Consider the following 57,671-nt stretch of genomic DNA (forward strand, 5'->3'; position numbering starts at 1 on the left):
ACCGTCCACACCGGAACGTCGGTGCTCGCGCTCCCGATCGGGGACCACCGTGGCTGACCTCGCCGCCGCGCTCGCCGACCGGCGGACCGGGCTGCTCGTCGACGTCGGCCGGCTGCCCGTGCCGCCCGGCCTGCCGTCGGGCTTCGTCTCCTACGGCGCTCTCGTCGGGCGCACGGACCGGTTCACGACGTGGCGCGCCGACGCCACCGGGTTCGGCGCGAGCCTCGGCGACGAGGACGCCGCGCGCGCCGCCGCGATCGGCGAGGCGATCGAGCGCTACTGCGGCAACGCCGTGCCCGACACGCTGCGCCGCGCCTCCCACGCCGAGCTGGTCACCGCCGGCGAGGACGCGCTGGACCCCGCGACGCTCGCCCTCTACTCGGCGCGGCAGTACCGGTTGCCGGGCTTCCCGTTCGTCCCGTTCACCGCCGACCTACGGGTGGGCTGGGTGCACGGCACCGACCTGCACCACGGCGAGCCCACCTGGGTACCGGCGTCGCTCGCGCACCTCGACTACGTCCACGGCACCCGCGCGGACGAGCCACCGACGCACTCGCTCATGTACTCCGGCATCGCCGCGGGCACCGACCGCGCCGCGGCCGAGCGGTCGGCGCTGGAGGAGCTGCTCGAACGCGACGCCACCGGCATCTGGTGGGCCTCCGGCGCCCCGGCGACCGGCCTCGACGACGGCGGCCGCGTCACCGGCGCACTCGGCCGGCCCGCGGGCGACGTACCCCTGCGGGTGCACCTGACCGCCGTGCCGTCGGAGTTCGACGTGCCGGTGGTCGCAGCGCTCGTCGAACAGGACGGCGGGTTCGTCGGGTTCGGCAGCGCCTGCCGCGCCGACCCCGCCCAGGCGGCGGCGAAGGCGCTGGTCGAGGCCCTGGGACTGCTGCGCCACGCCCGCGACCTCGCCGACCCGGACAGCCTCGCGTGGGCCGCCGTCGCGTCCGGGACGATCGAGGCGCACGCCTATCTGCCTTTCCGCGCCGACCGTCGCTACGCCGACGACACCGGTCCGGGCCATCGGGCGCTCACCGACCTGCCGGGCGTCGCCCAGCTCTACCTCGACCCGCGCATGCAGGGCGCTCCACTGGACCCGCTGCGCCCGGCGGCCACCCGCCGCCTGGACGACCTGCCCGACATCGGCGACGCCCGTGCCGAGTACCTGCGCCGGCTCGCCGCGGCCGGGATCCGGGTGGTGTCGGTCGACCTCACCACCCCGGACGTGCGGGCCGCGGGCTGGCGTGTCGTGCGGGTCGTCGCGGCCGGGCTCATCGGCAACGGGCCACCCGCGTTCCCGTTGCGCGGCAGCGCCCGGCTCCACGACGTCCCTGCCCGGCTCGGCTGGCCGGCCCCACCCCGCGACGAGGACGACCTCGTCGACCATCCTCTGCCCCTGGCCTGAGAGGTGCACCCGTGAGTCCCGAGCTGCTGTGCGATCCGCGGACCGGGATCGTGCGCGCCCTGGAGCCCGCCGCGGTCCCGGTGCACTTCCCGGCGTCGTTCTCCCTGACGACGGCCCGCATCGCCGACACCGCCCGCTTCGGCGGCTGGGCGTCCGACCCCGCCGGGGCGGGCTACGCCTTCGCCGACCCCGGCGCGGTGCGTGCGGCCGCGGTCGGGGAAGCGGTGGAGCGCTACTGCGGCAACCTCGTCCCACCGGGCCTGGTGCGGGCGAACCACGAGGCGCTCGGCCGCCGCGCGCTCGACCCGACGACCTTTGCGTTCTTCTCCGCCTCGCAGTACGCGACGCCCGGCTTCCCCGCGGTGCCGATGACACGAGACCTGGTCATGGAGTGGGCACCGGGCCGCGATCTCGTCGACGGCTCCGAGGTCCTCGTCCCTGCAGGTCCGGTGTGGCCGTCGTACCACTCGCCGGTCGGCGACCGGCGCGGCCCACTGACCAACCCCGTGATCCAGGCCGGGCTCGCCGCCGGCCCCGACCGTGAGTTCGCCGTGTGGGGCGCGCTGCGCGAGGTCGTGGAGCGCGACGCCATGACGCTGTCCTGGTACGGCGGCCTCGGCGTCCGCGCGCTCGACCCGCCCGGCTGGCTCGCGTCGTTCGCGGCCGGTCCGCAGGGGCTGCTCGCGACCCGGTTCGTCGCCCTGTCCTCGCCCTTCGGGCTGCCGGTCGTCGGGGCGCTGGTCGTCGACGAGGTGACAGGCCTGCTCAGCCTCGGCACCGGCGTCGATCCCGACCCGGTGACGGGGGCGGTCAAGGCGTTCGCCGAGGCGCTGCAGCTGCAGCTCGTCCTCGCCGACTACGACGATCCCGACGGTGCGTTCGCCGCCGCGGCCGCCCACCCGCGCAGCCCGCTGCAGCCGTGGCGAGCCGACCGCGCCTACGGGTCGGCCTACCTGCCCGACCGTTCCGACGTCGTCGACTACGCCTGCCACCTGCAGCTGCACCTCGACCCGGCGGTGCGCGCCGGGTTCGAGGCCGAGCTCGCCGCGCGCATCACCGGCCGGGTCGCGCTGGACTCGCTCGCCGGCCCGGTTCGCGACGCCGCCGATCTCGTCGACGTGCTGACCCTCGCCGGGCACCGCGTCGTCGCCGTCGACGTCACGACGACGGACGTGGCGCCGCCCGACTGGACCGTGGTGCGGGTGCTGGTCCCGGGGCTGTACTCCAACGCACCGATGGGCCTGCCGTTCCTGGGCGGCTCCCGCCTCGTCGCGGCCCGCCGGTCCTCCCCGTTCCCGCTCCCCCGCACACCGCTGCCCCACTGAGCCGTGAGTGGCGATGGTCGCTGTAGCGACCATCGCCACTCACGACCGTCGCGGGCCTCGGCCGGGGAGGCACACGGCAGTGGCGAGGGCCGTGACCGCGAGAACGACGACGCCCGCCCAGAACGCCGTCCGCACCCCCGCCGCGGCGGCGACGAACCCCGCGAGCATCGCACCGAAGGGGTTGCCGCCCCACGCGACCATCCGGCCGATCACGTTGACCGACGACACCAGCCCCGGCGGACTGACGAGCTGGCGGTAGGTGATGCCGGTGTTGATGGCGATCTGTGTCGCGGCCCCGAACAGCAGGTAGCCGGCTGCGGCGAGCCACAGCCCACCGGAGGCGGCCAGCACCGCCAGCGCCCCCGCGCCGACGAGCAGTGCGCCCGGGGTGAGCAGCCGGACCCGGCCGACGTCGAACAGCCTGGCGAACACCAGCCCCGCGAGCAGCGTGCCGACCGCGCCCGCCGAGAACAGCCACCCGACCCGGGCGTCGACCTCCGCGATCCCCAGCCCCTCCACGGCGTAGACGACGAGCTGCCCCGCCACCGCGCCGATCGCCAGCGACTGCGCGAACCCGGCGACGAGCAGCACGCACAGCGTCCGGTCCGACACCACGAACCGCAGGCCGGCCGCGGCGTGGGAGCGCAGGGTCGCCCGGATCCGCGGCTCCCGGAACGAGCCGCGCACCCCGGTGAGGAGCAACGCCCCCAGCGCGAACCCGGCGACGTCGACCCAGATCGCGGACGCCGCGCCGACCGTCGCCACCAGCGCCGAACCGATCGCCGGACCGCCGATCATCGCCGCCGAGACGACCGCGAGCAGCACCCCGTTGGCGGCGGCGAGGCGCTCGGGGCCCACGATCGTCGGAAGCGCCCCGAACGCGGCCGCATCGGCGAACACGAACGCGGTCGACCCGACCAGCGTCACCACCCAGATCTGGACGATCGGCACCGGGGTGACCGCGTCGACCACCGGGATCGTCGTCATCGCCAGCCCCTCGACGAGGGTCATGGCGATCAGCAGACGTCTGCGGTCGACACGGTCGGCGATCGCGCCCGCGACGAGCCCCACCGCGAGGTAGGGCACGACGCGCAGCGCCGCGAGCAACCCGGTCTGCACGGGCGAGCCGGTCCGCTCGTAGACCAGGATCGGCAGCACGACGGTGCTGACCGCGAACCCGAGCGTCCGCACGACGTCCGAGGCCAGCCACAGACGGAACGACGCGTTGCCCGCCAACAGCTCCCGGGTGCCCGCGCCCGTCACGGGCCGTAGACCGCGGTGGCCGCCTGCTCGACCAGGTCGACGATGTCGACCCCGCCGCCGCTGATGTCGACGTTCGACATCGCGACGACCTTGCCCGCGGCCACGGCCGGTGTGGCGGCGAACGCGGTCCGCGCCGCGTCGACCGCCGCACCTGCGCCACCGGCCTCCTCGTGGACGGCGACGATCGCGTCGGGCTTCGCGGTGAGGACCTGCTCGGGGCTGATCTCGGCGAAGTTCTGCCCGAGCGAGGCGAACACGTTGGTCAGGCCCGCGCCGTCGAGGATCGCGTTGTAGTACGAACCGGCGAGAGCGTAGACCTTCCCGTCGTAGACCTGTACGACCGCGACCCGCGCCGGTGCCACCGTGCCCCTCTTCGCCGCCGCCGCCGAGACCCGGCGGGTCAGGTCCGCGACGATCGTGTCCGCCCGGTCCCGCACGCCGAACACCGCGCCGAGGTCCCGGATGTCGGTGTACACGGCGTCCAGCGTCGCGGGGGCGGGCGTGTCGAGGCAGTAGCCGCCGAGTACGAACCCCTTGCCTCCCACGGCCTCGAGGTCGGCCCAGCCCGCGGTACCCTCGGCGCCGGAGAGCTGGTTCTCGTCGTTGGCCAGGAACAGGTCGGGCCGTGCCGCGAGCAGCGCCTCCTTGGCAGGCTTGAAGTCCGGCGACACCTCGGTCGCGGTGAACCCCGCGGGCAGCTGCGCGTTCGCGCCGCTGACGTAGCCGGTGACCTTCCGCGCCATGCCGAGGGCGTCGAGGGTCCGCACCGACGTCGCCCAGCCGAGGACGACTCGCTCCGGCGGCGCGGTGAACGTCGAGACGTGTCCGCAACGGATGACCGACACCGGGAAGCCCGCGGCCGCGGGGGTGCCCGACGCCGGCGCGGTGGGTGCGTCGCCGCAGCCGGCGAGCGTCATCGCGACGACGACTGCTCCGACGGCGAGACGGCTTCTGCGGGGGACGGGCACGGGTGCTCCTCGGGGGGTGGGGTGCGGCGGGACGCCGGCCGGGCGGGTGCGAGCGGGGCGAACATGAACGTCGGGCGCCCGGTGAGCGGGTTGATGGCGCGCGCGGCGTCGACGCCGTAGACGCGGCGCACCAGGTCCGGCTCCAGGACGTCACCGACGGGGCCGTGGGCGACCACGCGCCCGTCGCGGAGCACGACGACCTCGTCGCAGTACGCGGCGGCGAGGTTGAGGTCGTGCAGCGCGGCGACGACGGTGACGCGCAGACCGCGCAACAGGTCGAGCAGGTCGACCTGGGCGCGGACATCGAGGTGGTTGGTGGGTTCGTCGAGCACGACGACGGGGGTGCGCTGGGCCAGCGCCCGGGCGAGGAACACCCGCTGCCGCTCCCCGCCGGACAGGGTGGCGACCGGGCGCGACGCGAGCCCGTCGACCCGGGCGGTGACCATCGCGTCGTCGACGATCGCGGCGTCGGAGGCGGCGTCGCGGCGGACGAGCCCCTGGTGGGGCACCCGGCCCAGCTCGACGACCTCGCGGACGGTGAACTCGAAGTCGGTGGGGTCGTCCTGCATGACGACGGCGGTGCGTCGCGCCGCGGCCCGCGGGGACAGCCCCCAGACGTCGTCCCCGCCGACCCGGACGGTTCCGGCGTCCGGGCGCAGCGCCCGGTGCAGGGTGCGCAGCAGTGTCGTCTTGCCCGAACCGTTGGGGCCGAGCAGCCCGACGACCGTCCCCTGCACCGCGCGCAGCACGGCCCCGGCGACGATCGTGCGCCCCGCGATCTCGACGTCGATCCCGTCGGCCTCGACTCGCATCAGCCGCTCCCCCGGCCCGACGAGCGCAGCAGCCAGAGGAAGAACGGTGCCCCGACCGCGGCGGTGACGATCCCGATGGGCAGCTCGACCGGCGCGCGCACGGTGCGGGCGGCGAGATCGGCCAGCGGCAGGAAGACCGCCCCGAGCAGCAGCGACACGGTGAGGACTCGACGGTTCGCGGCCCCGACGAGCAGCCGGGCCACGTGCGGCACGACGAGCCCGACGAACAGGATCCCCCCGGACACCGAGACGAGCGTTCCGGTCAGGAGCGCGACCACGACCATGAGCTGCAGCTGGAACCGGCCGACGGCCAGGCCCAGGGAGGCGGCGACGTCGGTGCCGTTGACGAGTGCGTCGACACGACGGCCCTGCAGCAGCAGCCACGCGGTCGCGAGGGTCACGACCATCACGGGGAGCAGGAGGTCGGCCCACCGAGCGCTCGAAACACTGCCCAACGTCCAGAACAGGACGCGGGTGACCTGGGTGGGCGTGGCGATCGTCTGCAGGAAGTAGGTGACGGCCGAGACGAGGTAGCCGACCGCGACGCCCGCGAGGACGAGCCGCGCCGGTGGCCAGTGCCCGTCCTTGCGGCCCAGGGCGAAGGTGAGGGAGAAGGCGAACAGCGCCCCGACGAACGCGGCCGCCGACAGGGTCAGGCCTCCGAGCGTGGCCGCTCCCGTGACGATCACGGTGACCGCGCCGAGCCCGGCACCGGGGACGACGCCGATCAGGTAGGGGTCGCCGAGCGGGTTGCGGACGACCGCCTGGATCACGGCTCCCGCCACGGCGAGGCCTCCGCCGACCAGCACCGCGAGCAGGACGCGCGGCAGCCGGGACGTCCACACGATCTGGTCGAGGACGGGGTCGGGCGGGGTGACCGGGAGTCCGAGCCGGTGCGCGACGACGCCGAGGACGGTCGACGGCGGGACCGGAACCGCGCCGATCGCGACCCCGAGCACCGCGACCGCGACCGTGGCGACGAGCAGCCCGGCGCAGAGCGCGCCGAACCGGCGTGGCGCGGCGAAGCGCGGGCCCGTGCGCGGGGCCGCACCCACCTCCGTCGTTGCTGACGTCACCGTGCCCTCGCATCCCTGTCGCCCGCGCCGACGGTGGTGCGCAGCTCGTGGTCCGACAGGGCGACCCTACGTTTATATGAAAACGATAGTCAATATCGACTGAGTGACGCCTGCCTCACCCGCGGGCGCGGTGGGGTGCCCGTCCGGTCGGACAGTCGCGCGGGGCCGGGCGGACGGTTTCGCCCCTTCCGGGCACGGCGGCGCCCTAGCGTCGGGAACGCCTGCGGCGCAGGTGCGTCGCGACCCCAGGAGTGCCCATGATCACCCTCGACCGGTTGGACAACGACCTCGCGGGCTGGCTCGCGCGCACCCTCGTCGCACCGGGGGTGCTGTCGCCGGAGGCGTTCGAGGCGGCCTTCGTCGCCGTCGTCACCGCGGCCGCCGAGGACCCCGACGAGGCGTGGCTCGCCTTCTACCGCAACACCCTCGCGGCGTTGGAGGTCGGCGGGCGGGTCGGCGGGACCTGCGCGGAGATCGCGCCCGTCCACGAGCGGGCGGCGGCGCTCACGGTGGGCACCGACGTCGTCGAACTGGGGTCGTGCTTCGGGTTCCTGTCGCTGCGCCTCGCCGCGGCGGGACACGACGTCACCGCGCTGGACCTCGTGCCCGGCACGGCCGCGCTGCTCGCCCGGATGTCACGACGCCTGGGCCGCCCGGTCCGGGCGCTGGCCGGTGACGCCACCGCCGTCCCGCTCGCCGACGCCTCCGCCGACACGGTGCTCGCCGTCCATCTCCTCGAACACCTGCCGCCCGCCGCCGGGGAGCAGGTGCTCGAGGAGATGCTGAGGGTCGCGCGACGCCGGGTGGTCGTCGCGGTGCCGTTCGAGGACGAGCCCGACCGCACCTGGGGCCACGTCCGCCGCTTCGACCTCGACGCCCTGCGCGCGCTCGGCGCGCTCACGGGCCGCCCGTTCACGGTCGCCGGGCACCACGGCGGCTGGCTCGTCGTGGAGGCCTGACCCACCCAGACCGACAGGAGTGCTGTCCGCGGCACCCGGGGCAGCACTCCTGTCGGTCTCGATGTCAGCAGGGCGGCTGCGGGAAGTGCGCCATCAGGGTCTGGGTCAGGGCGCCGTCGACCAGGACGTGCTGGCCGCTGACGTAGGCGGCGTCGTCGGAGAGCAGGAAGGCGACCACCCGACCGATGTCCTCCGGCGCCCCGATCCGCCCGACGGGGATCAGCGCGCGGCGGCGCTCGTACATCACGGGGTCGGCGTAGACGGCCTCCGCCATCTCGGTGCGGATCATGCCGGGGCCGATCGCGTTGACCCGCACACCCTCCGCGCCCCACTCGACGGCCGCCTGCCGCGTGAACGACACGACCCCGGCCTTCGACGCGGCATAGAGCCCGCCGTTGAGCTGCGGCACCTCCGCCGCCATCGACGCGATGTTCACGATCGCCCCGCCCGCCGCGGACAGGTGCGGCAGCGCGGCTGCGCTCAACGCGACGACGGCGCGCAGGTTGACCCCGAGCACGGCGTCGACGTCGGCGGGGTCCAGGTCGGACAGCGGGCCGCGGCGGATGATCCCAGCGTTGTTGACCAGCCCGTCGAGCCGCCCGTTGACGGCCAGCGCCGCCTCGGCCAGCCCGGCCGGGTCGGCGGTGACGTCGCCCGGGAGCGCCGTTCCGCCGATGTCGGCCGCGACCTTGTCACACGAGGACGCGGAGACGTCGTTCACCACCACGTGCCAGTCCCGCTTCGCCAGCACCCGCGCGATGCCCGCGCCGATCCCGCCGCCCGCCCCCGTCACCAGCACCGTCTTCATGCCTCGACCCCCACTCTGAATCCGTCCCAGATCGCGTCGATGGCCCGGCGCGGGGCGAGCGCGTCGCCCACCGCCCGGACCTGGATGTTCTGTGCGGCAAGCGCTCCGACCAGCGAGTCCTGTGCCACGCCGTACCAGGCGGCGACGACCGCGTCGGCCTCGTCGACGGCCTGCTCACCGGTCCAGTTGTCCCGCGAGAGCACCCGGCCCTCCTCGATGGCGAGGACGGTGTGGCTCTCCCGGATTCGGACCTTCGCCGCGCCGAGGCGGCGCATCATCGGCGGCCGGGAGAACGCGTCGAGCTCGGCCCCCGCGGGGACCGGCGTGATGACGGTGACGACGTGTCCGTCCGCGGCGAGCCGCTCGGCCGTGGTGAGGACCTTCCAGTCGGCCTCACCGGAGTCCAGGACGACGACGCGTTCCCCGCGGACGCCGGACAGGATCGCGTCGTGGGCGCTGACCGCCCGCGCACCGCCGGGGATCGGGGGCGTGCCCGGGATGGACCCGGTGGCGACGACGACCAGGTCGGGGTTCAGTGCCGCAATCGACGACGCTGTGGCGCGCGTCGACAAGGAGACCGACACCCCCAACCGCCGCACCTCACGTTCCAGGAACCGTGTGGCCTCGGCGAACTCGTCGCGGTACGGCATCGCCGCCGCGGCGACGAGCACCTGCCCGCCGAGCCGGTCGGTGGCCTCCAGCAGCGTGACGCGGTGCCCGCGCAGGGCGGCGGTCTCGGCCGTCTTCAGCCCGCCCGGCCCGCCGCCGACGACCACGACGTGGCGCGGCTCGTCGACAACCGGAAGCGTTCCACCCCACTGCTTCTCGAACCCGACGACGGGGTTGACCAGGCACGCGACCGGCACCCCGCGGTGGGGCCCGCCGCGACAGCCGACGTTGCACGAGATGCACGGGCGGATCTCGTCGAGCCGGCCCTCCTTCGCCTTCCGCGGCAGCTCCGGGTCGGCGATCAGCGGCCGGACCAGGCACACCAGGTCGGCGGTGCCGTCGACGATCAGCTCCTCGGCCTTCTCCGCGGTGACGACGCGCGCGACCGCGAACACCGGCACCCCGCCCGTGACCTCCCGGATCGAGCCCGCGAGGTGCACGAACGGCGCCCGCGGGTAGCTCATGTCGGGGATCTGGCGGTCGATCGAGGCATAGTTGGACTGGCTGACGCTCACATAGTGGGTCGGCACGGCGTCGAGGAGCCGGGCGACGATCTCACGGCTCTCGTCGATCTCCAGGCCGCCGGGGACGAACTCGTCGCCCGACACCCGGATGCCGACGGGCACGTCCGGCCCGACGACCTCGCGGACCTCGGCGAGCACCCGCAATGGCAGCCGCAGCCGGTTCTCCAGGCTGCCACCGTAGGAGTCGGTCCTGGTGTTGCTGAACCGCGACAGGAACGAGCACAACAGGTAGCCGTGGGCCATGTAGACCTCGAGGCCGTCGAACCCCGCGGCGAGAAAGCGCCGCGCGCCCGACCGGTAGGACTCGACCAGCTCCTCGATGTCGGCGTGGGTCATGGCGTGCGGGACGACGCGGCTCGACGGGTCCGGCAGCGCCGAGGGCGCCCACAGCTCGCGGTGGCTGGGGAAGCCGCTGCCCTGTCGTCCGAGGTGGGAGAGCTGGGCGAAGATCGCGGCGCCGTGCTCGTGGACGGCGTCGACGACGCGGGCGTAGGGCGCGATGCCGGCGTCGTCCCAGACCTGGTTGATGCCGCCGAAGGTCAGGCCGGTCGGGTGCACGATGCCCGATCCCTGGATGATCAGCCCGACGCCGCCGCGCGCGCGTTCGGCCAGGTAGTGGGCCTGACGTTCGGACAGGGCGTGCTCGTGGGGATCGACGAAGCGGCTGCCGTGACCGGCCATGACGATCCGGTTGCGCAGCCGCACGTTCCCCATGTCGATGGGCTCGAACAGGCGGGTGAGTGGTGGTGGAGCCAACGTTGCCTCCCTCGCTCGGGACGGACCGACACTGCCCCGCGAGGGAAGGCGTAGTCAAGGTTCTAACTACGACATGAGAGGGCGCCCCCGCACCGGGCTGGTGGGTCCGGTGCGAGGGCGCGAGGTCGAGAGTGCCGGGTCGGTGTCGCGATCAGGTCTCGGTACACCCGATCAGTGGAGCCGCTGACCCGTTGGGTCAGTGGAGCCGGCGGCCCCGGGAGGCGGCGGCGGCCGAGCCCGCGACCAGGCTGCCGATGGCCAGCCCGATCACCAGGTGGATCACCGCGGCGGCGGTGGCGACCGCCATCGAGGTGGCGCCCAGGAACGGGATCACCGTGGCAGCTGCGGTGGCGAGGCCGACGATCCAGCCGAGGTAGGCCAGCGGGCGGGGCGTCGACATCAGCAGCAGGTGCGCGAGACCCGTCGCGGCGAGCGCGGCGGCCGCCGAGACCAGGCAGAGCGTCGTCACGGCCGCCGACGATCCCAGCGTCGCCGCACCGGCCGGGGCGTAGAGCGCGACGTGGAAGGCGACCCGCACGACCAGCACCCCGACCAGTCCGATCAGGGCCGCGACGATCGCGGTGGCCAGCCCGCCCGACCAGAGCCGGGTGGCGTCGACGACCGGGCGCTGCTCGACCGGCTCGGCCGGCTGCACCATCGCGGTCCGGGCGGGCGGCAGGGCGGTCGAGGCGCCGTCGTAGCCGTAGCGCTGCTCGCCGCCGAAGTCGCGCGGGGCGCCGTACTCGTGCTGCGACGCGAACCGGGTGCCGGGCACGCTGCCCTGCTCCTGCGCCATCGGCCGCGGCGGGACGGCCGTGCGGACCTGGTGCCCGACCGGCGCCATGCGCTCGGTGTCGCCGTCCCAGTAGCGGTTGTCCATCGTCGTGCTCATCGCACTCGCCTCATTCGGTCTGCGGGGCTTCGTCCCCGATGCCTCAAGGCTCTCGCGCACAACGGATCCGCACCGTCGGCCGACCGCACGATGCGCACGACGACGCCGCTGTCCCCCGATCGACGGACACGCCCCACCGGCCTTCGCCACTCACAGCGGCAGTGCGAGCTCGACCGTCACCACCGTGCCCGACGGTGTGTTCGGCGACGCGGTGAACGTGCCGCCCGCGGCCTCGATGCGCACCCGGTGCGAGGCCAGACCGATGTGGCCACGACGCAGGCTCGACGCCATCGCATCGGTCGGCAGCCCGATCCCGTCGTCGGCGACCACGAGCCGCACCCGGTCGTCGAGCCGGGCCAGCGAGAGCCGCAGCGTCGACGCCTTCGCATGCGTCGCCGCGTTGCCGACGAGCTCGCGCGCCGTCCGGTAGATCAACCCGTCGAGCGGGGTGCGCTCCTGCGTCCAGCCGTCCGTCGACACCTCACCGGCGAACCCGGCCCGGCCCGCGGCGGTGCGGACGAGATCGCCCAGCGCCGCGGTCAGCCCGGCCCGGTCGAGGACGGCCGGGTGCAGCTCGGAGACGGTGGTGCGCAGCAGCCGCGAGGACTCCCGCAGCGCCTCCTCGATCCGGTCGAACGCCCCGGCGTCGCCGGTGTCGCGGGCATCCTCCAGGTCCTGGCGGGCGGCGAGGACGTACTGCAGCGCACCGTCGTGCAGGTTCTCCGACAGCACCCGGCGCTCGTGCTCCTCGATGCCGGTGAGCTGGTCGAGCAGGTCGGTGCGGTCGTTGACGAGCTGCCCGATCGTCTCGACGCGCGAGCGCTGGATCCGCGACAGCCCCACGCAGCCGAGCCCGACCCCGGCGACGATCGCCGTCCGCAGCAGCAGCGACCCCCATGGCTCCGCGTTGGCCTCCTGCGTGGCGATCGCCGCCGCCAGGTAGGCCACCAGCGTCGCCCCCGCGACGGCCGCGCAGACCTGTGCCCGCAGCTGGGTGGCGGCCAGTACCGGGATGAGCAGGAAACCGGCGGCGAAGACGTCGGAGGTCCAGCTCTGCGGGGTCGACAGCCCGGTCAGCAACGTCAGCGAGCCGAGCACGAGCACGTCCATCAACAACGCGACCCACGCCAGCCGGACCGGGGCGTCGCTGCCGCCGCCCCGGGTCCACACGTACACCGCGAGCGCCCACAACGCGTACCCGCCCGCGACGATCGCGCAGGCGAGGACGTCGTGGGCGGGCGGCACGAACGCCACCGTCAGCGCGACGAACGCGACCAGCACCCCGCGTAGCGTGACCTGCAGGTTCACCCCGCGGCGGGCGTGGTTCATCGCGACACGCATGACGTCGGGACCGATGGGGTCCGGTTCTCCGGCGACGGGCATGGGTCCTCCGTATCGGGGTTCTGCTCGCGCAGTCTCCACTGCGGACCCCGGGATCCCTATGCTGGCGCGATGGAGTCGTCGGACGCCCGAGTACGTGTGGTCGTCGCCGACGACCATCCCTTCTTCCGCGACGGCGTCGCCCGGGGCCTGACGACGAGCGGGCGCGTCGAGGTCGTGGCCGAGGCCGACGACGGGCGCCAGGCGCTCGACGCCATCCGCGAGCACTCCCCCGACGTCGCGCTCGTCGACTACGAGATGCCCGACATCGACGGGCTCGGCGTCGTGCGGGCCGCGGTGCGCGACGGCCTGCCGACGCGGGTGCTGCTGCTGTCGGCCCACACCGACAGCGCCGTCGTGTTCCAGGCGCTGCAGGAGGGCGCCGCCGGGTACCTGGCCAAGGACTCCACGCGCGCCGAGATCGTCGAGGCGGTGCTCGACGTCGCGAAGGGGAAGACGGTCGTGCCGCCGGAGCTCGCGGCCGGGCTGGCCGGCGAGATCCGGATGCGGGCCCGGAGCACCGGCCCGGCGCTGTCCGAGCGCGAGCGCGAGGTGCTGCAGGCGTTCGCGCGCGGCGCCTCCGTCCCGCAGGTCGCGGGCGAGCTGTTCATCGGCGTCAGCACGGTCAAGACGCACGTGCAGCGCCTCTACGAGAAGCTCGGGGTGTCCGACCGCGCGGCCGCCGTCGCCGAGGGGATGCGGCGGGGCCTGGTCGAGTGAGCCGCCGAGCTCGACACAGGACTGGTCCGGACCACACTCACGTCGAACTCGGCGAGAGCCGCAACGCACGGAGCCCGCACCCCCGAAGGGGTGCGGGCTGTCCGGGGTGCGGGTCGGTGCTCAGCCGCCCATGTGGTTGTTGCCGTTGGCCAGGAAGTTGGTCAGCGCAGCCTGGGTGGCGGCGTTCATCGTGCCCGTCCGGGGCAGGTTCGCGTCACGCTGCAGGTACGTGATGGCCTGCGTGGTCTGGGTGTTCATGACACCGGTGACCGGGCCCTCGTAGTAGTTGAGCTGACCCAGCTCCTTCTGCAGGGTCTCGATCGCGGCCGAGGGCGCGACGGGGGTGACGGGCTCGGCCGGCGTCACCGGGGTGACGCTGTGGGAGGGGACGTAGCCGGTCGAGTGCGAGATCGGCGCGAGCTGCGGCGCCGGGTCGACGGCGGGCGCGGTGCTGCCGCCGAAGCCGATGACCAGGCCGGTGACGATGCCCGCGACGGCCAGGCCGGCAGCGGAGAAGGCGACGATCCTGCGGGTGCGGGTCTTGCCGTCGACCGGGGTGGTGGGGGTGCTGGTGGGGAGGGTCTGGGTGCTCATGGCCGGTGCTCCTTGTCGCGGTGCCGGGGGTGTTTCCCCGATGCCTCGAGGTTCGTCCCGACGGGCCTTCCGCACCGTCGGCCGACCGACCGGTGTGCAGGACGACCCTCGTGTCCCCCGATCGACCGACACCGATCAGGAACGCCACGACGAGCGCGATGCCCGCGGCGACCAGCATCTCCCGCCATTCACGCCACTCGTGCGCGACCTTGGCCGGCCCGTACCCCGGCGGCGGACCGCCCGCGAAGCGGTGCGCGATGCGGACGTCCGCCCACCGGATCATCGAGTGACCGAACGCGACGGTCACGCCCGGGTACGCGGCGGCCGGCTCCCTGCGGTCCCGGGGCTCGACGACCTCACCACACGCGAGCGCGACGTCCTCGGCTGCCTCGGGCGCGGGCCGTCCAACGCCGCGAGCGCGGGCGACCCGGTGATCACCGAGGCGGCGGCGAAGACCCACGTGTCGCGGGTGCCGGCCGAGCTGGGGCTGCGCTCGCGGACGCAGGCGGCCCCGGCGGCGCAGGACGCGGGCCTCGTCGACCGACCCGGCGAGGTCCCACACCCGGCACAGGGACGGGCATGCCCTGCACGGAAGCGACCACGCCCCTGCGCCGACTTCGGCATGAGGCCGGACCCGACCATGATCAACTCAGCCTCATGTCGAACTCGGCGAACAACGCACGCGAGCCCGTCGCACGGGCTCCTGCGCCAGGAGGTCGCGCGGGGGCGGGACGCACGACGGCCCCCCACCGGACAGGCAGGGGGCCGTCGTGAGCAGTGCGCGTCCTACCGACCGGCGGCGGTCTCCAGCGCGCGGCGGGTCAGGACCCGCGCGAGGTTGCGGCGGTAGTCCGGGGTGCCGGCGGTGTCGGTCGGGGGCTCGGTGCCCTCGTCCGCCAGCGCGGCGGCGTCCGCGATGGACTTCCCCTCGGCCAGCGCGGCCTCTGTCGCGCTGGCGCGCAACGGGGTCGAGCCCATGTTGACCAGCCCGACCCGCCCGTCGACGACGGCGACCGCGACGATGGCCCAGTCGTTGGCGCGGCGGGTGAACTTCTCGTATGCCCAGCCCGCGGTCCCGGTGCGCGGCACCCGGATCTCGACGATCAGCTCGTCGGGCTCCTTGGCCGTGGTGAACACGCCGGTCCAGAACTCGGTGGCCGGCACCGAGCGCTCCCCGCGCGGCGAGCGCAGGACGATCGTCGCGTCCAGCGCCAGCACCGCGGCGGGCAGGTCGGAGGCAGGGTCGCCGTGGGCGAGCGAGCCACCGAGGGTGCCGCGGTGGCGGACCTGCGGGTCGCCGACGGTGCGTGCCACGGCGGGGAGCAGCGGCACCTCCGTCGCCAACAGCTCCGAGGTCTCCACGTCGTGATGGCGTGTCCCGGCCCCGATGGCGACCTCGTCGCCGTCTACCCGGATGTAGTTCAGCTCGCGCAGCCGTCCGATGTCGACGATCAGCTCCGGCGCAGCCAGGCGCAGCTTCATGACCGGCAGCAACGAGTGCCCACCGGCCATGACGGTCGCGTCCTCACCGTGCTCGGCCAGCAGCGCGAGCGCGCCGTCGACCGAGTCGGGACGGGCGTAGTCGAATCCGACGGGGATCACGAGCCACTCCCGGCCGAGAACCCGGGGGCGGTGCGCGCGGCGTCGCTCTCCGCCTCGATCTCCTGCTCGGCGTCGGGGTCCTTGCCCGCCGCGACGAGCGCTGCCCGCACGATGTTGTGGTAGCCGGTGCAGCGGCAGAGGTTGCCCTCGAGCCCCTCGCGGACGGCGCGCTCGTCGAGGTCCGGGTTCTCGGCGATCAGGCCGGTGACGGCCATGACCATGCCCGGGGTGCAGAAGCCGCACTGCAGGCCGTGCTCGGCGCGGAACGCGGCGGTGACGGGGTTGTCGAGGGAGTCGCCGCTCTCGCCTGCGAGACCCTCCATCGTCGTCACCGCGAGCTGGTCGGCCTGCACCGCGAGCACGGTGCAGGACTTGACGGACTCGCCGTCGAGCAGCACGGTGCACGCCCCGCACGACGTGGTGTCGCACCCGATGTTGGTGGCCTTGAGCCCGAGGTTCTCGCGCAGGTAGTGCGCGAGCAGCAGCCGGGGCTCGACGTCGTCGGTCGTGGTGCGGCCGTTGACGGTGATGTCGACCTTCACGTTGGTCATCCGTCCTCCTTCACGGCGTCCTGGATGGCCTCCCAGACCCGCAACGGGGTGGTCGGCATGTCGATGTGGCGGATCCCGAGGTGCGACAGCGCGTCGACGACGGCGCTCTGCACGGCGGGGGCGGAGCCGATGGTCCCGGCCTCACCGATCCCCTTGAAGCCCAAGGGGTTGATGGGGGTGGGCGTCTCCATGGTGACGAGGTCGAAGCTGGGCAGCTCGGCCGCCGACGGGAACCCGTAGTCGGCGAAGGTCGCGGTGAGCGGCTGCCCGTCGGGGTCGAAGACGACCTCCTCCAGCAGCGCCTGGGCGATGCCCTGGGCGATGCCGCCGTGGCGCTGGCCCTCGCAGAGCAGCGGGTTGAGCACGGGCCCGGCGTCGTCGACCGCCCAGATGCGTTCGACGGTGACCTTGCCGGTCTCGGTGTCGACCTCGACGACGGCGACGTGCGACCCGAACGGGAAGGTCGCCTTCTTGCCGTCGAAGACCGTCTGGACCTTGAGCTCCTCACGCTCGGCGAGCTGCGCGAAGCTGACGGTCGGCGAGCCGGGGGCACCTCGGACCACGATCGCGGCGTTGGCGGTGTCGACCTCGAGGTCCTCGACCGAGGCCTCCAGGATCTCCGCGGCCCGCGCCTTGGCGAGGTCGATGAGTTCGAGCGAGGCCTGGTGGACGGCGACGCCGCCGGTCTGCAGGCTGCGCGAGCCCATCGTGCCGCCACCCCGGGGCACGTGGTCGGTGTCGCCGTGGCGCACGGTGATCTTGTCGACCGGGATGCCGAGCTGCTCGCTGGCGAGCATCGCCCACGCCGTCGCGTGCCCCTGGCCGTGGGGCGACGTGCCCGTCCAGACCAGCGCCGTGCCGTCCGCGTGGACCTCCAGCGAGGCGTTCTCGGCGAACGCGCCACCACCGGTGATCTCGACGTAGGACGAGACGCCGATGCCGATCTGCTTGGCGTCGCCCCGCTCGCGGCGGGCCTTCTGCACCTCGCGCAGCGTGGCGTAGTCGCTGGCCTCGAGCGCGAGGTCGATGGCCTTGGCGTACTCGCCGGAGTCGTACTCGACGCCCCCCTTGGTGGTGAAGGGGAACTTCTCCGGGGCGACGACGTTGATCTTGCGGATCTCGGCGGGGTCCATGCCGATCTCGGCGGCGAACAGGTCCATTGCCCGCTCGATCGCCGAGGTGGCCTCGGGACGACCGGCGCCGCGGTAGGCGGCTGTCGACGTCGTGTTGGTGACGACGACCGTCGCCCGCGAGTCGACCTTCTCGATGTCGTAGGTGCCCGGCGCCATCATGCGCGTGAACACCGGCAGGAAGACGCCGAGGCGCGGGTAGGCGCCGGCGTCGGCGATGACGTCGAGCCGGTAGGCCTTCACCCGCCCGTCGCGGCTGCCGCCGATGGTGATGGTCTGGCGCTGGTCGCGCCCCTGCACCATCCCGGTCATGTTCTCCGAACGGCTCTCGCTCCAGCGGACCGGTCGGCCGGTGTGCCGGGCCAGCCACGCGACGAGCGCGAACTCGGGGTCGGCGCCGATCTTGGCGCCGAAGCCGCCACCGACGTCGGGGAGGATGACGTGGATCTGCGACGCGTCGACGCCGAGCCAGCCGGCCACCTCGTCGCGTGCGCCCTGGGCGTTCTGGTTGGAGACGAACAGGGTGCAGCGCCCGTCGTCACCCCAGGCGGCCGAGGCGGCGCGCGTCTCCAGCGACGCCGCGGCGACCCGCTGGTTGATGATCTCCCGGGTGACGACGACCTCGCAGTCGGCGAAGAAGTCGGGGTCCGGGTCCTCCTTGTTGTAGACGCTGCACGTGTTCGTGCCGGCGTCCGGGAACAGCAGGTTCTCGTCCTTGAGCGCCTCGCGGACGTCGACGACCGCCGGCAACGGCTCGTAGTCGACGTCGACCAGCTCGGCGGCGTCGGGGCCCTGGTAGCGCTCCTCGGTGAGGACCGCGGCCACGGGCTCGCCGACGAAGCGCACGCGCTCGGTGGCGAGCCAGGGTCGGACCATCTGCTTCGGGGCGCCCGCGAACAGCAGCGGGGCCTCGAGGTCGATGTCGGCACCGGTCAGGACCGCGACGACGCCGGGGGCCTCGCGGGCCGCCTCGACGTCGATCGAGGTGATCGTCGCGTGTGCGATCGGGGAACGGACCAGGGTGAGGTGCAGCGCCCCTGTGAGCCGCTCGTCGGTCAGGTCGTCGGTGTATGTCGCGCCCCGTGTGAGGAACACCGGATCCTCAACACGGACGACGCGCGTCCCCATGATGCTCATCAAGCGCGACACTAGCCCCGTCGTGACACATCCGGTGGCACGTGGATTGTCCGACGCTGCGCGCTGACCAGCGAAATTAGCCGAGGCTAACCTTTGTCGCGGCCAAGGCTCACCAGCAGACGCAGGTGATGCATCCGCATCATTTCCGCATCCGCGGAACCCGGTCCGTTGTTCCCGGGTGGTCCGTGGCTCATGTCACCGGCTCAGGCGCCGTCGTTCCACCAGTCCCGGACCGTCCACAAGGGCGACACCGGACCGTGACCCGCACCCAACGGATAGGAGTTGCGGACGGCCTCGACGATGTAGTGCTTCCCGAACGCCACCGCGTCGGCCACCACCATCCCACGCGCGAGCCCCGACGCGATCGCCGCTGCCATCGAGTCGCCACCGCCGTGGGTGTTGCCCGTCGCGAACCGCGGGCCCGGCAGCTCGGTGAACGTGTGCCCGTCGTAGAGCAGGTCGACGCAGCCGTCGACGTCCTCGGCCAGGTGCCCGCCTTTGACCAGCACGTTGTGCGGGCCCAGCCCGTGCAGCACCTTGGCCGCCTCGTACTGCCCGGCGCGGTCGTGCACGTCGATGCCGACGAGCAGGCGCACCTCGTCGAGGTTCGGGGTGATCAGTGTGGCCCGGGGGAAGAGCAGGCCGCGGAACGCGTCGAGAGCGGAGTCGGCCAGCAGCTGGTCGCCGTGCATCGACGCCGCGACCGGGTCGATCACCAGCGGCGTCGCGTGCGCGGCGCCGATGCCGTTGGCGTCGCACGCGGCCGCGACGGCCTCGATGATCTCCGCGCCGGCGAGCATCCCGGTCTTCACGGCGTCGAGGCCGATGTCGGAGGCGACGGCGGCGATCTGCGCCGCGACGGTCTCCGGCGGGATCGGGTGCACGCCCGTCACACCGACGGAGTTCTGCACGGTCACCGCGCACACCGCGAGACAGCCGTGGACCCCGCACGCCGCGAACGTCCGCAGGTCGGCGGCGATGCCCGCGCCACCCCCGGAGTCGGTGCCCGCAATCGTCATGACCCGCGGCGGGGTCACCCCGACCGTCGGCAACGATCCGCTCACCGGGACGTCACGGGGAGGTACACCCGACCGCCCGCGCCCTCGAACTCCTGCGACTTCTCGTCCATCCCCGCCTCGATCGCCTCGACGCTCGTCAGCCCGTGCGCCTCGGCGTAGTCCCGGACGTCCTGGGTGATGCGCATGGAGCAGAACTTCGGCCCGCACATCGAGCAGAAGTGAGCGGCCTTCGCCGGCTCCGCGGGAAGTGTCTCGTCGTGGAAGGACCGCGCGGTGTCCGGGTCCAGCGAGAGCGCGAACTGGTCGTGCCAGCGGAACTCGAACCGGGCGTGCGACAGGGCGTCGTCGCGGCGCTGCGCGTGCGGGTGCCCCTTCGCGAGGTCGGCGGCGTGCGCCGCGATCTTGTAGGTGATGACGCCGGTCTTCACGTCGTCACGGTTCGGCAGGCCCAGATGCTCCTTGGGTGTGACGTAGCAGAGCATCGCCGTTCCGGCCTGCGCGATCCTGGCCGCGCCGATGGCCGAGGTGATGTGGTCGTAGCCGGGCGCGATGTCGGTGGCCAGCGGGCCGAGCGTGTAGAACGGCGCCTCGTCGCACCAGCGCTCCTCCAGCTCCACGTTCTCGACGATCTTGTCCATCGGGACGTGGCCGGGTCCCTCGATCATGACCTGGACGTCGTGGGAACGGGCGATCGCGGTCAGCTCGCCGAGGGTGCGCAGCTCGGCGAGCTGGGCGTCGTCGTTGGCGTCGGCGATCGAGCCTGGGCGCAGCCCGTCGCCCAGGGAGAACGTGACGTCGTAGGTGCGCAGGATGTCGCACAGCTCGGCGAAGTGCGTGTACAGGAACGACTCCCGGTGGTGCGCCAGGCACCACGCCGCCATGATCGACCCGCCGCGGGAGACGATCCCGGTGACCCGCTTCGCGGTCAGCGGCACGTAGCGCAGCAGGACGCCCGCGTGCACCGTCATGTAGTCGACGCCCTGCTCGCACTGCTCGACCACCGTGTCGCGGTAGATCTCCCAGGTCAGCGCGGCCGGGTCACCCCCGACCCTCTCCAGCGCCTGGTAGATCGGCACCGTCCCGATCGGGACCGGGGAGTTGCGCAGGATCCACTCCCGCGTGGTGTGGATGTCCGCACCGGTCGACAGGTCCATGACGGTGTCGGCACCCCACCGGGTGGCCCACACCATCTTCTCCACCTCGTCGGAGATCGACGAGCGCACCGCGGAGTTGCCGATGTTGGCGTTGATCTTCACCAGGAACCGCTTCCCGATGATCATCGGCTCGGCCTCGGGGTGGCACCGGTTGGCCGGGATCACGGCACGTCCGCGCGCGACCTCCGAGCGCACCAGCTCGACGTCGACCCCCTCCCTGATCGCGACGAACCGCATCTCGGGCGTGACGATCCCCTTGCGCGCGTAAGCGAGCTGGGTGACCGCCCCGTCGACGGGCTCGCGCGCGGCGATCCAGTCCGCGCGCAGCGCCGGGAGCCCGGCGTCCAGGTCGACCGAGGCGGTGTCGTCGGTGTAGGGACCCGAGGTGTCGTAGACGTCGAGGTGCTCGCCGCTGGTCAGGCCGATGCGGCGCACCGGGACCCGCAGCCCGTCCGGGCCGTCCACGTAGGACTTGCGGGAGCCCGTGATCGGGCCGGTGGTGACCTGCGGACGGACGGAGCTGTCCTGAGTCATGTGACGTCCTCCCTCGCCGGCATTACCCGGCTGGTTCTGCGGTCGGCGGCAGACAGCCGCCCTCTCAGCCCGCTCGTGCGAGCTCCCGCGTGTCTTCAGATGTGTCTGCGACGGTAACCCGGCCCGTCCGGCGCACACCAGGCCCGTCCCAAGGACCGGACGGCACCGCCTGCCGACCGCACCCCGATGGGCGCGCGGGCAGGGAATAGATCGCGACAGGCCCGGTGGTTGTCAGGGACATGGCAACCGACGAAGCCGTGGAGCTGAGCCCCGAGGGCTGGGTCCGCGACCAGACCGAGAAGATCCTCGAGACGGGCACGACCGACAGCGTCGGCATCGAGGGCATGAAGGTCGTCCTGGTGACGATGAGGGGCGCGAAGAGCGGCAAGCTCCGCTACGTGCCGCTGATGCGCGTCGAGAACGACGGCCACTACGCGTTGGTCGCCTCGAAGGGAGGCGCGCCCGAGCATCCCGTCTGGTACTTCAACCTGCGGGCCAACCCGACCGTCACCCTGCAGGACGGCACCGGCACCGGCGAGTACACGGTCCGCGAGGTCGACGGCGCCGAGCGCGAGCAGTGGTGGGAGCGCTCCGTCGCCGCCTACCCGCCCTACGCGGAGTACCAGACCAAGACCGACCGCCAGATCCCCGTCTTCGTGCTCGACCCCGCCTGACCCGGAGAGTGGCGATGGTCGATGTAGCGGCCATCGCCACTCACGAGGTTCGTCTCAGCCGGTCAGGGCCCGGATCGGGGTCACCCGGCCCGCCCGGACGGCCGGGGCGAGCGCGGCGAGCACCGCCACCAGCACGACCCCCGCCGCGAGCGTGGCGAGCTCCGCGACCGGCAGCGATCCTGCGCCCGCGTCGAGCCCCAGGGCGCGGATCGCGAGGAAGCCGTACAGCGAGCCCAGGCCCACGCCCAGCACGGCGGCGGCGAGCGCACTGCACGCCGCCTCCCACGCCACCATCGCCCGCACGCCCCCGCGGGTCAGCCCGACCGCGCGCAGCAGGCCCGTCTCCCTGGTCCGCTCGGTGACCGACAACGTCAGCGTCACCCCCACGCCGACGATCGCCACCAGCACCGTCATCCCCACCAGGCCCAGCCCGACACCGCGCAGCACCGTGAGCTCCTCGGCCAGGTCCGCGCGGACGTCCGCGGTGTAGACGACGACCGCGGGCGACGCCGGCCCCAGCGCGTGGTCGACGGCCGCGCGCAGGGCGGTGTCGTCGACACCCGGGGCGGGGTCGACCAGCAGCGCGTCCCCCCGCTCCTGCACCCGCAGCGCGGGCTCCGCAGCGAGCTTCGCGAGCGTGGACGGCGGGTCGGCCGCCGTCACCTGCACCGCGCTGGGCAGCCGCTCGGTGATCGACCGCTGCGCCGACGCGTCGACGCTCGCCACCCCCACCAGCAGCGCCGACGTCAGCCCGACGCCGAGCGTCAGCACCGTGACGGTCGCGGCGGTGCGCCGCGGCACCTGACCGGCATTGGCGACGGCCATCCGGCCCGGCGCCCGCCCGACCGCTGCGACCACCCGGCCCACCGACGCCGCGAGCCCGCTCATCAGCAACGGCCCCAGCGCGACGAGGGCCGCGAACGTCGCCATCCCTGACGCTGCCGCCGCGACCAGGCCGGGCGCACCACCGACGCCGCCCAGCAGCGCGGGCACCGCCAGCAGCAGCGCCACCACCGCGGCGACCGTCGCGACCACGACCCGCCGGCCACGCCGCGACGTACCCGCCTCGCCGGTCGCCGCCTCCCCGAGGGCCGCGACGGGCGGGGTGCGGCCCGCGGCCAGGGCCGGCCCGACGGCGGCGACGACCGTCGCCACGACGGCGAGCAGCACACAGCCCGCGAGCCCTCCCCAGGACACGACGAGCGGCCCACCACCCACCACCGCGACGACGATCTCCCCGACGCCGACCGCCGCCGCCGCACCGAGCACGCCGGCGACCAGCCCCGACACCGCCGCCTCGGCGAGCACCGCGCGAACGACGTCGCCGCTGCGCGCCCCGACGCACCGCAGCAACGCCAGCTGGGTGCGGCGCTGGGTCAGCAGGATGCGGAACGTCGACCCCACGACGACCATCGCCGCGACGAGCGCGAGCCCGGTGAACACCGACACCCCGGTGACGACGGCCGTCGCCGTCGCCGAGCCGCCGGCCCGCTCGGCCGCACGCTGCTCGTCGCCGGTGCGCACCGTGGCGTCGGTGGGCAGCTGCGCCCGCACCGCCGAAGCGGCCGCGGCCGGGTCGGCGCCCGCGACGTCGACCTGGTCGAGCGAACCGCCCAGCGCCGCGACGGTGCCCGGCGTCGCGACGATCGTGTTGGTGCCGACGCCGGGCACGTCCACGATGCCGGTGACCGTCAGGCGACCCTCGCCGACGGTGAGCACCGATCCCGGACGGACGTTCCCGCGGGCGGCGGTGGCCGCGGAGACGAGAACCTCGTCGTCGGCCGCGGGGAGCCGGCCCGCGACGGGCGGCGCGGTGAGGCGTGTCAGCGGCCCGGTCATCGGGTCCGACGTCAGCGTCCACGACCCCGCGCCCGCCGCACCGCCGACCGGCGCCGTCCCGCTCCAGACCCCGACGGCGTCGGTCACACCCGGCGTGCCGGCGATCTCCGCGACGGCGGCCGCGTCGAGGTCCCCGCCCCGGACGACCGCGGCCGCCGACGCAGGCGTCACCACCGACCGGGCCTCCAGCGTCGTCGACAGGGTGCCGCCGAGCAGCAGCGTGCCGGCGGCGAAGAACGCCGCCACCAGGACCGCGAGCCCGGTGAGGACGACGCGGCCCGGATGGCGGCGGGCGTCGGCGAGCAGCACCCCCACGGCTGCCCGCCCTCCCCCACGCCCGCCGCCGGGTTCTGGGCCGCCGCCGGGCCCGCCCCGATGTGCAGGAACCGGTCGCGGATGCGGGGCACGTCCCCCAGGCCCCGTGCTCACGCCGCCGCCCCCGACAGCGACGACAGCGCGGCCAGCACCGTCTCCGGGCGGGGGTCGGGCAGGGAACCGGCGACGCGACCGTCGCGCAGCAGCAGCACCCCGTCGGCGAAGGACGCCGCGACCGGGTCGTGGGTGACCATGACGACGGAGCGGCCCAGCTCCCGGACCGAGGTCCGGAGCAGGTCGAGCAGCTCGTGGCCGCTCGCGGTGTCGAGGTTGCCGGTCGGCTCGTCGGCGAACACGATCTCGGGCCGGCCCAGCAGCGCCCGCGCTACCGCGACCCGCTGCTGCTGTCCGCCCGACAGCTCCGAGGGCCGGTGGTCGAGCCGGTCGCCGATGCCCAGCAGGTCGAGCAGCGAGGCCCGCCACATCGGGTCGGGCGTGCGCCCCGCCAGCCGCGCGGGCAGGTCGATGTTCTGCGCGGCGGTGAGCTGCGGCAACAGGTTGAACGACTGGAACACGAACCCCAGCCGGTCCCGGCGCACGGCGGTGAGCTGCGCGTCTGACAGCGCGCCCAGGTCGGTGTCGCCCAGCAGGGCGCGCCCCGACGTCGCGGTGTCGAGTCCGGCGAGGCAGTGCAGCAGCGTCGACTTCCCGGAGCCCGACGGCCCCATCACCGCGGTGAACCGCCCGGCCGGGATGCGCAGCGAGACCCCGTCGAGGGCGCGCACGGCCGACCCCCCGCGGCCGTGCACCTTCACCAGCTGCACGGCCGTCGCGCAGGCGGGGGCGGTCACCGGGACCGTCCCGCGAACGTCTCCAGCAGGGGCAGCGCGGCCATCACGACGATGACCGCGAGCCCCAGGGCCCAGGCGATCGTCTCCAAGAACGTCATGCCACGACGATGCCGGGGAACAGGTCGGGCGCGCCTCGGCCACGGGGACGATCCGGGGGCCGGCACCTCGTACTTTCGGCCGAGGGTGCCGGGGTCGCGCCCGGACCTAGGCTGACCGGGTGATCGGCGGGACCGGCGGGGCGGGGCGGCTGCGCGCCATGCGCTGGGCCGGCCTGGCCGTCGAGGTCGCGGGCTACCTCGTGTGGCTGGCGGTCGACTGCCTCACCGCCGTCTCCTACGGCCTGCCGTGGGGAGCCGTGACCCCGATCGCGGGGGTCTGTGTCGCGGTGGTCGTACTGCTGCGCAGGCGCCCTGGTGCCGACGCCCGGCACGTCGCGGTCGTCACCTATCTGGTGTCGGCCGTCGCGACGCTGGCCGGGTTGCTCGTGCAGGCGCCGTCGATGTCGTTCGGGGAACAGCTCGCGCTGGCGGTCGTCACGATCGCGGCGCTGCGCCACGCCGACGACCGCACCGCCGTACTGCTCGTGCTTGCGGCGGGCATCGTGATCGTCGCGTCGCCGTACCTACGGGTCGAGGTACCGACGAACGTCGCCACCTACACGATCCTGTCGGCACTCGGCTGGGGCGGGACGGTCGCGATCGGGCTGGTGCTGCGCGAGGCGGGGTCGCGGCGGGCGTCGCTGCTGGAACGCGCCCGTGCCGACGAGCGCCTGGAGCTGGCCCGCGAGCTGCACGACGTCGTCGCCCACCAGGTCACCGGGATCGTGGTGGCGGCGCAGTCGGCGCGGGTCGTCGCGCCCGCGGACCCCGACGTCGCGAAGGCCCTGGCGGCGATCGAGACCGCGGGGGCCGACGCCCTCGCGGCGATGCGCGCCATGGTCGGGGTGCTCCGTGGCGGCGAGGGCGGCCGTGCCCCCGGGGCCGAGCTGGGCGGCATCCCGGAGATGGTGCGCCGCTTCGACCCCGACGGCACCCGGGTACGGCTGCTGGCCGATCCGGGGTTCGAGCACGCCGTGCTCCCGGCGGGCGTCGCGGCGACCGGCTACCGCGTCGTGCAGGAGGCGCTGACAAACGTGCGCCGCCACGCCCCGGGGGCGACGCGGGTCGAGGTGGAGGTCCGGCTGCGGGCCGACGAGCTCGTCGTCGGGGTGCGCAACGACGGCGCGGGCAGCGGCTCGTCGACGTCCCCGGGCTTCGGCCTGGCGGGGATGGCCGAACGGGTCGGCGCGCTCGACGGCACACTGCACGCGGGCCCCGCCGGCAACGGGGTGTGGACGGTGACGGCGCGGCTGCCGGTGGGGGGACGATGACGATCAGCGTCCTGGTCGCGGACGACCAGGAGATGGTGCGCACCGGGTTCCGGCTGATCCTGTCGGCGGAGCCGGGGGTCGAGGTCGTCGGCGAGGCGGGGACCGGCGTCGAGGCGGTCGAACGGGCCCGGCGGCTGCGGCCCGACGTCGTCCTCATGGACATCCGGATGCCCGAGCTCGACGGCCTGGAGGCCACCCGCGCGCTGACCGCCGATCCCGAGCCGCCACGGGTCGTCGTCGTGACGACGTTCGATCTCGACGAGTACGTCTACGGCGCGCTGCGCGCCGGGGCCTGCGGGTTCCTGCTCAAGGACGCCGGGCCGCGGCTGCTCGTGGAGGCCGTGCGGGCCGCCGCGGCGGGTGACGCCCTGGTGTCCCCGTCGGTGACGGTCCGGCTCCTCGAGCACCTGACGACCCCGGCTCCGCGTCCGCCGAGGCTGCCGGACCCGTTGTCACCCAGGGAGCTCGACGTCGTGCGGGCCGTGGCGCGCGGGCGCACCAACGCCGAGATCGCCGCCGACCTGTTCGTCTCGCTGTCGACGGTCAAGACCCACCTGACGAACGTCCACGCGAAGCTGGGCGCCCGCAACCGGGTCGAGGTCGCGGCGTGGGCGTGGGAACAGGGCCTGCTGCGCTGAGGGTCAGACCTCTTCGGCCTGCTGCGTCGCCGGGTCCCAGGACAGCCCCGGCACGCCCCAGCCGTTGGCCTTGAGCATCCTCTTCGACGCCTTCTGGTTGCGCCCGACCAGCCGCTCGACGTAGAGGTGCCCGTCGAGGTGGTCGACCTCGTGCTGGAAGCAGCGGGCCAGGAACCCACGTCCCTCGACCTCCACGGGCTGCCCGTCGACGTCGACGCCGGTGACCGTGGCCCGGTCGGCCCTCCCGGTCGGGAACTGCTCGCCGGGGACGGAGAGGCAGCCCTCCTCGTCCTCCTCCGGGTCGGGCATCGACTCGGGGATCTCCGAGGTCTCGATCACCGGGTTCACGACGACGCCGCGGGCCATCGTCCTCGTCAGCTCGTCCGGGCAGTCGTAGACGAACACCCGGAGACCGACGCCGACCTGGTTCGCGGCCAGCCCGACTCCGTGGGCCGCGCCCATCGTCTCGAACATGTCGTCGACGAGCTCACGCAGTGCATCGTCGAACTCCACGACAGGGCGCGTAGGAGTGTGAAGCACCGGGTCACCGATGATGCGGATGGGGCGAACTGTCACCCCTGAAGCCTAGTGTCGGTCCCTGTGAGGGACGGCTCCGGGCAGTCGTCTCCCCGGTCGGCTGATGCACGATTCATGCCTCGGTGTGGCGCGTCCCTGCCCGGTTCGTGTCGGCCGGGCGTGGTTGAATCACTCATCGGAATGACACGTGTGTGATTCCGTTTCTGCCACCCCCAGCGCACCGATGTGCTGTGACGCCCGAGGAGCGTGATGGAGTCCGCCACGGAACACGGGGTCGTCGACCCCGCAGCCGGCCCGGCCGACGAGCTCGGTCGCCGGGAGCGCGAGATCCTCGCCTTCGAAGGCCAGTGGTGGAAGTACGCCGGCGCCAAGGAACAGGCCATCCGGGAGCTGTTCGACATGTCGGCGACCCGCTACTACCAGGTCCTCAATGCACTGATCGACAAGCCCGAGGCGCTCGCCGCCGATCCGCTCCTCGTGAAGCGGCTCCGCCGGCTGCGTACCAGCCGACAGCGCACCCGTGCGGCGCGTCGGCTGGGAATCGAGCCGTGGTGACGCCATTGTGATCACGCATCCGGTCGCCGACCGGCTCTCCTCGACCCGGAGGTTGTCGTGACCACACCAGGATCGTCCGGTGGCTCGCCGCTGCGGATCGGCGGCTTCGCGCTGATCGGCGTCGGCATCGTCGCCGGCGTGATCGGTCTGGCGACGACTGCGCTCGGCAACGGGAACGGCGCCGACGGCAACAACGCGGCCGCGCCCACGTCGGCATCCGCCCCCGCGGAGCCCGGCCCCGGCGCGGGCGGCACGCCCACCGACGGTTCGGTGCCGCTGCCCTCGTTCGGCCCGACCGGCAACATCGGCGCCCCGCCCACCACCGAGCCCGGCGCCGGCGGCGCGGGAGCGGCCGGCGCAGGCGGTGCCGGTGGTACCGGTTCCGGCGCGGTCGCCGAGGGCGGGGTCAGCCCCGACACCCTCAAGGCGCCGGTCCGCGTCTACAACAACAGCACGATCGGCGGCCTCGCCGAGCGCGCCCGGACCGACTTCGAGTCGGCCGGGTGGAACGTCACCGAGGCCCGCAACTACTCCGAGGGCATCATCCCGACGAGCACGGTCTACTACCGGCCCGGCACCGCCGAGCAGGGCGCGGCCGATGCGCTGGCCCGCCAGTTCGGCATGCGCTCCGAGGCCCGGTTCGCCGGGATCGAGGACGCCACCCCCGGCATCATCGTGATCGTCACCAAGGACTACCAGCAACGTTGACGTCCGCTCCCCGGTCGTCTGCGCTCGTGGCGGTCACCGCCGACCGCCACGAGCGCAACACATCCTCAGGCCCGCCGTGAGGCGTAGGCCTCCAGCGCCGCGAGCTGCACCGGGTCCAGCGACGCCGGGACGGCCTTGCGGGCCGCCTCGATGTGCGCCGCCGTGACCTGCGTGGCCTCCAGCGACTCCCGCATCGCGGTCAGCGCCGCCTCACGCAGCACGGCCGTGCAGTCGGCCGCCGAGTAGCCCTCCAGCTCCGCCCCGAGCTCGTCGAGGTCGACGTCCGGCGCCAGCGGGGTGTTCTTCCCCGCGGCCCGCAGGATCTCGGCGCGCGCGGCCGCGTCGGGCGGCGGCACGTACACCAGCCGCTCGAGGCGGCCCGGCCGCAGCAGCGCGGGGTCGATCAGCTCGGGCCGGTTCGTGGCACCGACGACGATCACCTCCCGCAGCGGCTGCGCCCCGTCGAGCTCGGTGAGCAGGGCGGCGACGACGCGGTCGGCCACGCCGGAGTCGGTGGACCCGCCGCGGCGCGGTGCCAGCGCGTCGACCTCGTCGAGGAAGATCAACGCGGGAGCGGCGTCGGAGGCCTTGCGGAACAGCTCCCGAACGGCGCGCTCGGACTCACCGACGTACTTGTCCAGCAGCTCGGCGCCCTTGACCGACAGCACGTTGAGCCGCCCGGTGCCCGCCAGCGCCCGCAGCAGGAACGTCTTGCCGCAGCCGGGCGGGCCGTACAACAGCACCCCGCGCGGCGCCGCGACGCCGAGCCGGGCGAACGAGTCGGGGTACTGCAGCGGCCACAGCACCGCCTCGGTGAGGGCCTGCTTGACCTCGGTCATGTCGCCGACGTCGTCGAGGCCGATGCCGCCGGTCTGCAGCGTCTCCGACGACGACATCGACACCGGGCGGACCGACGAGACCGCGTCGACCAGGTCCTCCTGCTGGATGCGAGGTTCCTGTGGGTTGTCGTCGTGCGTCGTCGTGCGCAGCGCCGACCGGATCGCCGCCTCCCGGCGCACCGCCAGCAGGTCGGCGACGACGAACCCCGGCGCCCGCTCCGCCACGGCCGCCAGGTCGACCCCGTCGGCCAGCGGCACCGACGCCAGCAGCCGGCGCAGCAGGTCGGTGCGGGTGCGGGCATCCGGCAGGGCCAGGCTCAGCTCCCGGTCCACGAGGTCCGGGCCGCGCAGCCGCGGGTCGACCGCCTCGGGAGCCGACGTCGTCGCCACCAGCGCGACCCCCGGCGTCGCGAGCGCGTTGCGCAGCACGTCGAGCACCAGCGTCGCGAGCGGCGGCGGGTCGGCGGCCGGGAGCAGGGCGTGCACGTCGGTCACCAGCAGGATCGTGGGCCGGCCCGCGCGGGCGGCACCGACCGCCGACTCGACGGCGTCGTGCACCCGTTGCGACGCCGCACCCGGTTCCAGCGCGGCCGCCGACGGCGCGTCCAGCTCCACACAGCCCGCCTCGACCGCGGCCGCGGCGCTGCGGGCGAGCGTCGCCTTGCCGACACCCTCCGGCCCGACGACCAGGACCCCCAGGTGCGCCGCCCCGCCCAGCCGGGCCAGCAGCTCGGGCCGGCGGAACGTCAGCTCCAGCCACTCCACGAGCCGCCGGGCCCGGTCGGCGTTGCCGACGAGCTCGTCGATCCCCGGCGTGGGCTCCGCCGACGGCGGGGGCGGCGGCACGATCACCCCGGTCGCGGCGGGTGCGCCGGCCGTCCGCAGCGCGGGAGCCGCGGGCGCCGACGGCGCACCCGTGGCCGGGCCGTCGAGCCAGCCCACGACCGTCGACGGCTGTACCGCCACGACACCCGCCGGCTCGGTCTCGGCGACGACGAGCAGCTCCGAGGTCCAGCCCCCGCCTACGGTGTTGGCCAGCGAGCGCCGGGCCGCCGGCACGTCGGAACCCGGCGGCGGGGCGAGGTCCTGCGGCAGCAGCGACACCGCGTCGCCGCGGACGAGGACCTTGCCCAGCAACGCCAGCCGGATGGTCTCCGGCGTCGCCGTCCGCGCCAGCTGCGAACCGCCGAGCACCACCCGCCTGGCCGCCGTCGCGACGGCCGGGGCGACGACGACGCTCGCGCCGTCGGTGAGGCCGCAGTTCGACAGCGTGACGTCGTCGACCGTGACCTGGCCGTGCGGGCCGGCCGGGTCGGCGGCGGCGGCCAGCGCGGTGGTGACCCGCGAGCCGGTCAGGGTGACGGCGTGCCATGGGCGCAGGTCGAGTGCGTCGAGAACCTCCGGGTGCAGCCGTACGACCCCACGACGGGAGTCGACGGCGGACGTGGCGAGCCGGGCGACGAGCGTGATCTCCGCGGGCACCCCCGCACGCTATCGGGTGCACCGCAACGCCGTGCCCACCGCGCCGCCCCGCCCCCCGCAGGTCGTCCACGGGTCGCGCCGCCACCCTCGCGCCGAGTCCGGCAGCAGGCTGGTCGCGGCCGGACCGGGCGCACGTCGAACTCGACGGGAGAACCGGCCGGGACCCGGCGGGTCAGCGGCGGCGGATACCCAGCCGGCGACGGTTGCCGCTCGACAGGTGCGGGTTGCGCTGGGGGGTGGGGCGGCCGTTGCCGTTGCCCGCGCCCTCGTCGGTACCGATGAGCCGGACCCGGCGCGCGACGGCAGAGGCGCCACCCGCGACGCGACGGCGCAGCGGCGGGCGCAGCCCCAGCCGCCGGGCCGACCGGGCGGCCCGGGCGACGGCGCGGCGCTGCCGGACCGGGACGTTCCAGGCCTCGGGGTGCTGAGCCAGCCAGCGGTGCCGGTAGATCGTGTACGGCAGCAGGAGCAGGTATCCCAGGGCGACGACTGCGAGCCCCAGGAACGGCGCCGTGAGCAGTACCGCGGCGGCGAGACCGACCAGCACGAGCAGCGGGGCGATCAGCCGGGGCGGGACGCGGACGGTCTTGAGCGACAGCGTCGGGAGCCGGGAGACCATCAGCGCCGCGGCGACGAGCGCCCACAGCGCGACCGTGAGCTGGGAGGACCACCAACCGTCGCCGAAGTGCAGCCACAGGTAGAGCGGGATGCCCGCGACGAGCGCCGCCGCCGGGGCGGGGACGCCGACGAAGAACTCCTTGGCGAACGGCGGCTGGTCCTCGTCGTCGAGCAGGGTGTTGAAGCGGGCGAGCCGCAACGCCATGCAGACGGCGAAGACCAGGGCGACGATCCAGCCGAAGCGGTTGCCCTCCAGCCCCCAGATGTAGATGACGAGCGCGGGCGCGACACCGAAGGAGACCAGGTCGGAGAGGGAGTCGAGCTCGGCGCCGATCTTGCTGCTGGCGTCGAGGAGGCGGGCGAGGCCGCCGTCGAGCGCGTCGCACAGGGCCGCGGCGCCGACGGCGGCGACGCACAGCTCGAAGCGTCCGATCAGCGCGAACTGCACGCCGGAGAGCCCGGCACACAGCGCGAGGACCGTGACCGCGTTGGGCAGCAGCCGGATCCCGGCGGAGTAGCCAGGGACCGATCTCATCGGGGTCCCGGCAGCTCGGCGAGCACCGTCTCGCCCCCGATCGTGCGTTGCCCCGGCGTCACGAGCACCCGCGACCCGGCGGGCAGGAAGGTGTCGACGCGGGAGCCGAACCGGATGAGGCCGAACGTCTCGCCCGCGGCGACCTCGTCGCCGACCGCGATGTCGCAGACGATGCGGCGGGCGAGCAGGCCGGCGATCTGCAGGACGCCGATGCGGTGCCCGTCGGCGGTCTCGACGAGGACGGCGTTGCGCTCGTTGTCCTCGCTGGCCTTGTCGAGGTCGGCGGAGAGGAACACGCCGGGCCGGTACTCGACGGCGGTGACCCGGCCGTCGACGGGGACGCGCTGGACGTGCACGTCGAGCACGGAGAGGAAGACGCTGACACGCGGGACGGGCCCGGCCGGAAGGCCGAGCTCGGGTGCGGGCTCCACCTCGGACACGGTGGCGACGGTGCCGTCGGCGGGTGCGACGACGACGCCGGTGCGTTCGGGGCGGACGCGGCGCGGTTCGCGGAAGAACGCGGCGACGGCTGCGGTCGCCGCGACACCGGCGACGGTGCCGCGGCCGGTGACGAGCCGGAGCAGGGCGGCCCCGGCGGCGACGCCTGCGACGATCGGCCGGCCCCCCGGGTGCATGGGCGGGACGGCGGCGCGGACGAGCTCGGCGACGTGCCCGATCGAGGTTCCGGACGTCGAGGGCGCGGACTCTGCGGACATCGGTGGGTCGGCTCCTGAGTGGCAACCGGGGCACGACCAGGGAGGTCGCGACGACGATCGCCACGGTAGTGCAGGGCCGGCGGGGCACCGCAGAGGGTGCGACTGCGCTTCGGGCACTCGGACGGGTGACGGCAAAGGGCCGGGGCCGTCATCCCCCGAGACGACGACCCCGGCCGTGGAACCGCTCGTCCGCTCCCCAGCGACGGGCGGTGGGTCCGTTGCGTTGAAAGGCGGTTACCCGCCTCCTGCCGAAAGTATCCAGAGCAATCGGCTCATCGTCCAGATCAGCAGCTCCAGAACCCTGCGAAGTGCACCGATCGGCCGAACGCTCACCAGTTAAGACGCTCTCAGGTGCCTGGTTGTTGCACTCGAAGCGTGTGATCTAGCTCACATTCCATCCCTCGACCGTGCGGAGCCGATCGCCCGACGCCCCATCCGCCGCGCGCGAGCGGCGCCGAACGGGGCCGCAACCGGCTCCGGAGGGGGGTCAGGCCTCCAGCAGCCAGACCTCCACCTGCACACCCTTGTCAACGGCGGAGACGCCTTCCGGGATCACGATCAGGCAGTCGGCCAGCGCCAGCGACGCCAGCAGGTGCGACGCGGGAGCCCCGACCTCGCGGACCGTGCCGTCGGCGGCGTCGAGCACCCCGCGACGGAACTGCCGCTTCTCCGCGGGCGACACCAGCGCCTCCCCCAGCGCCGCCGAGACGACCGGCCGCATCGGGTGCGGGTGCCCCAGCGCCGCCCGCAGCGCAGGGCGCACGAACACCTCGAACGACACCAGCGAGCTCACCGGGTTTCCCGGCAACGTCACGACGGCCGTCCCGGCGCCGTCGAGGCGCCCCGCACCCTGCGGCCCGCCGGGCTGCATCGCGACGCGCACGAACTCGACCCCCCGGTCGTGCAGCGCGTCCTTGACCACCTCGTACGCGCCGGCACTCACGCCGCCGGAGGTCAGGATCAGGTCGACGTCACCCGCCTTCTGCGCCAGCAGCGACGCGAAGACCTCCACGTCGTCGGGGACGAAGCGCAGCAGCTCCGGCTCGCCACCCGCGTCGACGACCGCCGCGGCGAGCATCGGCCCGTTGGACTCGAAGATCTGGCCGGGCGCGAGTGCCGAGCCGGGTTCCACGAGCTCCGAGCCCGTCGACAGCACCAGCACCCGCGGCGGGCGGCGGACCGCGACCGTCGGCAGCCCGACAGCGGCCAGCAGCCCGACCTGGGGCGGGCCGAGGACGGAGCCCGCAGTGAGCACCGTCGTCCCGGGCGTCACGTCCTCACCGGCGAGGCGCACGTGCACGCCCGGCGCCGGGCTCCCGTGCACGACGACCGTCTCGACGCCGCCGTCCGTCAGCTCGACCTGGACCACCGCGTCCGCGCCCACGGGCATCGGGGCGCCGGTCATGATCCGGTGCGCGGTGCCCGGCTCCAGCGTCGGCACGTCGGTGCGGCCCGCCGGGATGTCCTCGGGCACCGGGAGCGTCACCGGGGAGTCGGGCGAGGCCCCGGCGACATCGGCCGCGCGGACCGCGTAGCCGTCCATCGCGGAGTTGTCGAAGGGCGGCAGCGCGACCGCCGACACCACGTCGGCGGCCAGCACCCGGCCCAGCGCCCGGGAGATCGGCACCTCCACGGCCGGCGCGGGCGCCAGCAGCGACGCCACGAACGCCCGGTGCTCGTCGACGGTGCGCGGGCCGCGCGGGGCGGACGTCTTCTCGGGGGTCGTCACGTCCCGCATCCTGCCCGATGCGGGCGGCCGGCATCCGGAGCGTCGACGGCACGGGCGTCCGCACCCTCGTCCCGGGCGTCGTCACGGGCGGCATCCGGACCTCCGCCGGTCCGCGGTCGCCCGGTCCCGCCCACGTGCGCGCGGACATGCCTCCGCGCACGCGAGGCTCGGTTGCACTCGCAGTGGCCGAGTGCTAAAAACGGCGTTGGCACTCCGGCATGCCGAGTGCCAGTCGGGCCGGTGAGACCGGCGCAGGGTTGCCGGTCGTCCGTCGCGGGCACCGCCCGACACGAGTCATCCCAATCGGAGGGCAACAACCCCCATGGCGAAGATCATCGCTTTCGACGAGGAGGCGCGCCGCGGGCTCGAGCGCGGCATGAACACCCTCGCCGACGCCGTCAAGGTGACGCTCGGCCCGCGTGGCCGCAACGTCGTGCTGGAGAAGAAGTGGGGCGCGCCCACCATCACCAACGATGGTGTGTCGATCGCCAAGGAGATCGAGCTCGAGGACCCCTGGGAGAAGATCGGGGCCGAGCTCGTCAAGGAAGTTGCGAAGAAGACCGACGACATCGCGGGTGACGGCACCACCACCGCCACCGTGCTGGCGCAGGCGCTGGTCCGCGAGGGCCTGCGCAACGTCGCCGCCGGCGCGAACCCGATGGCGCTCAAGCGTGGCATCGAGAAGGCCGTCGAGGCCGTCTCCCAGGCGCTGCTGAAGGCCGCCAAGGAGGTCGAGACCAAGGAGCAGATCGCCGCCACCGCCTCGATCTCCGCCGCCGACACCTCGATCGGCGAGCTCATCGCCGAGGCGATGGACAAGGTCGGCAAGGAAGGTGTCATCACCGTCGAGGAGTCGCAGACCTTCGGGCTCGAGCTCGAGCTCACCGAGGGCATGCGCTTCGACAAGGGCTACATCTCGCCCTACTTCGTGACCGACGCGGAGCGGATGGAGGCCGAGCTCGAGGACCCGTACATCCTCCTCGTCTCGTCCAAGATCGCGACCGTCAAGGACCTGCTCCCGCTGCTGGAGAAGGTCATGCAGTCGGGCAAGCCGCTCGCGATCATCGCCGAGGACGTCGAGGGCGAGGCCCTGGCCACGCTCGTCGTCAACAAGATCCGTGGCACCTTCAAGTCCGTCGCCGTCAAGGCCCCGGGCTTCGGTGACCGCCGCGAGGCGATGCTGACCGACATGGCCATCCTCACCGGTGGCGAGGTCATCTCGGAGAAGGTCGGCCTCAAGCTGGAGAACGCCGACCTGTCGCTGCTGGGCTCCGCCCGCAAGGTCGTCGTCACCAAGGACGAGACCACCATCGTCGACGGCTCGGGCGACGCGGACCAGATCGCCGGTCGCGTCAACCAGATCCGTTCCGAGATCGACCGTACGGACTCGGACTACGACCGCGAGAAGCTGCAGGAGCGCCTGGCCAAGCTGGCCGGCGGTGTTGCGGTCATCAAGGCCGGTGCGGCGACCGAGGTCGAGCTCAAGGAGCGCAAGCACCGCATCGAGGACGCCGTTCGCAACGCGAAGGCGGCCGTCGAGGAGGGCATCGTCGCCGGCGGCGGCGTCGCGCTCATCCAGGCCGGTGCCGGCCTGTTCGAGGGTCTCGGTCTCGACGGTGACGAGGCCACCGGCGCGAACATCGTCAAGGTCGCGCTGGAGGCTCCGCTCAAGCAGATCGCCATCAACGCCGGCCTCGAGGGTGGCGTCGTCGCGGAGAAGGTGCGCTCGCTCCCCGCGGGCGAGGGCCTCGACGCCGCGACCGGCGAGTACAAGGACCTGGTCAAGGCCGGCATCATCGACCCGGCCAAGGTCACCCGCTCGGCGCTGCAGAACGCGGCGTCCATCGCGGCGCTGTTCCTGACCACCGAGGCGGTCATCGCCGACAAGCCGGAGAAGAACGCCGCTCCGGCCGGCGACCCGACCGGTGGCATGGGCGGCATGGACTTCTGAGTCCGGCTCCACGCACCACAGCACGTCCTGTCAGGGGCGGCACCCTTCGGGGTGCCGCCCCTGCGGCATTCCCGGACGGCTCCGCCGCCTGTGAGCGACCGCTGAACGTCACGACCTTCACGACCTCGCGTGGCTGTCCGCCAGCCGCTGTGCCCGCGCACGGACCGCCTCCCGGAGCTCCGGAGGGTCGAGCGCCTCGGCGTCGACCGCCAGCGACCACATGACGCGCTCGGCGTGCTGCAGGTCCCCGAACCCCACGTCGACGACCAGCCACTCCCCCTGCCGCTCGACGTCGGTGACCCCGGCGGAGACGCGGACGACCTCCGCGCGCCGCGACGGCCGGATCCGCAGGCGCGCCCGGAACCCGGTGTGCGAGGCCAGGAACTCGGCGCGACGTCGCTGCCAGAGCTCTTCGAGGTCGACGCCCGCCGGCCGCGCGGCGGGCTCGGCCAGCTCCTCGGCCTCGGTGATCCGGGAGACGCGGTAGGTGCGGTCGGCGCCGTCGTGCAGCGCGAGCAGGTACCAGCGGCCGGCCGCGCTGACCAGGCCGAGCGGGTCGACCGTCCGCCAGCTCGGCGGTTCACCACGGCTGGGGTAGCGGATCCGCAGCCGCCGCCCGGCGAGGACGGCGCGCTGCACCGCCGCGGGGTGCTCGTCGGGTTCCGGCTCGCCGATCAGGCCGCCGCGGCGGACGAGGACCCGGTCGGCTGCGTCGGTCGCGCGGGTGCGGGCCGAGTCGGGCATGGCGGCGACGAGCTTGGCCACCGCCGAGGAGAACGCCGGGCCCATCCCGAGCGCGTCGGACGTGACGCGGGAGCGCGACGTCAGCAGGGCGACGGCCTCGTCCTGAGTGAGCCCGGTGAGGTCGGTGGTGAACCCGGGCAGCAGGGCGAATCCGCCGTCGCGGCCACGTTCGGAGTAGATGGGCACACCCGCCGCCGACAGCGCCCCGACGTCGCGCAGGACGGTCCGCGTCGACACCTCCAGCTCCCTGGCCAGCGCGGATGCCGTCATCCGGCCGCGGTGGCGCAGCAGCAGGGTGAGGGAGAGCAACCGGTCGGCGCGCACGTCCGGAAATATGTCACGGAATCACGACACTAGATGTCGTACTTCGGCGACAGAGTTCGTCCCATGACGACTTCCACCGCACAGCAGACCGACCCCCGCCCCCTCCTCCGCGACGCCCTCGGCTGGGTCCGCGGACTCGTCGACGCGGTGCCCACCGCCCGCTACGACGACCCGACCCCGTGCACCGGGTTCGACGTCCGCACCCTGATGGCGCACGTCGTCGGGATCGTCGGCCGCGCGAACGCCGCCGGCACGGGCGTGCTCCCGATGTCGCGACCCGCCGTCGTCGAGGGCATCGCCGACGCCGAGCTCGCCGCGACGATCGGCCTGGCGATCGACGGGCTCACCCCGCTCTGGGAGAACGACGACATGCTCGACACCCTCATCGAGGTCCCGTGGGGCACCGTGCCCGGGCGCGGCGTCGTGTGGGGCTACCTCAACGAGGCACTCGTGCACGGCTGGGACCTCGCCGTCGCGACCGGCCAGGACGCCGAGGCCGACCCGGCCGCTGCCGAGGCAGCCCTCGCGGCGATCGTGCGGTTCCTGCCGGCCGAGCCGCGCGGTGGGCCCGTTCCGTTCGGACCGGTCGTGGAACCGGCCGCCGGCGCGGGGCCCACCGAGCGGCTCGCGAACTGGGCGGGACGCAGCCGCTGAGAGCTCAGCCGACCTCTTCGCACACCTCGACGATCTCCTCGGGGCACTGCCGGGCGAGCGCCGGCGCGATGTCGAGGTCGGGCGCGGAGATCATGTAGTACCCGCCGAGCACCTCACGCGTCGTGCTCGGCGATGCCGTCTTCCCAGGAGTCGTCACCGACCTCCCGGTCGGTGGTCGTCGAGAACAGCAGCAGCATGTAGTCGGGCACGTCGGCTCATCGGCTGTGGGGATCCCGCACCCCGTCGCCGGGTCTGACCCGAACTCCCGGGAACGGCATCCCGCAGCCCGATCGTCTGCGGGATGCCGCCGTGTCAGGCCGATGCGGACGACGCCGCGGCCCGCGCCCAGCCCGACCAGGCCCACAGCAGCAGCGCCGCGAGGGCACCCATGACGAGCCAGGTCGCCGCGGCGGCGAGCGGGCCCGTCACGAACAGGCCGAGCAGCAACGCCGCGACCCAGCCCAGCACGGCGAGGGCCAGACCGAGCAGCAGCCGCAGGACGTAGCCCACCGGCCGGCGGCCCACGCCGCGCGCGACAGCCCCCCAGGCGCCGGTGGGGCCCGCGGCCGCCACGACGGGAACGGGCGCGCCCGCGGCCAGGACGACCGGCACGGCCAGCGGGTGCAACAGGCTCGCCGCCACCGCGACCACGACCAGCACCGCGACGACGCCGAGCACCCGTCCGAACCGCGGCCGGTCACCCCTGGCCACAGCCGCGGCCACGACGGTCGCGGCGGCGAGCAGCACCGCCACCGAGGCGGCCAGGAGCAGCGCGAACTGCCAGGTCAGGGACGGTACCGGGTCGGGCAGGACGAGCAGCGTCTGCAGTCCGGCGGCCACGACGACCGCACCGGCGACCCACCAGCCCGCCCTCACGACGGCCTCGCCGCGCTGTCGACGACGTCCTGCGCCGGGCCGTCGTGGAGGGTCCGGCCGCCGACGGTCACCACCAGCACGAGCGGGTCGGTCGGGGTGCCGGTCATCCGGATCGGGTCGCCGCCGACGGCGGCCCCGGTGCAGACGACACCGTCGGCACCCGTGATGCAGACGGGCGCGGTGCGGATCGCGACGCCCGAGGAGACGAGTACGTCGTTGCCGGCGAACCGCACCAGCGCCTCCCGGCTGCCGCCGACCGGCGCGAGAGCGGCGGCCTGCGAACACGCCGTGAGCGCCAGCGCCGCCACCACCAGGCCCAGCCCGAACCGCCCCGCCCCGCACCGCCCCGCCCCGAACCGCCCGGCCGCGAACCGCCCGTTCACCGGGGGCTCCGCGCGTCGTTGGCCAGCATGCGTGCCGTCGCCGTGCCGCGCTGGGCCTCGAGCTGGGCGTCGGTGATCGTCGACAGGTCGAAGGGCGCGGGCAGCAGCAGCTCGGTGTTGCGGTCCAGCGGCGATCCACGTCGGAACACGGGGTTCTCGATCCAGTCGTTGGCGGCCAGCTCACGCGACGTGGCGGCGAGGTCGAGCCAGCTGCTGCCGCCGCCTGCGACGGGCGCGGCGTGGTCGAGGACCGTCGTGAACACCGACAGCGTGCCGTCGCGGTTGTCGACGAGCTCGACGACCTGCTGCTGCTGCGGGAAGTCGATGCAGGACGCCGTCGTGACCTCCCAGAACCCGGTGGTGCCGCGGGTGTGGGCGAGGATCTGGTTGAGATGGGTGTGACCGTTGAGCCACACGACGACCTGCGGGTGGTCGAGCAGCAGGTCGACGAACTCCTCGGCGCCGTGCAGCGCCTGGGTGTCCCCGCCGGGCCGGACGGCGCGGTTCTCCAGCGTGAGGCTGTTGTGGTGGCTCGCCACGATGCAGAGCTTCTGCTCGGCGCCCGCGCGTTCGAGCTCGCCGCGCAGCCAGCGGAACTGGTCGTCGGGGACGGCGCCGTCGGGGCCCGCGACCTGGTTGCAGGTGTCGAGGCCGAACATCCGTACGTGTGGGGCCGGGTCCGCCGACCACCACGTCTGCCCGGAGTCCAGGTTGGCCCGGGTGAAGCCGTGGCCCACCGGGCCGGGCAGCGGCGTCGTCTCGAAGTGGGCGGTCATGAAGTCGCGCTGCTCGAAGGTGCGCCGCCGCGCGTCCGCGGTCACCGTCCGGAAGCCGGGCGCGGTCCCGAACGCGGTGTCCACGGCGTCGACGAACCGCTGCACCGGGCTGCCCGTCGCCGCGTAGCCGGTGAGCGCCTTGCCCGCGACGGTCTCCCACGTCGTGGCCTTGCGGTCGCCGACGGCCATCGACCGGAACTGCGAGCTCACGTCGAACGTGCCGAGCAGCAGCGTGTCGTGGTTGCCGTAGACGGCGTACCAGGGCGTCGGCAGCCCCGGCGACGCCACGGGCGACCCGATCGCCGCAGCGAGCAGGTCCGGCAGCCGCGGGAAACCGTAGTCGCCGAACTCCCCGCCCCCGGGGTCCCCGGGCCGGTACGCCCAGGTCACTTCCGGCCAGGCCTGCAGTCCCTCGTAGACGGTGGGGCTGCCGCTGTTGGCGGTGACCGGGACACCGTCGAGGACGTCGATGTACCAGCGCAGCTCCAGCCCGGAGTGCATGTCGGCGGAGTCCCCGGTGACGACGGTCGCGTCCAGCGGCGCCCCCGTCACCGCGCTGGTCCGGGCCGCGGACACGGCCGCGGCCATCGCGCCGGCGACGTGGACCGTCAGCGGGTCCTGCGGGTGGAACGCCGACGCCCACGCCGAGTGGTCCTGCACGATCATCGGCTCGATCCGGCCGGGCGACTGCGCGTCGATGACGTGCATGTCCGACAGGTGCCCGAGGTAGAACAGCGACCGGCGAGCCGTGGCCCGGTCGGGGCCCGGCTCGCGGCCCAGGACGTCGATGCGCGGCAGGTGCGGCTCACCGGGACCGGCCGTCAGCGACCGGTACCGGCCCTGCACGACCGGCCCCTGCAGGATCGTGCGCTGCAGCGTGGTGGGCGCGTCCGACGGCACCGGTGCCTGCGCGAGCGCGGCGCCGACGAGCATCGGGTCGAGCTGGAGCGCGGCCGCGAGACCGCCGACCGTCGCCAGGAACGCACGGCGTGACAGGCCGGGCACGGCTACCTCCTGCGCACGCCGAGGCGGTCCGAGATGGACGACCGGGAACCTCGGAGGCTCTCCCCGGAGTCGCCACCGAGTCGATCTCCGTTACGCCGCGGGCTGATCCGTGTCGACACCCCGCGGGTCGCGCTGGCACCATGCGCTCGTGGTGACACCCCGACGGACCAGGATCGAGGCGGTCGGCGAGAAGGCCGCGGTCACGCCGCTGGAGCTGTTCTTCGACCTCGTCTTCGTCTTCGCGCTCACGCGCGTCACGGACTGGATGGCCGACGAGCCGTCGGTCGAGTCGCTGCTCCGCGGCGCGCTGATCCTCACCGTGATGTGGTGGACGTGGGTCGGCTACTCCTGGGTCGGCAACATCGCGAAGGCCGACGAGGGGATCATCCGCGTCGGGATGTTCGTCGCGATGGCGGGCGTGTTCGTCGGCGCGATCACGATCCCCGAGGCGTTCGACGACCTGCCCGGCGGCCTCTACGGGCCCGCGGTGTTCGCGTTCGCCTACTTCTTCGTCCGGGCCGTGCACATCGCGCTGTTCTGGGTCGTCTCCCGCGACGACCCGATGCTGCGCAGGCAGGTCGCCCGCTTCCTGCCGTCGATGCTGGCCGGAACGGTGCTGCTGCTCATCGCGTCGCAGACCGAGGGCTGGGTCCAGACCCTGCTGTGGGTCGCCGCGATCCTGGGCGACTACCTCGGCACGATCCTGTCGGGGACGGACTGGCGGCTGGCCTCGGCAGCTCACTTCGCCGAGCGGCACGGGCTGATCATCATCGTCGCGCTCGGCGAGTCCATCGTCTCGATCGGCATCGGCGTCGCCGCCCTGCCGATCAGCTGGCCGATCATCATCGCGTCGGCACTCGGCCTCGCGGTCGCCGGTGCCCTGTGGTGGGCCTACTTCGACGTGACGTCACTGCTTGCCGAGCACGAGCTGGCGAACGCGACGGGCGAGCGGCAGATCCGGCTCGCCCGCGGCTGCTACTCGTTCCTGCACCTGCCGATGGTCGTCGGCGTCATCATGCTGTCGCTCGGGCTGAAGAAGGTGCTGCTCTACGTCGGGGGCGGCGACGGGCACAGCCTGTCCGACCCGATCTACGGGGTGCCGCTCGCCGCCCTCTACGGCGGGACCGCGCTGTACCTGCTGGCCCACGTCTGGTTCAAGTGGAGCCTGATGCGGACGATCAGCGTCGCCCGGGTCGTGGTGGCGGTGGTGCTGCTGGCCGTGACGCCGCTGGTGGCGCTGCTGCCCGCGCTCGTCACGCTGGCCGTGCTCGCCGTCGTGCTCGCCGCACTGGTGGGCTGGGAGACCCACCACTACGCCGAGCTGCGCCACCAGGTCCGTCACGGCGACCACCACACCGGCGGCCGGGTGACCTGACCGGCGACCGGGTCAGTCGACCTCGGGGGCCAGCACCCAGGCCGCGACGTAGATCACCGCGCCGGCGCCCGCGCCGAGGATGGTCAGGGCGACGAGGCCCAGGCGCAGCAGTGACACGTCGATGCCGAGCTGGTCGGCCATGCCGCCGCAGACGCCGCCGAGCATCCGCTCGGAACGGCTGCGGACCAGACGGAACGGGCGCTTGCCGGTGTCCACCGACGGGTCGGCGTCCGTGAACCCGGTGGCCGCGGACCCGGTGGCCGTGGACCCGGTGGCCGTGGCGCCGGTCGGGACCGTGGTCGTGGTTGCGGTGCCGTTCGAGGTGTCGTTGTCCATGACACGAGACTCCCGCCGCGGGCCGCCCGGATCCTCGGGGACGACCCCGACCCGGACCCGGATCCCGCCCCTGACCCGGGGTGGGGTCAGCCCCGTCGGGTCGACGGTCCGATGCGGGACCGCCGACCCCGCGGTGCGGTGCGCTGCTGCGGGACCCGCGGCACGGGCCGGCCGAGCAGTCCACGTCCCACCTCGTGCGAGTGGCCGTCGTGTATGCGGCTCGTGCTCTGTGACGGTCCGGGCTGCGCGGGGGATGCCGTCGGCCTGGGCATCGGCATCGGCGGGCGGTCCTGGCCGATCGACTTCTCACGCAGGTGGAACAGGCGGCCGATGACGAGCGCCACGGCCACCGCCACCACGAGCCATCCCGCGATGCCCACGAGAACCCACGCCAGAACTGAGATCGTCATCACCTGCCTGGGCACGACGATATACCGGGTGTGAGCGTTGTGCGCCTGCCCGTGACTCTCCCAGGTGACCCTCGACACGGGTGTGCACGTCAGATAGGTGACGCTCCGTGTCCGGCCTGCACGCAGGGTCAGGTCAACGGTCGCGGAGCCGGTGCCGGCTGCCCTGCGAGCCCGGAGGTGGCTCGCTCGGCCCGTCCACCGGTGACGGCGGGCGGGGCACCACCGGGTCGGCGGGGCCACGAGGCACCTGTGCGTCTCGTGCCCGGACCATCCGGCCCACGAGCACGACGACGAGGACCGACGCCGCGATCCACCCCGCGACACCGATCAGCACCCAGCCGATGACCGGAACCGACCCCACCTCCCCTGCTCGCCGCAGTCTGGGGATCGAGTGTGCCCGCCGACCAGCTCCTCCGCCCACGCGACGAGCCGAACGGAGCACACCAGGCGCCCGATCGGGCGCATCCGGCCACTCTCCGTCGACGCCCCGGTCAGACCACCCTCACAGTCAGTCCACCTCGGGGATCGCCGGGCCGAGCAGGTCGTCGGCGTCGACGATCCGGTAGGCGTAGCCCTGCTCGGCGAGGAAGCGCTGGCGGTGGGCGGCATACTCGGTGTCGAGGGTGTCGCGCGAGACCACCGAGTAGAAGTGCGCCTGCCGCCCGTCGCCCTTGGGCCGCAGCAGCCGGCCCAGCCGCTGGGCCTCCTCCTGACGTGACCCGAACGTCCCCGACACCTGGATCGCGACGGTCGCCTCCGGCAGGTCGATCGAGAAGTTCGCGACCTTGCTGACGACGAGCCGCTTGATCTCGCCGCGGCGGAACGCGTCGAACAGCGCCTCGCGCTCCTTGTTCTTCGTCGAGCCCTGGATGACGGGACTGTCCAGCGCCTCCCCGAGATCGTCGAGCTGGTCGAGGTAGGCGCCGATCACCAGGGTGGGCTCGTCCGGATGCCGGTCGAGGATCGCCTTGACGACGGGCATCTTCGTCCGCGCCGTCGACGCCATCCGGTAGCGCTCCTCGGCGTCGGCCGTCGCGTAGGAGAGCCGTTCGGCATCGGTCAGCGTCACCCGCACCTCGATGCACTCGGCCGGCGCGATCCAGCCCTGGGCCTCGATGTCGCGCCACGGGGCGTCGTAGCGCTTGGGGCCGATCAGGGAGAAGACGTCGCCCTCGCGGCCGTCCTCGCGCACCAGGGTGGCGGTGAGGCCGAGCCGGCGCCGCGACTGCAGGTCGGCCGTCATCCGGAAGACGGGCGCGGGCAGCAGGTGCACCTCGTCGTAGATGACCAGACCCCAGTCGCGGGAGTCGAACAGCTCGAGGTGGCGGTACTCGCCCTTCACCCGGCGCGTGATCACCTGGTACGTCGCGATGGTGACCGGGCGGATCTCCTTGCGCTCCCCGGAGTACTCGCCGATCTCCTCCTCGGTGAGGCTGGTCCGCGCGATCAGCTCGCGCTTCCACTGCCGTCCCGAGACGGTGTTGGTGACGAGGATCAGCGTCGTCGCCTTGGCCTGCGCCATCGCGGCCGCGCCGACCAGCGTCTTGCCCGCGCCGCACGGCAGAACCACGACGCCCGACCCGCCCTGCCAGAAGCCGTCGACGGCCTCCTGCTGGTAGGAACGCAGGTTCCAGCCGTCCTCGGCCAGCGCGATCTCGTGGGCCTCCCCGTCGACGTACCCCGCCAGGTCCTCGGCGGGCCAGCCGATCTTGAGCAGCGCCTGCTTGAGCGGGCCGCGCTCCGACGGGTGCACGACGACGGTGTCCGGGTCGAGGCGCGCGCCGAGCATCGGGGCGATCTTCTTCTGCCGGAGGACCTCCTCCAGCACCGCGCGGTCCAGGGCGGTCATGACCAGGCCGTGGACCGGTGACTGCGACAGCTGCAGGCGCCCGTACCGACCCATCGTGTCGACGACGTCGACCAGCAGCGGCTGCGGCACCGCGTAACGGGAGAACCGGACGAGGGCGTCGACGACCTGCTCCGCGTCGTGCCCCGCGGCGCGGGCGTTCCACAACGCCAACGGGGTGACCCGGTAGGTGTGCACGTGCTCGGGCGCGCGCTCCAGCTCGGCGAACGGGGCGATCGCCGCACGGGCCTCTCCGGCCGCCGGGTGGTCGACCTCCAGCAGGAGGGTCTTGTCGGATTGGACGATGAGTGGGCCGTCGGGCACCGAGAGTCCTTTCGCACGCGCAAGTTGAGCCGGGCGGGCCGACGACGTCGACGAACGGCGACAATCGGTCACTGCACGTGATCGGTGTCGCTCGAGCGGCAGACGGGGAAAGCGGGCGCCGACCTCGCGATATACTCCGCAGGCTCCGAAAGAGCAGACGTAAGCCGACGCGATCGTACCTACTCGACACCCCCGCGGACGTTCCCCGAGACCTGCGTGTCGGAGTCGCGCAGGTCACTTGGTCCAGTCGGTGTCACCCGTCCGGATTACCCACCACAGAAGGTTCGACGGATCGACACGATGCTCTCTGTAGTCGCACGACGCTCCCGTTCCGGTACCCGCCGTCCACCCACCGCGGCGGACGGGCATCTCGGCTCTGCATCCCGTCGACGACGCAACCTCTGTCGGGGGTCCGTGTCAGTCTCGGACGGCTCGAACCCGAACGGCTCGACGCAGACCGGCAGCAGGGAGTTCTCGACGTGACCACCACCGAGCGTGGCCCATCGCGGTCCGAACGGTTGAACCCACGCAACTGGAGCCTGTCGATCAAGCTCCTGATCGTCGGTCTGGTGCCCACCCTGCTGGCCCTCGGCCTCGGCGCACTGCGCATCTCCGACCAGGCCGACGTGGCCGCCGGCCTCGGCCGCAGCAACGAGCTCCTCGCCGTGCGCGACCAGGTCGAGTCCGCCGCCACCGCGCTGCGCGCCGAGCGCGACGCCGCGGTGCGGTTCGTCGCGGCCAACCGCACCGGCGACCGCGCCCCGGTCGACGCCGCCGCGCAGACCACCGACGCGCAGCTCGACAAGGCCGTCCAGGCCCTCGCCAGCACCGAGACCACCGAGGACCCGAGCGTCGCGGCCCAGCCGCTGCGCGACGTCAAGCTCTCGATGCAGGATCTGCGCCGCGACACCACCTCGTCGCCGGTGCCCACCGAAGGCATCCTCAACCGCTACGGCAACGCCGTCTCCCAGACCGACGTCGTCGTCCGCACGCTGCTGCGCCAGGTCGCCAACCCCGACGTCGCCGGACTGACCGACGCGCTCACCGCCACCGACTCGGCCGCCGAGCAGCTCGCCCTGCAGCACACCGTCGTCGCCGCCGCGATCGCCGCGGGCCGGGTGTCCGACACCGACCTCACCATCGTCGGCGCCACCGAGAACGCCTACAACGCGGCGTTCACCTCCTACCGCCTGGCGCTCGACCCCGAGCAGCAGCAGCGGTTCGGCCTGTTCGGCACCGACCCGGCAAACGGGCCCCGGGTCCAGCTCGAGGCCGGCATCCTGCAGACCACGGCGGGCCGCCCCCTCACCACCGACCCGGCCGCGTGGGACGCCGCCTACACCTCGTCGAACGACGCGGTGCAGAAGTCGGCCGACTCCGCCGTCGCCCAGCTCAAGCAGGACACCACCGCCGCCCAGGAGGCGGCCAGCAACCAGGCCGGCGTCAACTCCGTGATCCTGATGCTCGGCCTGCTCCTCGGCATCGCGATCATCGTGCTGCTCGCCCGGTCGCTGCTGAAGTCGCTGCGGCTGCTGCGCACCAGCGCGCTCGACGTCGCGGAACGCCAGCTACCCCAGGCCGTCGAGAGCCTGCGGACCGGTGAGTCGCCCAACGCCCACGTCGAGCCCGTCCCGATCGACACCCGCGACGAGGTCGGCCAGGTGGCCCGCGCGTTCGACGCCGTCCACGGCCAGGCCGTCCGCCTCGCCGCCGACCAGGCCGCGCTGCAGGCCAACGTCAACAGCATGTTCGTCAACCTCTCCCGGCGCAGCCAGGCGCTCGTCGAGCGCCAGCTGCAGCTGATCGAGCAGCTGGAGAGCAACGAGCAGGACCCCGACCAGCTGTCCAACCTCTTCCAGCTCGACCACCTCGCCACCCGTATGCGGCGCAACAGCGAGAACCTGCTGGTCCTCGCCGGCACCGAGCTGAGCAAGCGCAACATCGCGCCCATCCCCGTCGTCGACGTGCTCCGCGCCGCGGTGTCCGAGGTCGAGCAGTACCAGCGGATCGTCGTGCAGTCCCCGCCCACGGCCACCGTCGTCGGCCGCGCCGCGAACGACCTCGTCCACCTGCTGGCCGAGCTGCTCGACAACGCGACCAACTTCTCCCCGCCCGACTCGCAGGTCGTGCTGAGCAGTACCCGCACGCCCGACGGCTCGATCCTCGTCGAGATCGCCGACCGCGGCGTCGGCATGGCCGAGCACGAGCTCACCGACGCCAACGAGCGCCTCGGCGGTCCCGCGCAGGTCGACGTCTCCGCGTCGCGGCGCATGGGCCTGTTCGTGGTCGGCCGCCTGGCCGCCCGGCACGGCGTCGGCGTCCGCCTCGGCAGTACCGGCGCCGGCGGCCTCACCGCGTCGGTCACCGTCCCCGGCTACCTGATCCCCGGCGCCCCGGGCGACACAGCCGGCCCCGGCGGCGCCCCGCAGATGCCGTCTGTGCAGGACGGCACCGCCGGTCCTGCCCTGCCGGCCCTGCCGCAGCAGGTCACCCCCAACGGACACGTCGTGCCGACCGGCTCGCTGGCCGACCTCGTCGTCGGCGACGACGGGACGACGTTCCCGCCGTTGCAGACGGTCGACGGGTCCGCCAACGGCTCCGGGCCCGGCCACCACACCAACGGCTCGTCACCGCTGCCGGCACGACGCCCCGGCGCCAACCTGCTGTCCGGCACCTCCGGCAACGGCCGCACCCCGGGCGAGATGTTCACGCCGACCGAGGCCGACGACCCCAAGTCCGACGAGGGCGGCTGGGCTCTGGCCGGGCCCGCTCCGGGCGCGCCGGTCGTCCCCGACCCCGCGGCCCCGGCCGCCTCGGTCGACCCCGCCACCGGATGGGCGCTCGCCGGGCCGGTCGTCCCCGAGGACGAGCTGCGCAGCGCGCACGGCCTCACCGCGCCCCACCCCGAGGCCGACCCGCGCCGGCCCGGCCCCGACACCGACCGGTCCCTCCCCAGCCGTGGCGGGGGCGCCGCCGCTGCCGCCGCCGCGCTCGCCGCGGCCCGCCGCCGGGCCCGTCGCGAACCGCCGCTCGACGGCCCGACCGACGATCCGGGCGCTCACCTGTCCGGCCCCAACGGTTTCGCCACCCCGGACGACCGCTCGACCGGGTCGCGTCCCGACGGCGCTCGCGCGCTGCTCGGCCGCCCCAAGGAGCCGACGCCGTCCCCGCAGCGCGACGACACCGGCACCGGCGAGATCCACATCGCCGCCAACCCCGACGCACTGCCGCTCCCGCGCCGGACGCCACGTCCGATCGGTCCCGTCGTGACCGAGGGCGTCGTGCCGGTCCTGCCCGGTGCGGGTACCGACGACGGCGGCCCGGACTCCGCGGCACCGGCCGCTGCCGACGATCACAGCAGCGACGATCACAGCAGCGACCAGCACAGCGGCGACCAGCACGGCCACGACGACGCCTCCGCCGAGGGGCTCGACGAGTCCGTCGCCGCCCGGGCCGACGAGGCCCCCGTCGCCGACGTCATGGGCGCCGACGTCACGGGCGCCGACGTCACGGGCGCCGACGCCCCGGTCGCGGACGTCACGGACGGACCGGCCGACGCTCACGAGGCTGCCGGGTCCGCGAAGAATGCCGCCGCCGAGGGCTCCGAGGCCTCCGAGGGGGACGACGCGACCGGTGCTTCCGCCGTCGCAGCCGACGAGACCGCCGCCGACGAGACCGCCACCGACGAGAGCGCCGCCGACACCGCGGCCGCCACTGCGTCGACGGTCTCCGAGAAGTCGACGGTCTCCGAGAAGTCGACGGTCTCCGAGAACGAGTCCGCCGAGCGCTCCGAGCCGCTGCCGTCCCGGCGACGCGACATCGGCGCGGCGCTGGCCGCAGGCCTCGCCGGGACCGTCCGCGGCTCCGACGACGCCGCCGCCCCGGCCCAGCCCGGGCCCGCCGACCGCGACGACGCCACCACCGCCCGTCCGCTGGTGTCCGGCCCCCAGGCCGTGACCGGCCGGCCGTCGGACGAGACGGCGGCCGGTACCGACAACGGCCGACGCACCGACGACGAGCGCACCGACGAGCGCACCGACGAAGCGACCCCGCCGCCGCCCGCGCCGTTCCGGCCAGGCCTGGTGCGGCCCGTACCCCGGCCCGGCACCACGCCGTCGCCGAGCGGGCCCGCCGACCGGCAGCCCCCGTCGGCCCTGCCGCCGCCGTCGCGTCCCGCCGTCGAAGGTCCGGGCCGCTCCGGGCTGCTGCCGCGGCGCGTCCCGGGTGCGGGGATCAACCGCACCCCGGGCGGATCGACACCGGACTCCCAGCCCGCGCCGCGGACGCCGGACGCCCGGCCGGCCGTGCCGACCGCGAGCAGCGGACCGGCCGACCGCACCGAGGCCGGCTCCGACAACAGCGTGACCGCCCGACCCCCGGCACCACAGGGCCCCGACGCGACGCGGACCCCGGGCCAGGCTCCCGGAGTCCTGCCGATGCGCGGCGCCCGGCAGCCCGGTGCGCCGGTACCCGCCACCGACGAGTCGGCCGGCCGCCAGCCGACCGGCGAGCAGCCGGCCGCCCTGGCCCGGGTGGACGAGCAGCGGCGCATGCCACAGTTCCCGCCGCGACCGAGCGTCCCGCAGGCGCCCGTCCGCCCCCCGGCCGCGCCCGCGGCGCCGGCGCAGAGCCCTGCGGGCCAGCCGCCGGTCGCACAGCCGCCGGCAGCCCAGGCCCCGGCAGCCCAAGCCCCAGCGGTGCAGCCACAGGCCGCCCAGGCTCCCCCCGCGCCGCCGGCGGGCGGGCTGCCCGTCCGCAACCCCGGTGCGCAGCCATACGGCCGGCCGCCGGCCGCCGCGCAGCCGGTCCCGGCGTACCCGCAGCAGGAGGCCCCGGCCGACGACGACGCCCTCGGGGACGACGGCTTCTCGACGCCGATCTTCGCCGAGATCGCGTCGGCCTGGTTCCGCTCGAACCGGCCGATCCCGATCACCTGGGCCGACGACGTCCCGCAGAACGGCACAGCCGACCCGGTCGTGCCGCTCGGCTCGGACCCGTTGCAGGTCAGGCCGTCCCCGGTGGCCCGGCCCCCGGCGCCGGCGCCGGCGCCGGTTCCCGGGCCCGTCGAGCAGGCACCGCAGCGCGCGGTCGCCGGCCCGCTGTCGGCTCCCGTCGCCGAGACCGAGGGCGGCGACGAGTTCGCCGGCACCGCCGACGTCGGCTGGGAGGCCGCCGAACGCAACGCGGAGACCTCAGCCGGTGAGTACACGTCGGCGGGCCTGCCCAAGCGGCGACCCCGGGCTCGACTCGTACCCGGTAGTGCTGGAGGATCCGCGGTGCTCGCGCCGGCGTCGTCGACCGCGGCGTCGGCGACTGCGACCGACGCAGGGGGCCGGACGGCGGAGGCGGTCCGCGGACGGCTCGCCAGCTACCAGAGAGGGATCCGGCAGGGCCGGGAGAACCGGCTCCGCAGGGAACGGGAACTCGCCGAAGGCAGGATGGCGAACAGCACCGACGCGCAGCCCGCGGGGGCGGGCGCACAGGACGAGGAGACGACCAGGTGACCGCACCACAGACGCAGCCGAGCCGGTTCGGATGGCTGGTCACGAACTTCGCGGAGCGCGTGCCGGGGGTCGCCCACGCGATCGTCGTGTCGGCCGACGGACTGCTTCTCACGTCCTCGGACCGGCTGCCGCGCGACCGCGCCGACCAGCTGGCCGCCGTGTCGTCGGGGCTCATCAGCCTCACGCAGGGCGCCGCCCGCTGCTTCGACGCGGGCGGGGTCGTGCAGACCGTCGTCGAGATGGACCGGGGCATCGTCCTGCTGATGTCGATCAGCGACGGTTCGTGCCTGTCCGTGCTCGCCTCGCCGACGTGCGACATCGGCCTGATCGGCTACGAGATGACGCTGCTGGTCGACCGTGTCGGCCAGCTGCTCACCCCGGAGCTGCGGGCCGAGCTGCAGGGCTCTTTCGGGCCCTGACCGGCGCGCACCGAACCGACCACGCGGCGGAGCCGCGACCGACCCGTCCGACGTCGACCAGCAGAGGCAGGTGAAACGCGATGACCACCGATCCCGACGACGAACGTCGACAGTCCGACGATCCCACCTTTGCCGACGTCATGAACGGGTTCTCGTTCGACAGCCGTCAGGACTACGACGGCTACGAGGAGCAGTACCCGGACTACGAGGCGCCCGAGCGCCGGTTCTGGACACGGAGGCGCTCCGGTCCGCGTCAGCCGTCCCCGTATCCGCCCGCCGCGGAGGCGGGACCGACGTGGGACGAAGGCAGTGCGACGCAGTTCCACGAGACCGACTGGCTGACCGGGCACGCCCCCACGGGTGGCACGGTCCAGCGGCCCGACGGTGACGCCCCGCAGAGCGACTTCCTCTCCGGGAACCCGACCATCGACACCCCCCGGCATCGTCCGCTGCGGGCGCCGCGCCAGGTGTCGGAGGTACTGCGGCACTACTCGGGCACCCCGCAGGGCGACACGCCTGCGGAGCCGGAGCCCGCGCAGCCGTTCCAGACGTTCCAGCCTGCGGGCCCGCGACCCTCGGCGGAGCAGCCGGTCGGCCGTGCGCTGCCCGACTCGGCGCCGACGGCGCCGATCGACATCGGTGGCGTCGGCGAGGTCGGTGACCTGGAGGACGTGTCGTCGGGCGCGTCGTTCGTCCGTCCGTACGCATGGACGCGAGGCCGGACCCGCTCGGGTCTCGACCTCGCGATCGAAGCGCTCGTGTCGACCAGTCAGCAGGGCCGCAGCCAGCTCGGGCTGCTGCAGGTGGAACATCGGGCGATCGCCGAACTGTGCGAAGAGCCCCGCTCGGTCGCCGAGGTCGCGGCGCTGATGTCGCTCCCCCTGGGGGTGGCTCGCGTGCTGCTCGGTGACATGGCAGGACTGGGCGTCGTCACGGTGCACCAGACCGCGAGCAGTACCGGCTCGTCGCCGGACCTCGCTCTGATGGAAAGGGTGTTGAGTGGACTCCGTCGGCTCTAGGCCACAGGCCGTCGCGACGACGGCGACGATCTCGGCCAAGATCGTCGTCGCCGGTGGGTTCGGTGTGGGCAAGACGACCTTCGTCGGGTCGGTCTCCGAGATCGTGCCGCTCACGACCGAGGCCGTCATGACCGAGGCGAGTGCTGGTCACGACGATCTGTCCGCGACTCCGAACAAGACGACCACGACGGTCGCCATGGACTTCGGGCGCGTCTCGCTGGACTCGGACCTGATCCTGTACCTGTTCGGCACGCCCGGGCAGCACCGGTTCTGGTTCATGTGGGACGACCTGGTGCGTGGCGCGATCGGCGCGGTCGTCCTGGTCGACACCCGCCGGCTCGCCGACTGTTTCGGCGCGATCGACTTCTTCGAGGACCGCGGGCTGCCGTACGTGGTGGGGCTCAACGCGTTCGACGGGACGTTGCAGCACCGGATCGACGACGTCCGCGAGGCGATGGCGATCGACCCGAGTGTCCCGATCGTCACGTGCGACGCCCGTAACCGGGACTCGACGAAGTCGACGCTGATCTCGCTCGTCGAGCACGCGATGACGCAGCGGATGGCCGCCCGCGCCCGCTGACCTGCGGTGTACCCCCGCTCCTGTCGCCGAGGCTCCTGGTCAGGACCTCGACGGCGGGAGCGGCGTGCAGCCGGTCGGCGACCCCCGCCGAACTCGACTCAGACCGGTTTCCTCCATGCCCGGACCAGGCTCTCGTCGGGCCCGGGGCCCGGCGCGACATCTGTGAGCAGGGCCGCGACCCGATCGGTGAGGGTGCCGGGGGCGTCGAGGCGGTTGTCGATCTCCAGGTGCGGCACCGGCGGTGGGTCGGCGGGGCGCATGCGCTCCAGGAAGGCGTCGAAGGCTGCGAGCTTGCCGGTGTCGCGCGGCGAGCCGCGGTGTTCGAGGCGGTGCCGCAGCGTTGCGGCGTCGGACCGGATCCAGACGAGCCGCACCTCGGACCCACCGAGCGCCTCGACCCACTGCACCCAGCGGCCGGGGTCGCGGATCTGGCCGGTGAAGGGCCCGGAGAGCAGGACGGGGCAGCCGTGGGCGCGGATCTCGCGCGCGGTGGCGGTGAGACCCGTGTACTCGTGCTCCTTGACGTGCGCGTCGTACCAGTCGCCCTCCCGCTCCCCCGGCGGACGACCGGCGGCGGCGAGGGTCGCGGCGACGAACGGCCCGTAGAGCGTGTCCTTGTCGAGCAGCGCCGGAGTGGGGTCGAGGCCTGCGAGCAGCAGGGCGGCGACGGTCGTCTTGCCCACCCCCGGAGCGCCGGCCACGACCCAGACGGGGGCGTTCACGCGTCGGTGGCCGGATCCACGAGGGCGATGGACGTGATGCGGTGCAACGGGATCCGGCGGACCTCGCCGCCGACGGTATCGCGGCCTTCGACGATGCCGCCACCTGCGGAGGTGGGCACGAGCACCCGTTCCCCGGCGACGCCGTGCCGGTCGACGAACCCGATCCAGACCGGGCGCCGGGCGGCGACGGCGTGCTGCAGCTCGGCGAGGGTGCTGCTGCTGCCTCCGGGGACGCGCGGTGCGGTGCGCGAGCGCCGGACCCCGCGGAGGGCGTCGCCCGCCCGCATTCCGGAGATGACGGCGGCGAGGCGGCTGTCGTCGGGCGTCGCGGGCCCGGAGGGCGTGCGGGCGGGCCGGCCGCGGGACTCGATGCGCCTGCCGCGGTCACCGAGGTCGAGGACGCCACCGGCGGCGTCCTCGGCGGCGGGGCTGAACCCGGCGGCGCGCAGGCCCTCGAGGACCTCGACGAGCGGCAGCGGGCTGATCACGACAGTGGGGGCGAGCCGGCGCAGCTCCAGCAGGCCGGTCTCCGGGTGGGCGAGGACCTCGGAGAGCAGGGTCTCGTCGTCGCTGCGCAGGAACGAGGAGGCGGCGCCGCCGCGGAGCCTGCCGTGGCGGCGGGCGACGTCGTCGACGAGGTAGCCGAGTGCTTGCGGCACAGGGGTTGCGGAGCGGACGGCGAGGAGCTCGCGGACATCGTCGGCGGTGCGGCCGGCGTCGAGGGCGCGGCGGATGCTGGCCTCGGTGAACCGGAAGACGGTGGCGCCGCCCGCGGACTCGACGTCGGCGACGAGAGCGATCTCGGCGGCGAGCTCGGGCTGGAGGCGCCCGGGGGCGACGGCGGTGAGGTCGGCCTGCAGGAGTACGTGGTCGACGGGTTCGGGCAGGGCGTCGCGGAGCGCGGCGGCTGCCTTGCCGGGGTCGGCGAGCAGGACGCGCCCGGGGGCGGCCAGCGCGTCGAGGGCGACGATTCCGAGCACGGTGGCTTCGGTGAGGGTCCAGGTGACCATGTCGTCGCGCAGCCGGCCGCCGCGACGCGGTGCGCGCCAGGCGAGGAGGCCGGCGAGGTCGCCGGGGGTGCGGACGGCCCGGCCGGGCGGGAGCTCGCCGAGCGCTTCGAGGACGCGGCGCCGGTCGCGGACGGCGAGGGGGCGGCGCAGGGCCTCGCCGAGGGCGGGCAGGGGTTTGCCGGACTCGTCGCGGGTGCCCGTGAGACCGGGGAGCCGGGGCAGTTCGAGCCAGGCCTGGGCGAGCTGGGCCCAGCGCAGTTCCGGGCCGCCTGCCGCCCAGATGTCGGAGGCGGTGGTGGGCACGTACTCAGCCGGGAACCCGTCGCTGACGGCGACGAGGTCGGCGGCCACCAGGACCTCGACGACGAGCGCCGCGGTGGGTTCGTCGAGCTCCATCTCCTTGGCGGCCCGGCGGAGGTCCCGGACGCCGAGACCGCCGGCCCGCAGTGTCGGCGGCGGGGTCTCGCTCCAGAGTGCCAGGAGGGCTTCGACGCGGCGGAGCAGCTCGAGGGCCGCGCCGCCGGCGGTGGCGTCGACGGTGTCGGCGCCGCGGTCGACGGTGTCGGGGACGGGCGCGGTGACGGCGACACCGCCGAGGGGACGGTCACCGCGCAGGGCGAGCCCGACCTGGCGGGGCAGTTCGACGGTCTCGGGGTCGACGCGGACGAGGAGGCCGCGGGCGAGGAGGCGGCCGACGGCGCTCTCGGGGTCGGCGCCCGCGCGGCTGCGCCCGATGGGCGGGCCGGCGGCGAGGGCGTCGAGGACGCGTCGTTCCTCGGGGGCGATGCCGGCCAGGAGCACGGGCAGCTCGGTGGAGCCGGCGAGGCCGGCGGCGGGGCGGCCGAGGCCACCGGGGTAGCGGGAGACGACCTCGCGGGCGGCGGGGACGAGGGCCCAGCCGTCGTCGGAGCGCCAGATGACGGCGCGGGTGCGCAGCTCGTCGAGGGCCCGGTCGAGGGCGGAGCCGGGGACGTCGGGGCCGAGGAGGCGTTCGAGCTCGGGGCGTTCGGCGGCCTCGCTGTCGGCGCCGACGACGACGAGCGCTTCGAGCACGGCGAGGACGAGGGTGTCGAGGTCGTCACAGGCGCGGTGCACCGAGGCGCGGATGCCTGCCCGGGTGGCCAGCACGGTGAGGTCGGCCGGTGCGGGAACCGCCAGGTCGGGGCGCAGGCGCAGCAGGGCGACGAGGAAGTCGTCGTCCTCGGCGCGCAGGCGGTCGACCAGGGAGGTGGGCATCCCCTCCACGGTACTTGGCCCGGCCGGGGGTCCTCGTCCCGGCGATGGGTGATAATCGGCGCCGATACCGGTCCGGCTCGTCCGGACCGCACCCGCGAGGAGGATTCCGTGTCCCAGCCGAGCCGCCCGGCCCGTATCGACCCGAACTGGCCGCAGCTGCCCGACGGCGAGCACCCCGTCACGGAGCTGCTGGGCGATGTGCAGGGGTCGCTCTCACCTTTCGGTGAGCTCGAGTTCCCGCTCGACGAGGTGCCCTACGTGCACCCTGTCACCGAGATCAACAGGTAATGCCCGCGGGCCTGCTGCTGGCGGCCGGGGCCGGTCGCCGGATGGGCGGGCCCAAGGCTCTCGTGCGTCTGGACGGTCGCCCGCTCGTGCTCCGGGCGGTCGACGTGCTCCGGACGGCGGGGTGTGCCCCGCTGGTGGTCGTGGTGGGTGCCGCGGCCGACGAGGTGCGCGCGCTGCTCCCGGCCGACGTGACGCCCGTGGAGGCCGCGGAGTGGGCCGAGGGCATGGGCGCGTCGCTGCGCGCGGGTCTGGCTGCCCTGGAGCCGCTCGCGGATGTCGACGCCACGGTCGTGCACCTGGTCGACCTGCCGGGGGTGACGGCGGCTGCGGTCACCCGGCTGGGCGCTGAAGGGGGGTCCCCCACCACCCTCGCCCGGGCGGCCTACGACGGCCGCGCCGGCCATCCGGTCCTGCTGGGCCGCGACCACTGGGCGGCCGCCTCCACCGCCGCCACGGGTGATGCAGGGGCCCGTGGCTACCTGGCGGGCAATCCGGACGTTGTGCTGGTCGAGTGCGGCGACGTCGCGGAGCCCGACGACGTCGACACCCCGGAGCAGCTGGCGCGACGTGGGCAGTCGCGTTGAGGCGAGCCCCTGCTGACATGCCGACGGCCGCCGCGGGGAGGGCCGCGACGGCCGTCTGGGATGCGCCCCCGGATCGTGGCACCGGTCCGGGACGCTGCGTCAGGGGATCGCTCAGACCGCGATCTTGTCACCCGGGTGGATCAGGTTCGGGTTGTCGGCACACTGCGGGTTCTTGGCGACGAGTGCCTTCCAGCCGCCGGCGACGTTGTGCGCGGTCGCGATCTCGCTGAGCGAGTCGCCTGCGACGACGGTGTAGCCACCGGTCGCGTCGGCGGGCTGCGAGACGCGGATCCTCTCCTCCGCCGGCTTGGCCGCCTCGGTCCTGGGCGGGGCCTGCGTCTGGGTCTTCGGCGCCGTGGGTGCGGTCTTGGGGGCCGTCTTGGGCGCGGTCTTCACCGTGTCCCCGGCCGGGACCTCACGCGGGGTGGAGCCGCCGCTGGCGCCTGCCTTCTTGGAACAGACGGGCCATGCACCCCAGCCCTGCCCGGCGAGGACCTTCTCCGCGACGGCGATCTGCTCGGCCCTGCTGGCCTGGTTGGCGGTGGCTGCGTACTGGGCGCCGCCGAAGGCCTTCCACGTGGAGGCGCTGAACTGCAGGCCGCCGTAGTAGCCGTTCCCG

52 protein-coding genes and 1 riboswitch (2 of these 53 running past the window's edge) are annotated in these 57,671 nt (G+C 74.0%); of the genes, 20 read left to right on the top strand and 32 right to left on the bottom strand.

What is annotated here, in order from left to right:
- The 3 genes in view from TOK_RS09695 to TOK_RS09705 are tightly spaced (at most 11 nt apart) and all read left to right on the top strand, a layout consistent with a single transcriptional unit that may run on beyond the window.
- Positions 1-57, top strand: the 3' portion of a protein-coding gene (locus TOK_RS09695) for a CocE/NonD family hydrolase (RefSeq protein ID WP_172457506.1). It extends 1,506 nt beyond the left edge of the window; only the last 57 of its 1,563 coding nucleotides appear in the window; its start codon lies beyond the left edge, outside the window; it ends in the stop codon at positions 55-57.
- The gene (locus TOK_RS09700) at positions 50-1,408 is read left to right on the top strand and encodes a YcaO-like family protein (RefSeq protein ID WP_098957465.1); all 1,359 of its coding nucleotides are present in this window, start codon (positions 50-52) and stop codon (positions 1,406-1,408) included. The genes TOK_RS09695 and TOK_RS09700 overlap by 8 nt, the downstream gene beginning before the upstream one ends.
- Before the next feature lie 11 nt (positions 1,409-1,419).
- Positions 1,420-2,733 carry a YcaO-like family protein gene (locus tag TOK_RS09705; protein ID WP_216361913.1) on the top strand — a complete coding sequence of 438 codons (1,314 nt, stop codon included), beginning with the start codon at positions 1,420-1,422 and terminating at the stop codon, positions 2,731-2,733.
- 39 nt (positions 2,734-2,772) lie between these two features.
- Here the strand turns inward: TOK_RS09705 and TOK_RS09710 are convergent, their stop codons facing one another.
- From TOK_RS09710 to TOK_RS09725, 4 genes are read right to left on the bottom strand one after another with little or no spacing between them, the layout of a single operon-like run.
- Positions 2,773-3,996, bottom strand: coding sequence for an MFS transporter (locus tag TOK_RS09710; RefSeq protein ID WP_098957466.1), 1,224 nt, complete (start codon positions 3,994-3,996; stop codon positions 2,773-2,775).
- A complete protein-coding gene (locus TOK_RS09715; RefSeq protein ID WP_141566331.1) occupies positions 3,993-4,964 on the bottom strand; it encodes an ABC transporter substrate-binding protein in 972 nt (323 codons plus the stop codon). The genes TOK_RS09710 and TOK_RS09715 overlap by 4 nt, the downstream gene beginning before the upstream one ends.
- The gene (locus tag TOK_RS09720; RefSeq protein WP_098957468.1) at positions 4,910-5,776 is read right to left on the bottom strand and encodes an ABC transporter ATP-binding protein; all 867 of its coding nucleotides are present in this window, start codon (positions 5,774-5,776) and stop codon (positions 4,910-4,912) included. The genes TOK_RS09715 and TOK_RS09720 overlap by 55 nt, the downstream gene beginning before the upstream one ends.
- On the bottom strand, positions 5,776-6,852 hold the full coding sequence (locus TOK_RS09725; RefSeq protein ID WP_216361914.1) for an iron ABC transporter permease: 1,077 nt from the start codon (positions 6,850-6,852) through the stop codon (positions 5,776-5,778). Before TOK_RS09725 ends, TOK_RS09720 begins: the two co-directional genes overlap by 1 nt.
- A 257-nt stretch (positions 6,853-7,109) precedes the next feature.
- Here TOK_RS09725 and mftM point away from each other — a divergent pair, with 257 nt between their 5' ends.
- The gene (gene mftM, locus TOK_RS09730; RefSeq protein ID WP_098957469.1) at positions 7,110-7,811 is read left to right on the top strand and encodes a mycofactocin oligosaccharide methyltransferase MftM; all 702 of its coding nucleotides are present in this window, start codon (positions 7,110-7,112) and stop codon (positions 7,809-7,811) included.
- Positions 7,812-7,875: 64 nt separating this feature from the next.
- On the opposite strand, the gene TOK_RS09735 is transcribed toward mftM, so the two are convergent.
- The 4 genes from TOK_RS09735 to TOK_RS09750 all read right to left on the bottom strand — a co-directional run bounded on the left by TOK_RS09735 (position 7,876) and on the right by TOK_RS09750 (position 12,843).
- Positions 7,876-8,619, bottom strand: a complete 744-nt coding sequence (locus TOK_RS09735) for an SDR family NAD(P)-dependent oxidoreductase (RefSeq protein ID WP_098957470.1) — start codon at positions 8,617-8,619, stop codon at positions 7,876-7,878.
- Entirely contained in the window at positions 8,616-10,568 is a 1,953-nt protein-coding gene (locus TOK_RS09740; RefSeq protein ID WP_141566332.1) for an FAD-dependent oxidoreductase, read from the bottom strand. The genes TOK_RS09735 and TOK_RS09740 overlap by 4 nt, the downstream gene beginning before the upstream one ends.
- Before the next feature lie 196 nt (positions 10,569-10,764).
- Complete coding sequence (locus TOK_RS09745) at positions 10,765-11,460, bottom strand: DUF6069 family protein (RefSeq protein ID WP_216361915.1); 696 nt, start codon at positions 11,458-11,460, stop codon at positions 10,765-10,767.
- Between the two features lie 150 nt (positions 11,461-11,610).
- Positions 11,611-12,843 (bottom strand): sensor histidine kinase, encoded by a 1,233-nt coding sequence (locus tag TOK_RS09750; protein ID WP_098957472.1) that lies wholly within the window; start codon positions 12,841-12,843, stop codon positions 11,611-11,613.
- A 69-nt stretch (positions 12,844-12,912) separates the two neighbouring features.
- On the opposite strand from TOK_RS09750, the gene TOK_RS09755 reads away from it, so the two are divergent.
- Entirely contained in the window at positions 12,913-13,560 is a 648-nt protein-coding gene (locus TOK_RS09755; RefSeq protein ID WP_098957473.1) for a response regulator transcription factor, read from the top strand.
- Positions 13,561-13,680: 120 nt separating this feature from the next.
- Here TOK_RS09755 and TOK_RS09760 read toward each other — a convergent pair whose 3' ends face one another.
- Positions 13,681-14,154, bottom strand: a complete 474-nt coding sequence (locus TOK_RS09760) for a peptidoglycan-binding protein (protein ID WP_098957474.1) — start codon at positions 14,152-14,154, stop codon at positions 13,681-13,683.
- Between the two features lie 40 nt (positions 14,155-14,194).
- Here TOK_RS09760 and TOK_RS35310 point away from each other — a divergent pair, with 40 nt between their 5' ends.
- Complete coding sequence (locus TOK_RS35310; protein WP_374754875.1) at positions 14,195-15,004, top strand: response regulator transcription factor; 810 nt, start codon at positions 14,195-14,197, stop codon at positions 15,002-15,004.
- Here the strand turns inward: TOK_RS35310 and TOK_RS09770 are convergent.
- The 5 genes from TOK_RS09770 to thiC all read right to left on the bottom strand — a co-directional run bounded on the left by TOK_RS09770 (position 14,941) and on the right by thiC (position 21,281).
- Positions 14,941-15,756 carry a xanthine dehydrogenase family protein subunit M gene (locus tag TOK_RS09770; protein ID WP_098957475.1) on the bottom strand — a complete coding sequence of 272 codons (816 nt, stop codon included), beginning with the start codon at positions 15,754-15,756 and terminating at the stop codon, positions 14,941-14,943. The genes TOK_RS35310 and TOK_RS09770 overlap by 64 nt on opposite strands.
- A complete protein-coding gene (locus tag TOK_RS09775; protein ID WP_098957617.1) occupies positions 15,753-16,298 on the bottom strand; it encodes a (2Fe-2S)-binding protein in 546 nt (181 codons plus the stop codon). Before TOK_RS09775 ends, TOK_RS09770 begins: the two co-directional genes overlap by 4 nt.
- A gap of 5 nt (positions 16,299-16,303) precedes the next feature.
- Positions 16,304-18,574, bottom strand: coding sequence for a xanthine dehydrogenase family protein molybdopterin-binding subunit (locus TOK_RS09780; RefSeq protein WP_098957476.1), 2,271 nt, complete (start codon positions 18,572-18,574; stop codon positions 16,304-16,306).
- A 203-nt stretch (positions 18,575-18,777) separates the two neighbouring features.
- Positions 18,778-19,593: a bifunctional hydroxymethylpyrimidine kinase/phosphomethylpyrimidine kinase gene (gene thiD / locus TOK_RS09785; RefSeq protein WP_098957618.1), complete on the bottom strand. Its 816-nt coding sequence runs from the start codon at positions 19,591-19,593 to the stop codon at positions 18,778-18,780.
- A gap of 41 nt (positions 19,594-19,634) precedes the next feature.
- Positions 19,635-21,281 carry a phosphomethylpyrimidine synthase ThiC gene (gene thiC, locus TOK_RS09790; protein ID WP_098957477.1) on the bottom strand — a complete coding sequence of 549 codons (1,647 nt, stop codon included), beginning with the start codon at positions 21,279-21,281 and terminating at the stop codon, positions 19,635-19,637.
- Positions 21,272-21,380: riboswitch (TPP riboswitch) on the bottom strand. Its footprint overlaps the gene before it by 10 nt.
- Before the next feature lie 140 nt (positions 21,381-21,520).
- Here thiC and TOK_RS09795 point away from each other — a divergent pair.
- Entirely contained in the window at positions 21,521-21,955 is a 435-nt protein-coding gene (locus tag TOK_RS09795; RefSeq protein WP_098957478.1) for a nitroreductase family deazaflavin-dependent oxidoreductase, read from the top strand.
- A 54-nt stretch (positions 21,956-22,009) separates the two neighbouring features.
- Here the strand turns inward: TOK_RS09795 and TOK_RS09800 are convergent, their stop codons facing one another.
- On the bottom strand, positions 22,010-24,109 hold the full coding sequence (locus TOK_RS09800; RefSeq protein WP_141566333.1) for an ABC transporter permease: 2,100 nt from the start codon (positions 24,107-24,109) through the stop codon (positions 22,010-22,012).
- 110 nt (positions 24,110-24,219) lie between these two features.
- Entirely contained in the window at positions 24,220-24,960 is a 741-nt protein-coding gene (locus tag TOK_RS09805; RefSeq protein ID WP_098957480.1) for an ABC transporter ATP-binding protein, read from the bottom strand.
- 217 nt (positions 24,961-25,177) lie between these two features.
- Here TOK_RS09805 and TOK_RS09810 point away from each other — a divergent pair, with 217 nt between their 5' ends.
- Together TOK_RS09810 and TOK_RS09815 are read left to right on the top strand one after the other, a co-directional pair.
- A complete protein-coding gene (locus tag TOK_RS09810; protein WP_098957481.1) occupies positions 25,178-26,329 on the top strand; it encodes a sensor histidine kinase in 1,152 nt (383 codons plus the stop codon).
- Positions 26,326-26,967, top strand: a complete 642-nt coding sequence (locus tag TOK_RS09815; RefSeq protein WP_098957482.1) for a response regulator transcription factor — start codon at positions 26,326-26,328, stop codon at positions 26,965-26,967. The genes TOK_RS09810 and TOK_RS09815 overlap by 4 nt, the downstream gene beginning before the upstream one ends.
- A 3-nt stretch (positions 26,968-26,970) precedes the next feature.
- Here the strand turns inward: TOK_RS09815 and TOK_RS09820 are convergent, their stop codons facing one another.
- Complete coding sequence (locus TOK_RS09820) at positions 26,971-27,543, bottom strand: peptide deformylase (RefSeq protein WP_098957483.1); 573 nt, start codon at positions 27,541-27,543, stop codon at positions 26,971-26,973.
- Positions 27,544-27,753: 210 nt separating this feature from the next.
- Between TOK_RS09820 and TOK_RS09825 the strand changes: the two genes are divergently transcribed.
- A complete protein-coding gene (locus TOK_RS09825; protein WP_098957484.1) occupies positions 27,754-28,059 on the top strand; it encodes a DUF3263 domain-containing protein in 306 nt (101 codons plus the stop codon).
- Between the two features lie 57 nt (positions 28,060-28,116).
- Positions 28,117-28,767, top strand: a complete 651-nt coding sequence (locus TOK_RS09830) for a LytR C-terminal domain-containing protein (protein ID WP_098957485.1) — start codon at positions 28,117-28,119, stop codon at positions 28,765-28,767.
- A 65-nt stretch (positions 28,768-28,832) separates the two neighbouring features.
- On the opposite strand, the gene TOK_RS09835 is transcribed toward TOK_RS09830, so the two are convergent.
- The 4 genes from TOK_RS09835 to glp all read right to left on the bottom strand — a co-directional run bounded on the left by TOK_RS09835 (position 28,833) and on the right by glp (position 34,695).
- Positions 28,833-31,088, bottom strand: a complete 2,256-nt coding sequence (locus TOK_RS09835; protein WP_098957486.1) for an AAA family ATPase — start codon at positions 31,086-31,088, stop codon at positions 28,833-28,835.
- Between the two features lie 172 nt (positions 31,089-31,260).
- Positions 31,261-32,241 carry a phosphatidylcholine/phosphatidylserine synthase gene (locus TOK_RS09840; RefSeq protein ID WP_098957487.1) on the bottom strand — a complete coding sequence of 327 codons (981 nt, stop codon included), beginning with the start codon at positions 32,239-32,241 and terminating at the stop codon, positions 31,261-31,263.
- Entirely contained in the window at positions 32,238-32,957 is a 720-nt protein-coding gene (locus TOK_RS09845; protein ID WP_098957488.1) for a phosphatidylserine decarboxylase, read from the bottom strand. Before TOK_RS09845 ends, TOK_RS09840 begins: the two co-directional genes overlap by 4 nt.
- A gap of 487 nt (positions 32,958-33,444) precedes the next feature.
- Positions 33,445-34,695, bottom strand: coding sequence for a gephyrin-like molybdotransferase Glp (gene glp, locus TOK_RS09850; RefSeq protein ID WP_098957489.1), 1,251 nt, complete (start codon positions 34,693-34,695; stop codon positions 33,445-33,447).
- A gap of 313 nt (positions 34,696-35,008) precedes the next feature.
- Between glp and groL the strand changes: the two genes are divergently transcribed.
- Entirely contained in the window at positions 35,009-36,637 is a 1,629-nt protein-coding gene (gene groL, locus TOK_RS09860; protein ID WP_098957491.1) for a chaperonin GroEL, read from the top strand.
- Positions 36,638-36,754: 117 nt separating this feature from the next.
- Here the strand turns inward: groL and TOK_RS09865 are convergent, their stop codons facing one another.
- The gene (locus TOK_RS09865; RefSeq protein ID WP_098957492.1) at positions 36,755-37,705 is read right to left on the bottom strand and encodes a YafY family protein; all 951 of its coding nucleotides are present in this window, start codon (positions 37,703-37,705) and stop codon (positions 36,755-36,757) included.
- Positions 37,706-37,768: 63 nt separating this feature from the next.
- Here TOK_RS09865 and TOK_RS09870 point away from each other — a divergent pair, with 63 nt between their 5' ends.
- Positions 37,769-38,359, top strand: coding sequence for a TIGR03086 family metal-binding protein (locus tag TOK_RS09870; protein WP_098957493.1), 591 nt, complete (start codon positions 37,769-37,771; stop codon positions 38,357-38,359).
- Positions 38,360-38,363: 4 nt separating this feature from the next.
- On the opposite strand, the gene TOK_RS33975 is transcribed toward TOK_RS09870, so the two are convergent.
- The 4 genes from TOK_RS33975 to TOK_RS09890 all read right to left on the bottom strand — a co-directional run bounded on the left by TOK_RS33975 (position 38,364) and on the right by TOK_RS09890 (position 41,399).
- Positions 38,364-38,516 (bottom strand): YciI family protein, encoded by a 153-nt coding sequence (locus TOK_RS33975; protein WP_253258288.1) that lies wholly within the window; start codon positions 38,514-38,516, stop codon positions 38,364-38,366.
- A gap of 155 nt (positions 38,517-38,671) precedes the next feature.
- Positions 38,672-39,235: a hypothetical protein gene (locus TOK_RS32505; RefSeq protein WP_098957495.1), complete on the bottom strand. Its 564-nt coding sequence runs from the start codon at positions 39,233-39,235 to the stop codon at positions 38,672-38,674.
- A complete protein-coding gene (locus TOK_RS09885) occupies positions 39,232-39,618 on the bottom strand; it encodes a hypothetical protein (RefSeq protein ID WP_098957496.1) in 387 nt (128 codons plus the stop codon). The genes TOK_RS32505 and TOK_RS09885 overlap by 4 nt, the downstream gene beginning before the upstream one ends.
- Positions 39,615-41,399 carry a TIGR03767 family metallophosphoesterase gene (locus tag TOK_RS09890; protein WP_098957497.1) on the bottom strand — a complete coding sequence of 595 codons (1,785 nt, stop codon included), beginning with the start codon at positions 41,397-41,399 and terminating at the stop codon, positions 39,615-39,617. The genes TOK_RS09885 and TOK_RS09890 overlap by 4 nt, the downstream gene beginning before the upstream one ends.
- A gap of 148 nt (positions 41,400-41,547) precedes the next feature.
- Here TOK_RS09890 and TOK_RS09895 point away from each other — a divergent pair, with 148 nt between their 5' ends.
- Entirely contained in the window at positions 41,548-42,774 is a 1,227-nt protein-coding gene (locus TOK_RS09895) for a low temperature requirement protein A (RefSeq protein ID WP_098957498.1), read from the top strand.
- A 12-nt stretch (positions 42,775-42,786) separates the two neighbouring features.
- Here the strand turns inward: TOK_RS09895 and TOK_RS09900 are convergent, their stop codons facing one another.
- The 3 genes from TOK_RS09900 to TOK_RS09915 form a co-directional block, all read right to left on the bottom strand.
- On the bottom strand, positions 42,787-43,110 hold the full coding sequence (locus TOK_RS09900) for a PspC domain-containing protein (protein WP_098957499.1): 324 nt from the start codon (positions 43,108-43,110) through the stop codon (positions 42,787-42,789).
- Between the two features lie 543 nt (positions 43,111-43,653).
- Complete coding sequence (locus TOK_RS09910; protein ID WP_098957501.1) at positions 43,654-43,881, bottom strand: hypothetical protein; 228 nt, start codon at positions 43,879-43,881, stop codon at positions 43,654-43,656.
- Between the two features lie 147 nt (positions 43,882-44,028).
- Positions 44,029-45,690 carry a DNA repair helicase XPB gene (locus TOK_RS09915; RefSeq protein WP_098957619.1) on the bottom strand — a complete coding sequence of 554 codons (1,662 nt, stop codon included), beginning with the start codon at positions 45,688-45,690 and terminating at the stop codon, positions 44,029-44,031.
- 479 nt (positions 45,691-46,169) lie between these two features.
- On the opposite strand from TOK_RS09915, the gene TOK_RS09920 reads away from it, so the two are divergent.
- The 4 genes from TOK_RS09920 (at position 46,170) to TOK_RS09935 (ending at position 53,212) form a co-directional block, all read left to right on the top strand.
- Positions 46,170-51,194, top strand: coding sequence for a nitrate- and nitrite sensing domain-containing protein (locus TOK_RS09920; RefSeq protein WP_172457508.1), 5,025 nt, complete (start codon positions 46,170-46,172; stop codon positions 51,192-51,194).
- On the top strand, positions 51,191-51,613 hold the full coding sequence (locus TOK_RS09925) for a roadblock/LC7 domain-containing protein (protein WP_098957503.1): 423 nt from the start codon (positions 51,191-51,193) through the stop codon (positions 51,611-51,613). Before TOK_RS09920 ends, TOK_RS09925 begins: the two co-directional genes overlap by 4 nt.
- Positions 51,614-51,693: 80 nt before the next feature.
- The gene (locus TOK_RS09930) at positions 51,694-52,632 is read left to right on the top strand and encodes a DUF742 domain-containing protein (RefSeq protein ID WP_253258289.1); all 939 of its coding nucleotides are present in this window, start codon (positions 51,694-51,696) and stop codon (positions 52,630-52,632) included.
- Positions 52,613-53,212, top strand: coding sequence for an ATP/GTP-binding protein (locus tag TOK_RS09935; RefSeq protein ID WP_098957504.1), 600 nt, complete (start codon positions 52,613-52,615; stop codon positions 53,210-53,212). Before TOK_RS09930 ends, TOK_RS09935 begins: the two co-directional genes overlap by 20 nt.
- 98 nt (positions 53,213-53,310) lie before the next feature.
- Here the strand turns inward: TOK_RS09935 and TOK_RS09940 are convergent, their stop codons facing one another.
- Together TOK_RS09940 and TOK_RS09945 are read right to left on the bottom strand one after the other, a co-directional pair.
- A complete protein-coding gene (locus TOK_RS09940; RefSeq protein ID WP_098957505.1) occupies positions 53,311-53,934 on the bottom strand; it encodes an AAA family ATPase in 624 nt (207 codons plus the stop codon).
- Positions 53,931-56,180, bottom strand: coding sequence for a helicase-associated domain-containing protein (locus TOK_RS09945; protein WP_098957621.1), 2,250 nt, complete (start codon positions 56,178-56,180; stop codon positions 53,931-53,933). The genes TOK_RS09940 and TOK_RS09945 overlap by 4 nt, the downstream gene beginning before the upstream one ends.
- A gap of 108 nt (positions 56,181-56,288) precedes the next feature.
- Between TOK_RS09945 and TOK_RS09950 the strand changes: the two genes are divergently transcribed.
- Both TOK_RS09950 and TOK_RS09955 read left to right on the top strand, forming a co-directional pair.
- Positions 56,289-56,468: a hypothetical protein gene (locus TOK_RS09950; protein ID WP_098957506.1), complete on the top strand. Its 180-nt coding sequence runs from the start codon at positions 56,289-56,291 to the stop codon at positions 56,466-56,468.
- Positions 56,468-57,052 carry an NTP transferase domain-containing protein gene (locus TOK_RS09955; protein ID WP_098957507.1) on the top strand — a complete coding sequence of 195 codons (585 nt, stop codon included), beginning with the start codon at positions 56,468-56,470 and terminating at the stop codon, positions 57,050-57,052. Before TOK_RS09950 ends, TOK_RS09955 begins: the two co-directional genes overlap by 1 nt.
- 111 nt (positions 57,053-57,163) lie before the next feature.
- Here TOK_RS09955 and TOK_RS09960 read toward each other — a convergent pair whose 3' ends face one another.
- Positions 57,164-57,671: the 3' portion of a transglycosylase family protein gene (locus tag TOK_RS09960; protein WP_098957508.1), read on the bottom strand. The gene runs 188 nt beyond the window's last position; only the last 508 of its 696 coding nucleotides appear in the window; its start codon lies beyond the right edge, outside the window; the stop codon is at positions 57,164-57,166.

The organism is Pseudonocardia sp. N23 (assembly GCF_002583555.1).
In the GTDB taxonomy this organism is placed as follows: Bacteria; Actinomycetota; Actinomycetes; order Mycobacteriales; family Pseudonocardiaceae; genus Pseudonocardia.

Coding starts and splice junctions, on each gene's coding strand:
- TOK_RS09720 (WP_098957468.1), bottom strand. CDS start 5,776: ATGCGAGTCGAGGCCGACGGGATCGACGTCGAGATCGCGGGGCGCACG.
- mftM (WP_098957469.1), top strand. CDS start 7,110: ATGATCACCCTCGACCGGTTGGACAACGACCTCGCGGGCTGGCTCGCG.
- TOK_RS09735 (WP_098957470.1), bottom strand. CDS start 8,619: ATGAAGACGGTGCTGGTGACGGGGGCGGGCGGCGGGATCGGCGCGGGC.
- TOK_RS09745 (WP_216361915.1), bottom strand. CDS start 11,460: ATGAGCACGACGATGGACAACCGCTACTGGGACGGCGACACCGAGCGC.
- TOK_RS09750 (WP_098957472.1), bottom strand. CDS start 12,843: ATGCCCGTCGCCGGAGAACCGGACCCCATCGGTCCCGACGTCATGCGT.
- TOK_RS09755 (WP_098957473.1), top strand. CDS start 12,913: ATGGAGTCGTCGGACGCCCGAGTACGTGTGGTCGTCGCCGACGACCAT.
- TOK_RS09760 (WP_098957474.1), bottom strand. CDS start 14,154: ATGAGCACCCAGACCCTCCCCACCAGCACCCCCACCACCCCGGTCGAC.
- TOK_RS35310 (WP_374754875.1), top strand. CDS start 14,195: ATGCCTCGAGGTTCGTCCCGACGGGCCTTCCGCACCGTCGGCCGACCG.
- TOK_RS09780 (WP_098957476.1), bottom strand. CDS start 18,574: ATGAGCATCATGGGGACGCGCGTCGTCCGTGTTGAGGATCCGGTGTTC.
- thiD (WP_098957618.1), bottom strand. CDS start 19,593: ATGACGATTGCGGGCACCGACTCCGGGGGTGGCGCGGGCATCGCCGCC.
- thiC (WP_098957477.1), bottom strand. CDS start 21,281: ATGACTCAGGACAGCTCCGTCCGTCCGCAGGTCACCACCGGCCCGATC.
- TOK_RS09795 (WP_098957478.1), top strand. CDS start 21,521: ATGGCAACCGACGAAGCCGTGGAGCTGAGCCCCGAGGGCTGGGTCCGC.
- TOK_RS09815 (WP_098957482.1), top strand. CDS start 26,326: ATGACGATCAGCGTCCTGGTCGCGGACGACCAGGAGATGGTGCGCACC.
- TOK_RS09825 (WP_098957484.1), top strand. CDS start 27,754: ATGGAGTCCGCCACGGAACACGGGGTCGTCGACCCCGCAGCCGGCCCG.
- TOK_RS09840 (WP_098957487.1), bottom strand. CDS start 32,241: ATGAGATCGGTCCCTGGCTACTCCGCCGGGATCCGGCTGCTGCCCAAC.
- TOK_RS09845 (WP_098957488.1), bottom strand. CDS start 32,957: ATGTCCGCAGAGTCCGCGCCCTCGACGTCCGGAACCTCGATCGGGCAC.
- glp (WP_098957489.1), bottom strand. CDS start 34,695: ATGCGGGACGTGACGACCCCCGAGAAGACGTCCGCCCCGCGCGGCCCG.
- groL (WP_098957491.1), top strand. CDS start 35,009: ATGGCGAAGATCATCGCTTTCGACGAGGAGGCGCGCCGCGGGCTCGAG.
- TOK_RS09870 (WP_098957493.1), top strand. CDS start 37,769: ATGACGACTTCCACCGCACAGCAGACCGACCCCCGCCCCCTCCTCCGC.
- TOK_RS09900 (WP_098957499.1), bottom strand. CDS start 43,110: ATGGACAACGACACCTCGAACGGCACCGCAACCACGACCACGGTCCCG.
- TOK_RS09930 (WP_253258289.1), top strand. CDS start 51,694: ATGACCACCGATCCCGACGACGAACGTCGACAGTCCGACGATCCCACC.
- TOK_RS09945 (WP_098957621.1), bottom strand. CDS start 56,180: ATGCCCACCTCCCTGGTCGACCGCCTGCGCGCCGAGGACGACGACTTC.
- TOK_RS09955 (WP_098957507.1), top strand. CDS start 56,468: ATGCCCGCGGGCCTGCTGCTGGCGGCCGGGGCCGGTCGCCGGATGGGC.